At 52.0% G+C, this 44,733-nt stretch carries 52 protein-coding genes and 3 pseudogenes (1 of these 55 cut by a window edge); 30 read left to right on the top strand and 25 right to left on the bottom strand.

Going from position 1 to position 44,733, the window contains the following annotated elements; all coding sequences use genetic code 11:
- The first annotated feature begins 491 nt into the window (after positions 1–491).
- From DYL59_RS07025 to DYL59_RS31915, 6 genes are all read left to right on the top strand, one after another.
- Positions 492–1,688, top strand: coding sequence for a hypothetical protein (locus DYL59_RS07025; protein ID WP_135288505.1), 1,197 nt, complete (start codon positions 492–494; stop codon positions 1,686–1,688).
- 357 nt (positions 1,689–2,045) lie between these two features.
- Positions 2,046–2,339 carry a plasmid mobilization protein gene (locus tag DYL59_RS07020; protein ID WP_073637014.1) on the top strand — a complete coding sequence of 98 codons (294 nt, stop codon included), beginning with the start codon at positions 2,046–2,048 and terminating at the stop codon, positions 2,337–2,339.
- Complete coding sequence (locus DYL59_RS07015) at positions 2,336–3,490, top strand: relaxase/mobilization nuclease domain-containing protein (RefSeq protein ID WP_073637017.1); 1,155 nt, start codon at positions 2,336–2,338, stop codon at positions 3,488–3,490. Before DYL59_RS07020 ends, DYL59_RS07015 begins: the two co-directional genes overlap by 4 nt.
- Positions 3,491–3,977: 487 nt before the next feature.
- A complete protein-coding gene (locus tag DYL59_RS07005) occupies positions 3,978–4,289 on the top strand; it encodes a hypothetical protein (RefSeq protein WP_073637019.1) in 312 nt (103 codons plus the stop codon).
- A complete protein-coding gene (locus DYL59_RS07000) occupies positions 4,286–4,888 on the top strand; it encodes a hypothetical protein (RefSeq protein ID WP_073637022.1) in 603 nt (200 codons plus the stop codon). The genes DYL59_RS07005 and DYL59_RS07000 overlap by 4 nt, the downstream gene beginning before the upstream one ends.
- A 226-nt stretch (positions 4,889–5,114) precedes the next feature.
- Positions 5,115–5,306 (top strand): hypothetical protein, encoded by a 192-nt coding sequence (locus DYL59_RS31915; RefSeq protein ID WP_073637024.1) that lies wholly within the window; start codon positions 5,115–5,117, stop codon positions 5,304–5,306.
- A gap of 85 nt (positions 5,307–5,391) precedes the next feature.
- Here DYL59_RS31915 and DYL59_RS06990 read toward each other — a convergent pair whose 3' ends face one another.
- From DYL59_RS06990 to DYL59_RS06965, 6 genes and pseudogenes are all read right to left on the bottom strand, one after another.
- Positions 5,392–5,601, bottom strand: coding sequence for a hypothetical protein (locus DYL59_RS06990; RefSeq protein ID WP_039757871.1), 210 nt, complete (start codon positions 5,599–5,601; stop codon positions 5,392–5,394).
- 176 nt (positions 5,602–5,777) lie between these two features.
- Positions 5,778–6,509, bottom strand: coding sequence for a hypothetical protein (locus tag DYL59_RS06985; RefSeq protein ID WP_073637029.1), 732 nt, complete (start codon positions 6,507–6,509; stop codon positions 5,778–5,780).
- A gap of 57 nt (positions 6,510–6,566) precedes the next feature.
- Entirely contained in the window at positions 6,567–7,010 is a 444-nt protein-coding gene (locus tag DYL59_RS06980; protein WP_073637031.1) for a hypothetical protein, read from the bottom strand.
- 57 nt (positions 7,011–7,067) lie between these two features.
- Entirely contained in the window at positions 7,068–7,436 is a 369-nt protein-coding gene (locus DYL59_RS06975; protein WP_135288504.1) for a histone-like nucleoid-structuring protein, MvaT/MvaU family, read from the bottom strand.
- A gap of 77 nt (positions 7,437–7,513) precedes the next feature.
- Positions 7,514–7,914, bottom strand: a pseudogene (locus DYL59_RS06970) (hypothetical protein).
- Complete coding sequence (locus DYL59_RS06965) at positions 7,907–8,410, bottom strand: 3'-5' exoribonuclease (protein ID WP_073637356.1); 504 nt, start codon at positions 8,408–8,410, stop codon at positions 7,907–7,909. Before DYL59_RS06965 ends, DYL59_RS06970 begins: the two are co-directional and overlap by 8 nt.
- Before the next feature lie 878 nt (positions 8,411–9,288).
- Here DYL59_RS06965 and DYL59_RS06960 point away from each other — a divergent pair.
- Entirely contained in the window at positions 9,289–9,471 is a 183-nt protein-coding gene (locus DYL59_RS06960; protein ID WP_073637035.1) for a hypothetical protein, read from the top strand.
- 85 nt (positions 9,472–9,556) lie between these two features.
- Positions 9,557–11,707: a hypothetical protein gene (locus tag DYL59_RS06955; RefSeq protein ID WP_238340629.1), complete on the top strand. Its 2,151-nt coding sequence runs from the start codon at positions 9,557–9,559 to the stop codon at positions 11,705–11,707.
- A 586-nt stretch (positions 11,708–12,293) separates the two neighbouring features.
- On the opposite strand, the gene DYL59_RS06950 is transcribed toward DYL59_RS06955, so the two are convergent.
- A complete protein-coding gene (locus DYL59_RS06950) occupies positions 12,294–12,893 on the bottom strand; it encodes a Cap15 family cyclic dinucleotide receptor domain-containing protein (RefSeq protein ID WP_135288502.1) in 600 nt (199 codons plus the stop codon).
- Positions 12,894–13,340, bottom strand: a complete 447-nt coding sequence (locus tag DYL59_RS06945; RefSeq protein ID WP_073637041.1) for a diadenylate cyclase — start codon at positions 13,338–13,340, stop codon at positions 12,894–12,896. It abuts the gene before it with no gap.
- Positions 13,341–14,079: 739 nt separating this feature from the next.
- Here DYL59_RS06945 and DYL59_RS06940 point away from each other — a divergent pair.
- Positions 14,080–14,712, top strand: coding sequence for a 3'-5' exonuclease (locus DYL59_RS06940; protein WP_337678417.1), 633 nt, complete (start codon positions 14,080–14,082; stop codon positions 14,710–14,712).
- A 3-nt stretch (positions 14,713–14,715) separates the two neighbouring features.
- Here the strand turns inward: DYL59_RS06940 and DYL59_RS06935 are convergent, their stop codons facing one another.
- The 4 genes from DYL59_RS06935 to DYL59_RS06920 form a co-directional block, all read right to left on the bottom strand.
- Positions 14,716–15,186 carry a Mov34/MPN/PAD-1 family protein gene (locus DYL59_RS06935; RefSeq protein WP_167496662.1) on the bottom strand — a complete coding sequence of 157 codons (471 nt, stop codon included), beginning with the start codon at positions 15,184–15,186 and terminating at the stop codon, positions 14,716–14,718.
- A gap of 7 nt (positions 15,187–15,193) precedes the next feature.
- Positions 15,194–16,597: a ThiF family adenylyltransferase gene (locus DYL59_RS06930; RefSeq protein WP_238340627.1), complete on the bottom strand. Its 1,404-nt coding sequence runs from the start codon at positions 16,595–16,597 to the stop codon at positions 15,194–15,196.
- A 322-nt stretch (positions 16,598–16,919) separates the two neighbouring features.
- On the bottom strand, positions 16,920–18,143 hold the full coding sequence (locus DYL59_RS06925) for a nucleotidyltransferase domain-containing protein (protein WP_135288500.1): 1,224 nt from the start codon (positions 18,141–18,143) through the stop codon (positions 16,920–16,922).
- A gap of 7 nt (positions 18,144–18,150) precedes the next feature.
- Entirely contained in the window at positions 18,151–19,269 is a 1,119-nt protein-coding gene (locus DYL59_RS06920; RefSeq protein WP_073637049.1) for an SAVED domain-containing protein, read from the bottom strand.
- Positions 19,270–19,476: 207 nt separating this feature from the next.
- Here DYL59_RS06920 and DYL59_RS06915 point away from each other — a divergent pair, with 207 nt between their 5' ends.
- The gene (locus DYL59_RS06915; RefSeq protein ID WP_073637051.1) at positions 19,477–19,962 is read left to right on the top strand and encodes a hypothetical protein; all 486 of its coding nucleotides are present in this window, start codon (positions 19,477–19,479) and stop codon (positions 19,960–19,962) included.
- A gap of 235 nt (positions 19,963–20,197) precedes the next feature.
- Here DYL59_RS06915 and DYL59_RS06910 read toward each other — a convergent pair whose 3' ends face one another.
- Positions 20,198–20,641 (bottom strand): winged helix-turn-helix transcriptional regulator, encoded by a 444-nt coding sequence (locus DYL59_RS06910; RefSeq protein WP_073637053.1) that lies wholly within the window; start codon positions 20,639–20,641, stop codon positions 20,198–20,200.
- A gap of 96 nt (positions 20,642–20,737) precedes the next feature.
- Here DYL59_RS06910 and DYL59_RS06905 point away from each other — a divergent pair, with 96 nt between their 5' ends.
- Complete coding sequence (locus DYL59_RS06905) at positions 20,738–21,691, top strand: aromatic alcohol reductase (RefSeq protein WP_135288499.1); 954 nt, start codon at positions 20,738–20,740, stop codon at positions 21,689–21,691.
- A 130-nt stretch (positions 21,692–21,821) separates the two neighbouring features.
- On the opposite strand, the gene DYL59_RS06900 is transcribed toward DYL59_RS06905, so the two are convergent.
- The 3 genes from DYL59_RS06900 to DYL59_RS06890 all read right to left on the bottom strand — a co-directional run bounded on the left by DYL59_RS06900 (position 21,822) and on the right by DYL59_RS06890 (position 23,556).
- Positions 21,822–22,289 (bottom strand): 3'-5' exonuclease family protein, encoded by a 468-nt coding sequence (locus DYL59_RS06900; protein ID WP_135288498.1) that lies wholly within the window; start codon positions 22,287–22,289, stop codon positions 21,822–21,824.
- An 81-nt stretch (positions 22,290–22,370) separates the two neighbouring features.
- Positions 22,371–22,772, bottom strand: coding sequence for a hypothetical protein (locus DYL59_RS06895; RefSeq protein WP_073637358.1), 402 nt, complete (start codon positions 22,770–22,772; stop codon positions 22,371–22,373).
- A 226-nt stretch (positions 22,773–22,998) separates the two neighbouring features.
- Positions 22,999–23,556 (bottom strand): hypothetical protein, encoded by a 558-nt coding sequence (locus tag DYL59_RS06890; RefSeq protein WP_073637055.1) that lies wholly within the window; start codon positions 23,554–23,556, stop codon positions 22,999–23,001.
- Between the two features lie 199 nt (positions 23,557–23,755).
- Here DYL59_RS06890 and DYL59_RS06885 point away from each other — a divergent pair, with 199 nt between their 5' ends.
- From DYL59_RS06885 to DYL59_RS32005, 3 genes and pseudogenes are all read left to right on the top strand, one after another.
- Positions 23,756–24,271: a helix-turn-helix domain-containing protein gene (locus DYL59_RS06885; RefSeq protein ID WP_135288497.1), complete on the top strand. Its 516-nt coding sequence runs from the start codon at positions 23,756–23,758 to the stop codon at positions 24,269–24,271.
- Positions 24,272–24,459: 188 nt separating this feature from the next.
- Positions 24,460–25,068: pseudogene (locus DYL59_RS31585) on the top strand (histidine phosphatase family protein); the annotation flags it as partial.
- 147 nt (positions 25,069–25,215) lie between these two features.
- Positions 25,216–25,602, top strand: coding sequence for a DUF7693 family protein (locus DYL59_RS32005; protein ID WP_420359272.1), 387 nt, complete (start codon positions 25,216–25,218; stop codon positions 25,600–25,602).
- 305 nt (positions 25,603–25,907) lie between these two features.
- On the opposite strand, the gene DYL59_RS06875 is transcribed toward DYL59_RS32005, so the two are convergent.
- Entirely contained in the window at positions 25,908–26,156 is a 249-nt protein-coding gene (locus DYL59_RS06875) for a CsbD family protein (RefSeq protein ID WP_135288495.1), read from the bottom strand.
- A 186-nt stretch (positions 26,157–26,342) separates the two neighbouring features.
- Here DYL59_RS06875 and DYL59_RS31575 point away from each other — a divergent pair.
- Positions 26,343–26,552 (top strand): annotated as a pseudogene (locus DYL59_RS31575) (hypothetical protein).
- A gap of 522 nt (positions 26,553–27,074) precedes the next feature.
- Entirely contained in the window at positions 27,075–27,341 is a 267-nt protein-coding gene (locus DYL59_RS06865) for a DUF2790 domain-containing protein (protein WP_135288494.1), read from the top strand.
- Between the two features lie 165 nt (positions 27,342–27,506).
- On the opposite strand, the gene DYL59_RS06860 is transcribed toward DYL59_RS06865, so the two are convergent.
- Positions 27,507–28,433 (bottom strand): LysR family transcriptional regulator, encoded by a 927-nt coding sequence (locus DYL59_RS06860; protein WP_135288493.1) that lies wholly within the window; start codon positions 28,431–28,433, stop codon positions 27,507–27,509.
- 316 nt (positions 28,434–28,749) lie between these two features.
- On the opposite strand from DYL59_RS06860, the gene DYL59_RS06855 reads away from it, so the two are divergent.
- The 10 genes from DYL59_RS06855 (at position 28,750) to DYL59_RS06815 (ending at position 36,138) form a co-directional block, all read left to right on the top strand.
- Complete coding sequence (locus DYL59_RS06855) at positions 28,750–30,186, top strand: NAD-dependent succinate-semialdehyde dehydrogenase (protein WP_135288516.1); 1,437 nt, start codon at positions 28,750–28,752, stop codon at positions 30,184–30,186.
- Positions 30,187–30,198: 12 nt separating this feature from the next.
- A complete protein-coding gene (locus DYL59_RS06850) occupies positions 30,199–30,531 on the top strand; it encodes a carboxymuconolactone decarboxylase family protein (protein WP_135288492.1) in 333 nt (110 codons plus the stop codon).
- A 2-nt stretch (positions 30,532–30,533) separates the two neighbouring features.
- On the top strand, positions 30,534–31,535 hold the full coding sequence (locus tag DYL59_RS06845) for an NAD(P)H-quinone oxidoreductase (RefSeq protein ID WP_135288491.1): 1,002 nt from the start codon (positions 30,534–30,536) through the stop codon (positions 31,533–31,535).
- Positions 31,536–32,024: 489 nt separating this feature from the next.
- Positions 32,025–32,429, top strand: a complete 405-nt coding sequence (locus DYL59_RS06840; protein WP_135288490.1) for a helix-turn-helix domain-containing protein — start codon at positions 32,025–32,027, stop codon at positions 32,427–32,429.
- A gap of 208 nt (positions 32,430–32,637) precedes the next feature.
- The gene (locus DYL59_RS06835) at positions 32,638–32,769 is read left to right on the top strand and encodes a DUF2256 domain-containing protein (RefSeq protein ID WP_135288515.1); all 132 of its coding nucleotides are present in this window, start codon (positions 32,638–32,640) and stop codon (positions 32,767–32,769) included.
- Positions 32,706–32,846: a hypothetical protein gene (locus DYL59_RS31350; RefSeq protein ID WP_167496659.1), complete on the top strand. Its 141-nt coding sequence runs from the start codon at positions 32,706–32,708 to the stop codon at positions 32,844–32,846. Before DYL59_RS06835 ends, DYL59_RS31350 begins: the two co-directional genes overlap by 64 nt.
- Positions 32,847–32,968: 122 nt before the next feature.
- Complete coding sequence (locus tag DYL59_RS06830) at positions 32,969–34,030, top strand: SDR family oxidoreductase (protein WP_135288489.1); 1,062 nt, start codon at positions 32,969–32,971, stop codon at positions 34,028–34,030.
- Positions 34,031–34,081: 51 nt separating this feature from the next.
- The gene (locus DYL59_RS06825) at positions 34,082–34,291 is read left to right on the top strand and encodes a hypothetical protein (protein ID WP_135288488.1); all 210 of its coding nucleotides are present in this window, start codon (positions 34,082–34,084) and stop codon (positions 34,289–34,291) included.
- 195 nt (positions 34,292–34,486) lie between these two features.
- Positions 34,487–34,759, top strand: a complete 273-nt coding sequence (locus tag DYL59_RS06820) for a hypothetical protein (protein WP_135288487.1) — start codon at positions 34,487–34,489, stop codon at positions 34,757–34,759.
- A 440-nt stretch (positions 34,760–35,199) separates the two neighbouring features.
- A complete protein-coding gene (locus DYL59_RS06815; protein ID WP_135288486.1) occupies positions 35,200–36,138 on the top strand; it encodes an AraC-like ligand-binding domain-containing protein in 939 nt (312 codons plus the stop codon).
- 40 nt (positions 36,139–36,178) lie between these two features.
- On the opposite strand, the gene DYL59_RS06810 is transcribed toward DYL59_RS06815, so the two are convergent.
- From DYL59_RS06810 to DYL59_RS06795, 4 genes are read right to left on the bottom strand one after another with little or no spacing between them, the layout of a single operon-like run.
- On the bottom strand, positions 36,179–36,961 hold the full coding sequence (locus DYL59_RS06810; RefSeq protein ID WP_135288485.1) for an alpha/beta fold hydrolase: 783 nt from the start codon (positions 36,959–36,961) through the stop codon (positions 36,179–36,181).
- Entirely contained in the window at positions 36,951–37,793 is an 843-nt protein-coding gene (locus tag DYL59_RS06805) for a DODA-type extradiol aromatic ring-opening family dioxygenase (RefSeq protein ID WP_135288484.1), read from the bottom strand. The genes DYL59_RS06810 and DYL59_RS06805 overlap by 11 nt, the downstream gene beginning before the upstream one ends.
- On the bottom strand, positions 37,786–38,094 hold the full coding sequence (locus tag DYL59_RS06800; RefSeq protein WP_135288483.1) for a subunit of meta cleavage enzyme: 309 nt from the start codon (positions 38,092–38,094) through the stop codon (positions 37,786–37,788). The genes DYL59_RS06805 and DYL59_RS06800 overlap by 8 nt, the downstream gene beginning before the upstream one ends.
- On the bottom strand, positions 38,091–39,245 hold the full coding sequence (locus tag DYL59_RS06795; RefSeq protein WP_135288482.1) for an alpha/beta hydrolase family protein: 1,155 nt from the start codon (positions 39,243–39,245) through the stop codon (positions 38,091–38,093). The genes DYL59_RS06800 and DYL59_RS06795 overlap by 4 nt, the downstream gene beginning before the upstream one ends.
- A gap of 199 nt (positions 39,246–39,444) precedes the next feature.
- Between DYL59_RS06795 and DYL59_RS06790 the strand changes: the two genes are divergently transcribed.
- The 4 genes from DYL59_RS06790 to DYL59_RS06775 all read left to right on the top strand — a co-directional run bounded on the left by DYL59_RS06790 (position 39,445) and on the right by DYL59_RS06775 (position 43,534).
- Positions 39,445–40,569 (top strand): FAD-dependent oxidoreductase, encoded by a 1,125-nt coding sequence (locus DYL59_RS06790; protein ID WP_135288481.1) that lies wholly within the window; start codon positions 39,445–39,447, stop codon positions 40,567–40,569.
- Positions 40,570–40,588: 19 nt separating this feature from the next.
- On the top strand, positions 40,589–41,167 hold the full coding sequence (locus DYL59_RS06785) for a carboxymuconolactone decarboxylase family protein (protein ID WP_135288480.1): 579 nt from the start codon (positions 40,589–40,591) through the stop codon (positions 41,165–41,167).
- Positions 41,168–41,288: 121 nt separating this feature from the next.
- Entirely contained in the window at positions 41,289–42,242 is a 954-nt protein-coding gene (locus DYL59_RS06780) for a SphA family protein (protein ID WP_135288479.1), read from the top strand.
- Positions 42,243–42,322: 80 nt separating this feature from the next.
- Positions 42,323–43,534: an MFS transporter gene (locus DYL59_RS06775; protein WP_135288478.1), complete on the top strand. Its 1,212-nt coding sequence runs from the start codon at positions 42,323–42,325 to the stop codon at positions 43,532–43,534.
- A 231-nt stretch (positions 43,535–43,765) separates the two neighbouring features.
- Here DYL59_RS06775 and DYL59_RS06770 read toward each other — a convergent pair whose 3' ends face one another.
- The 3 genes in view from DYL59_RS06770 to DYL59_RS06760 are tightly spaced (each overlapping or abutting the next) and all read right to left on the bottom strand, a layout consistent with a single transcriptional unit that may run on beyond the window.
- Complete coding sequence (locus DYL59_RS06770) at positions 43,766–44,134, bottom strand: Rieske (2Fe-2S) protein (RefSeq protein WP_135288477.1); 369 nt, start codon at positions 44,132–44,134, stop codon at positions 43,766–43,768.
- Entirely contained in the window at positions 44,134–44,442 is a 309-nt protein-coding gene (locus tag DYL59_RS06765) for a YciI family protein (protein WP_135288476.1), read from the bottom strand. Before DYL59_RS06765 ends, DYL59_RS06770 begins: the two co-directional genes overlap by 1 nt.
- Positions 44,439–44,733, bottom strand: partial view of an intradiol ring-cleavage dioxygenase gene (locus DYL59_RS06760; RefSeq protein ID WP_135288475.1) — the 3' portion only. It continues 578 nt past the right edge of the window; the window shows 295 of its 873 coding nt (coding positions 579–873); the start codon falls outside the window, past its right edge; the stop codon is at positions 44,439–44,441. Before DYL59_RS06760 ends, DYL59_RS06765 begins: the two co-directional genes overlap by 4 nt.

Genomic DNA, 44,733 nt, shown 5'->3' with positions numbered 1-44,733 from the left:
TATACCCTGAGCAAACATGAAAACATCAGCCGCCGGGCTCGGCGCGAGATTTTCCATAATGGGACGGTCGTGACGGGCTGACGAGAAGCCGTAGAGACTGACCAGGAATCCTGCCCAAGGATTCCTGATAAACTCACGCCCTCTGCCCTGCCCATTCAGATTGCCCAATGCCCCTGACGACCGCTTTACCACGACCTCTTTCTCGGCGCTTTTCCGTTGCGCCGATGATGGATTGGATCACCAAAGCCTTAATTCATTGGGGTTTGCTGTGATCGTGTACATTCTGTGTGCAGACATCGATACCGCCCTCCTACCCTGACAGCGAAAACATTGGACAGACCGATTGGACTCCACGCTGAGCGCCAGTGCCTCCAGCCATAGCACTACCGACTGGCACTACCTACTTTTCCCCTCTCCTGCTCAGTGAATAGCTGCCACTTTCATGCTATGAGTAGTGGCACATTGATCTATGCCAGCCTCATGGAGACACAATGCTGACCATCCGCTATCCACATCTGATGCAGCACGTGAGAGATCTACATCACGGGATAAGTACGATTGCAAACGACAAGGAAGGTACGCTCCTCCTCATAATTAAAGTGCCCAAGGAGGCCGTACTAGCCGCAAAAGCCAAGCAGCGCATCGGGTTCTATCTAGCCCCATGTCGGATGAACGGAGAGACTTACCACGGTCTGGTCACTACATATGAAGATGATGAGCTCAACCCACTGATGGTTGTTACTCCCCTGCTAGACGATGAGATGGGACACTCCATATTTGACCTGCTTTCATCGGAAAGCTTCGACATTCATTTCTTTGACGACAACAATCGCGAACTTCTTGGCTACAGGTCGCAGAACACAAAGTTCGCAGAGTTCGACAAAGGCCAATACAAGCTTGCCCCATCAAGCCTTGAGGCTGCTTATGAAATTCGTGACTTAACTAATCACTGGTTCATGCGCAGATCGCTTCAGGATGATAAGAACTCGATCAAGGTTAATTTCCTTGAACCTCTAATGATCGAGGATTTATTCATTCTAGACGCAGTACCCATGAACAATCTGTTTCAAAAAGGCCCACCTGTGAGCCACTCGACCCTTGAGAGGCTAGAGCCAGGTAGCTTTCAAGAGATGGATATTGTTAAGCTACTTCAGAAAGTATTTCATGAAGACTCAATATTCCTGAACCCACTTCGCACAGATAACAATGAAGAGTTCGTCGACGTTTTAGTTGCCTCCGACGAATATCTGCTGCTGATTCAGGCCAAGGACAGTCCAAACACGGAGAAGTCCTTAGATCGAACTCTAAAAAGAAAGATCTCGACAGTTTCAAAGGCTCTTGATAAAGCTATTGATCAAACGAGAGGAGCAATTAAGTACCTCAGACGTGGTGAGAACCTGCAGTTTCACTTTGGCGAAGATATCTTTGAGATTGAAACGCACGACAAAGTGATCCGAAATCTTATAGTTATCCAGGAAACTTTTATCAATGAATGGGAGAGCTACTCGGAACGAGTTCTTGGGCTGGGTAAAGAAATGAATTCTTCATGTTACGTAATGGGATATCCAGAGCTTGTGACATGGACAGCAAAGCTCAGTACACCAGAGAAGTTCTTTGATCCATTTGACAGTATCATTGAAGAAGGTAAAGAGACTGGTATATTCCCAAGTATAACCTTCTACAACTGATATACCTTCCATATTACTTACTGTCAAAGCGAAGTCGCAAGACCATACTGCGACTTCGCACTCATCCCTTGTGAGCTCCGCACTTACCTAAAGTAAAACCGCACTCGACCAGAGTGATTTCGCACTCCAATACTACGATTTCGCATTCACACCTTGCGAAAGTTTCGGTATACAAGCAAATAAATCAAAATAATTAGCAAAACCACTAGCCCCACCTAAAACTCTTTTTGCACAATAGATCTAGAGCTTCTTTTTAGCCAGTTGTGTCTATGTCAGACAAGTAGGGCTAGATACTCACATCCCTACGGGTGTTGCGTTAGAACAAAGCTCATATAAAAACGATAAAGGTGAGCCAAGATGAAAACTATTGAGAGACAAAACAAAGAATCCCGCATCACCCTGCGACTAAACAAAACGGAGCTCGATGCCATGAATGCTAAAGTCGTTGAGGCAGGATACAAGTCCGCTGGAGCGTTCATTCGCGATTTCGTTGCTAACGGACAAGTGAAGCCTAAAGTCGGTCAGGACGTTGTTCAGATCGCCCGTGAGCTCATGAATCTGGCATCAATGATCAACGCCGACCGTCCAAGCTCCGAACTGCTTGAGAAAGTGAAGTACATCGCTCAAGTGAATCTTGGGGGTGTGAAATGATCGGCAAGATATTTCCCAAGTCCGCAGGGTCTTTCAAGAACCGCATCAGGTACATTTTCGGCTGCACGAAGCACGACCACGAGATCAGTGGCATCCGAACCATCAGCTTCAACACAATGAGCCGCGATCCCCTGCCATGTGTTCTCCAGGGTAACGAAGACGATCTCGCAGAGATGATTAGAGAGTTCGACCAAGTCGAGACGCTCAGGCGCTTCGCTATCGACTCCGACAAGCCCATCAAGCCGGTCTTCCACGCGATGATAAGCCTGCGCCCCGGCGAGTCCCTGACAACCCCTCAGTGGCGCTTAGCTGTCGAGAAATACATGACAGACCTGGGCTTCGACGAAACCAACCAATACGTCGCTGTGATGCATCAGGACAAAGACCATCAACACGTCCACATCGTCGCCAACAGGATTCGCCTCAATGACGAGTTCTCCATGGTCAAAGACAGCAACGAGCGAAGCATCAGCCTGGACTCAGTGTCGGCCATAGAAGCCCGCTTCAGCCTGTCAAAAGCACCGAAGCCGAAGGACACCTGGGGCGTTTCCATTACCCACGCAGAGCTACAAGCATCGATCCGGGACGGTGACCTACCGCTCAAGCACAAAATGATCGCCAAGATCGCAGGCGCTATCGAAGCCACCAACGCCGTCGATGGGGATATGTTCACGTTCACCCGGCTGCTCAGGAAGCAAAAGGTCTACATCAACCTGACGCTCAACGGCGAAGGCGAGCCCAAGGGCATTTCGTTTGAGTTTGACGGCAATCATATAAGCGGCAGACAACTAAAGCGCTCCAGACTGACGTGGCACAAACTAACCACACAAGAGGGAATTCACTATGACCCAGAAACCATTCATCAACTTCAGGTTGAAATTGCTCGCCGAGATAGCGAGGAACAAGAAAGAGCTAGAATCTACTACTATGAACTCATCGCAGTTAACGGGAGCAGAAGAAAGCCTGTCTACGTCAGATTCACGGCAAAAGACTATGACGTCCAGAAAATGATTCAGGAGATTCTGGAGCTGCTGGATGATATTTTTGATGAGCTATTTAAGCCAAGGGAGTGCAGGTTGATACGCAGTTACATAGAGTACATACCAGGCCAGCCGCTGGAGCTAGAAGAGGAACTGGCTCCAGCGCTATAAGATCTCGTTAGTCAGTTAGTACGCAGTAGGGCTGAGTCAGCCTTCCTTTACTGCGCCTTCTATCTTGGACTCTATGGCTTTGGCTCAGTAGAAGATATTGGCGCTTAACGGGTAGCTGGAGGTGTATTTGGTGGCTCACCAGATGCCTGTAACGAGCTGTATAAACGGGCCTGGAACAGGGTATTTGAGTAATGCTGACAGCATGCAAATTCAGTCAGAGAGCTTATTCATGCAGAACGGCATTTGGCACGCCCTTCGGGCCAGCTGTCGTGAATCAAGCCAACCATTTTCAATGGCTATCTTGCCCCTCCGGGCTTCCATCTTCGTGCCTGCATGCTCCGCTTGCCTGATGTGACAGTCCTCCAACGCATCAGTCCCAGCTGCCGTGCTTGGGCAAATCTGTATCTCTTAAAAAAATCGCTTCAGGCTCAAGGTTTTCCGAAACCAACCGTTTGTGATGAGTAAGTACCCTTTTTGAGCGACGGCTTTGACCTTCTCTACACATGACTTCTCACGGCGCCTGAACAGCGCCTTATCGTTCCCCTACACGATTATCGGCAACCGCCAACGGCGGACATGGGAGCGGCTGATCGGCTACATCGAATCCTCAGCCTGCACATCCGAATTCAACAAGGCGGCAGCCTATGCCGAGGGCTATGCGCATGCATTGGCCGATAGCGGGCAGATCGATATTTCCACAGATCGGGATCTGCTGATCATTGCAACGGTGGATGCATGGCGATGCACTCGTACTTACCCGAATACTTCGACCAACCTGAGCTGCCCAGGAAAACTATGACCTCGCTTTTTAAACGTTACGCCGACGGCGGAACATCAGACATGCACATCCATATGCCGCAGCGTCTTCTGCCCACGACCGTCAGTCATTGTCCCCTCGAAGTCTTAGTCGGCAACTGGGAAAAGTATCTGGTAGACCCCTCCTCCGTTCGGGAGCAGTTTCCGTGGGCGGCGCGATTCGTTATGGGCATGCCCGTTCCATCGTGGGCGCGCGGGCTGGAGTGGAACCTTGGGCAGAAGGCTCGTTTCATTTCCGCAGTATGGTCGGGCGCGGATCTGGGGAGCTACCTCACGAATGACTGGTACGAGCCAGTGATCGGTAGCAGGGCATTAGCCGAAAACAGTGAAATTTTGATTGATGGCCAACAACGTCTGCACAGTCTGGAAGAGTATCTCCTCGACCGGTTGGCGATTCCTGATGCACAAGGACAGCCTAGAATTTGGTCTGAGCTCGGCAACGGCGAAAGGAAACGCTTTCTGTCGACGATCTTTACTCATGTCAGGGTGTCGTCTGGTGACGAGGTGGCATTGCGCAGGACATACGATCTTTGCGCACAGGGAGTTGTACCCAGGTCATTCGATCAGCGTACTTCTCGATAGTTATTGAAGCACCATTGGCCGTAGCATGCCCTTGCAGGGACGGCTGTCGTTAACCAAGCCCTGTCTACGACAGGTCTTGGCCCTTCGGGCTTCCATCCTCATGCCCTTCGACCCTCCTGGTCTGCGCGCTCCGCTTGCACAATTATCAAAGTCATTACCCAGCTTGGACATTCCCTGCGGCTACCACATACTAGCTTCTATACATCGTGGTGGGAGGCTAGGCGAAATGGCATGGTCATTTTGGAAGGACAAACGTCCTGAATGGGTTCAGGCAGAGGAGCGAGCGTTTATCAAGGCAGCCAACGGGCTGAAGACTCTGCAAGTGACACCACGAGGCGGCATGCGGATTGACCCCGAGGAGATCAGGGATCAGATCCTTGAGGCCCGTGAGTTATACAAAGACCTGGTTCAGAAATAACGGCAGCGTGTAAGCAACCTGCTTGCAGCCACAGCCGATTCGCACGGGTTCAGAAATTTAAAAATGGTGCTCAATGGAGGTCTATTCACTGACGCCATGGCCCCCAGTTCGGTGGGTTCTCAATGATATCGATTGAGGTGCTGAGCTCATCCTGCATGCGCTCAAAGACTCCATCTAGGGTCGGGTAGGCATTCGACTCCCTGAGTGTGCTCACCAACTGCAGAAGCTCTCTGCCCTGCGCCAAGGGCATTTGAATGTCGCAATAGACAGTGTCTTCATCGTCCGTCATGCCCATCTAATTTCTCCACTCAATCTAGTCGGCTCTGCGCTCCGCTACTGCGATAGTTGTGCGTGCCTAAAGGGAAAAGGCTCTCGTAATCCCTGGCTCCGGTGAAGCACGCCCGTTGATGCCGAATGCCAGCTGCCGGACGATGACGCGACGCCCTTAACCTGAGCCGTGACTCGGCAAGCTCAGTGACATATACCCTGCCAATCTTCCGCGAGGACAAGAAACTTTTTCATATCATCTCGCATCATGTACTGCCAAATAAGCGCTTCATCCTCAACATTCTCATCAATCTCCGGCTTACCCACCAGATTGATCAGATCTACCATTTTTCCGAGTAGCTGCGTTCGATCAGCGCGCTCACCATGGTCTTTAATCCTAGCTACACAATCCGTTAAATCCATCCAAACTCGAGCATGATCAACACCGAGTGAAACGGCCAACTGCAATGAGTTTGAAAATTTTGGATATCCCCACTTGGCGATGAAGGCTAAAGATAGAAACTGTCTCAAATCGGGCTTGCCATTTAGCAGAGTCCTGGACTGGGCGACTTCTTCGACATCTAACGCATGAAATTTACCGAGTGGCTCTGCGTGAGCCATCACTCGGTCGTGAAGGAAGGTTTCAACTAAAGATGACACCAACGTGCTGAGTATTGCCTGAGTTTTTTTCTCGGATCTTCGTCTCGGTATTAACTCAATAATCAGGTAAAAGAAATACGCTGATATCACCCCCGTCAGCAAATCGCCCGCGATATCTTCGAAGGCATCAGACTGAAGCGCCGTAATCAGTCGGGGCCATTCATTCATGCCAGCCGGCACATCAAGCTTTATCTTCACGATTAGCAGTAGGCCGAACGCAATCCAAGCACCGCAAAACAACCAGAATTCCCTGCGATCCTTCAAGAAACTAAACATCCATATCTCCGCGATAACTGGCCACGTATAGCCCAGGCAGACATGCGAGCGGTTAGCTTACTTTGGTAAGCCAGCGCCAGCTGCCTCATTTCGGTTGATGTGTTCTAGCACGCGTTCTAGGAATCGGCGCTCTTCCCCATAAAAGAATGCAGAGGGTTCATGAACCGCCAAGCGCTTGATGTCCTCCTCCCACTCGCCATACCAAGCGTCTGGTTTGTCGACATAGATACCAGGTCGGTCGGCGAATTGGTCGCCGGTGATGTCGACGATCAGGCCGTCGACTTCAAGCCAGGCATGTGAAGCGCCGTCCTTCATCCCGCAAACGTAGAAGAATTCGCCGCCCCCTACGGTGTTCAAATAGTCGCCCATGAGCTCAGAAATGATCCCGCAGCATCCGCGTGGAAAACCTTGGATGTGCATAGGGACATTGCCAGTCTGTACCATCGTCTCGACTGCCGACCTGAAGGCACCTGCCAACTGAAACACTGCTGAACGAAGCATCTCCTATTCCCCATAAAGAAGGGCCCCGCAGGGCCCTTTATTTGTACTCAACCGAATTTACTGAGCCAGCCAGCTCTCGACGGTGTCGGAACCGTATTCAGCTTTCCACTCCTTCAGCACCTTGTGATTGCCGCCTTTTGTCTCGACGACTTCGTCCGAGTGGGGATTTTTGTAAACCTTGACCGCCCGAGCCTTACGGGAGCCCTTGGTTTCAGCAGTGGCTGGAACACGGCGGTTTGAAGACTGCGGATCGAGAATCGCGACAATGTTGCGCAAGCTGTAACCATACTCACCAAGCAGGTCACGTAGTTTCGTTTCGAATTCAATTTCGCGCTTCAGACCATCATCGTTTTTCAGTGTTTCAAGCTCTGCCAATTGGGCAGCAAGCTGTTGTTCAAGCGCGCGGAATTCAGCGAGACGGGACATGTAACACCTCAGATATTTAGTGTTGCCAGTATAGTCAGCACTATCCAAAGTAGACAATCGAAGGTGCCCTCCGACGCCTAACGCTGACGCTCACGCCTTGCAGACATGTGAGCATCCAAGTGCTTCATTTCAGCCTGCCATTGAGTCAGAAATTTGTCCCAGTCATGGGCGTACGGGCCAACGACCAAGCGCGTCGAGCCGGTGCTCGCTTGTAGAAAACGCTCACGCCACGGCTGTGGAATACTGGCCTCGTCAACGATATTGATACCGGAACTGTGGCGCTCAATCAGGACTGCTTTGCGGACAGCATCAATATCGAGATGCGGATGACCCTGGTTTAAGTCGACGCGCTCTTGGTCTTCAATGTCGTCAAGCACATTCAAAATAGCGGCAGCTGTGGGTCGCCCGGCACTAGGTGCGAAAGTGTCCAGAGGGCTTTTCGCCTGACAGACTCACGCGTACGAAGATCATCAGCCATGTTCAATGTCTCGATTGGAACCGGCAGTCAGTCGACGATAAAGGTCGGCTAAGAGGCGAGCATCTAGCAGCGCGTGATGGGGAAGTTCCGGGAGCGTCACGCTGCCGATATCATCCGCTTCGAGATGCCTGAATAGTAGGATGAGGTTTGTTGGACGATTGGCAACATTAGCTGGCCAACGATGATTTACGTAGGCCAATAGGCAGAAGAGATCCCAGTCCCAATCCGGAGCGTCCGAGCAAATCTCGAGCGGGCCTTCAAGGTAGCTTAGGAAAGCGAGCAGTGAGATTTGAGCTTCGACCAGGGGTTGCCCATGTTCAGGTAGGTTAAGCTGAGGCAGGACGTTCTGGATCACGAAGTCGCTGCAGTCTCCCACTAGGTAGGTGTCTGTGAGTTCAACGTAGTATTCGTGGCCGGCCTCGGACACGAGTGCCAGCGAAATCAACTTTGTGTCCCGGTTGAGCTGGGTGAACTCACAGTCCAAAAATAGCTTCATCTGCTCCTCCCTGTGAGTACCTGGTTCATGCATGCCGGTGTACCTTTGGCAAAACGATCAGCCGACTGGTTTCTTTTATGATTTTATCCGATTGTGCTGACGAGTCTGTGCCTGCCTCACAACCAGTGGCATGCGGCATGCGGCATGCGGCATGCGGCATGCGGCACACAATGATTTGTCCGAAAACATGCTGATGGACGACTTCGAGCACGACCGTGGAGTAGTGCTGGACAGAGAGAAGGTCGTTGCCACGAAGAGAATGCCTAGTGTTTGAGAGCAGCGCTCTAGGTATTGAGGCCCCCCATGCTGCGGGGATGCCTTTAATTGATAGGCGGCTTCCTAATGCTTAAAGCCCAATTCAGGTAACCTTCCGTATTCTATTTCCGGCTGGTGCTCGCCACAGGATTTCGAGGAAGGATTTGCTTGGAACAGCTGATACGCGTGACTTCGTAAGCGTTTGAAGCCTTTGGTGTCTCTTTGACACGGAAAACAAGCCTGGTGCGAAGCCTTCAACGATTCGGAGCACGATTCCGCTCTATCTACGCTGTTCGTTGCCGATAACCTGTGCGTAGACTAATTTCGTGGTGATTTCGGGTTGCTAATGCGAAATCGTGTGCTTGACTCACCCCGTGTACGCAAACGTATCAAACCCAAGAACGAATTCAGTGTCCTAACTATGAATTCTATTGCATTCGTCGAGTGGTTCGTAGGAAAGTGAATTCTGGTGATGAGTTTTTGATCATTCACCAGTAGAATCACCGGTCGCTTCAGTCCCTTGACACCTGAAGCACCTTACCGACCATTAGATTGTGTTCGATGATGCCTTCGAAGCTCGCACCCTGAATGCGAATCTTCCGCGCCCTTTGGACGAGATAGCCATGAGCCTGCAAGCACTGATTTCCCTGTCCCGTAGCCCTAACAAGGTTGACGCTGACCGAAATGTCTCTAAACGCCTGGAGCAATCGCGCAGGCAGATGGAAATATACGACCGTGAAATCGAGAACCGTATCGCTGCCAAGGCAGTGACCCGTGAGCAGCTGGCGAAGACCTGCAGCCTCTAACCACTTTTTCAAGGAAAGCAGCCGAAAGGCTGCTTTTTTTATGCCTATGACTCCGTATCTCGTATCCCAATTCGCGCAATCCACCATGACCAACCTGGTTCGCGAATGCTTTGGTTACGATTTTCCGGATATCCTAACGAAGCGCCAGGTAGGTTACATCTTCAACTACCTGAATCGGCTCGACGCGAAAAACGTACTGCTTGAGTTTGAGTACGTGGACAAGGATTTCCTGGAAGATTTCTCGCGCTATTACGCCAAGCGTTACGGTAATGACGGGCACAAATGCGCCCGGATGCATTTCTTCGCCTGCCCACTGGATCACGGGATGGTTTCTGAGATCCTCGCCGGTGGCCCTGAGGCCGAAAAGCTGATGAGGACACTGCAGGCCAGCTATCTCGGCTTCATGGTCATCAAACCGCTTCCTAAAACCTTCATAGGCAAGACGTGCCTCAAGGTGATGGAGGACGAGTCTACGAATGAGAAACGCAAACGTAGGCTCAGCCGGCAGTACAAGGTCGATCTGTTCGGGATCAGCCTGAGTGTCGAGTCCCTAGCCTTCCAGGAGCAGGACAAAGTCATCGCCGCCTGTGCAACGACCGCGATCTGGTCTGCCCTACATGCGTTGCAATGGCACAGCATCCGAAGCGTACATTCGTGTAGTGAAATCACGATGAACGCCTTGAACGACCGCAATGGTTCGTCGAACAGCTTCCCCAACACTGAGCTGAACGCCGAGCAAATGCTGCGTTCAATTGACGCTGAAGGCTTGAGGCATCACCAGGAGAACCTCCGAGGTACCGACGAAAAGCGATTTTTCGAGACTGTGGTGAGCCACATCGATAGTCAGCTGCCCCTGATTTTCATCGGGGACGTGCATTCCCTCGGCGGGCCAGGCAAGAACAGGCCGAAACGCGAAGGCGACCACGCCATTTGCATAGTGGGCTACAAGCAGGATCATGAACAGATTCTGTACATCCACGACGACCGACTAGGGCCATACGTCCGAGCGAAGCTCATTCCTACAGCAGGCTACTCCACAAAGCGCAAACAGATGCGAGAAGTGTGGGCACTTGGCTTACAAACGATGAACCCGGATGGTACGTGGAGCGATCCAGTTGAACTCTTCGAGCCTGACGTACTGATCGTGCCTACAGATAAAAAAGTCCGCCTACCCTTTTACTATGCACTGGAAACCTGCGACCGAATAAAGCAGCAGGTAGCTCAGGACTGGAAGACATGGTTCCCTGCTGACGAATACAACATTGTGGAAGGCATTTCCTTCCGAATCCGCCTGAGGGAGATATCCCACATCCGCCAGGAAGTGAGGACTCAGTCGTTCGCGTTCAACGCCCCAGACCTATCCGAACTGAATTCCGAGGAGAAAGCTGAAGCGGAAAAAGGAGTATCCAACAACCCCAACGCTACTGAGATTACCGCAAGCAGCGATGACCTTGAGCCATCCGAGGAACAGATCAAGCAGTGGGAAAAAGACAAAGTCCGATTTTTGACCAAGGGCTTTGCCCGTTTCCAGTGGGAAGCACAGTTTTTTTACGAGGGCACACCCGCCTTCAAGGCGTTCATTGATGCCACTGACGTCCCCCAGGGGGACGCGGTTTCTGCTGTTTTTACTGACGATATGTTCTACGGCAACGTCGTCCTAAACCTCCTGCTAAGCAACCACACTGCCAAAAGCTTCAAAGCTAAAGACGGCCAGTTCTTCCCTTCGTTCATGCGGCGCCTCGTGGAGAAAGACACCTCCATGGATCGCTACTTGGATGAGACGTACGGTGAACTGAGAGCCCCACTCTACCTTAAAGAGCAAGAAATCCGTGAGCAGGATATCTTCAAGAACCCTACTGCAGTCTGCCTTTATGACGCACCGCGTATACCTATCGTAGAGCTAAATACCAAGTTTACGAGGGGGGCTAGCTACCTAATTTGGACAATATCTAAGGATGGGGCCTTGATCATTGGCAAGGAGCTCACCGTAAAGATTAATGGCCGGTTAGAGAAGTGCGGCCACCCCAGCATCACCGGGTTCAAGCCAGCCCGCATCGCTGGTGAATTGCATAAAGCCGGAAAGGGTAACTGGAAGATCAACTCCAAGTCCGGGCGGTACAGCGGTGACTACCCCAACACTGATGAGCTATTACAGAACGCCCTACATAAATTTCAGCAGTTCTTTCCAAAGGAGGGTTTTGCCATTCAGGCTCCCAAGGCACCTGCCTCCCTCTAACTATGTGTGTAAAGGTCGAAACAGAATGATTGTTACGGTAGCACCGCAGCGGCAGAAAACTCCGCCTGCGCTAATGCTAGTTCGGGTTGAAAGGCGTAATGATCAGCAAGGTGAATCCGTCGCGGACTCCTTGAAAACCGATTCGAGGAATGGATATTCGCCTGAGGCGCGGAGCGTAGTGATCAGCTCCTAAAGTTCTCGGCCTTGGGCCATCGGTATATGAGTGCTGCAATACACCGCGTCCTTCGCGTCCCTGCTCGCAGGTACTTCAGGATTTCGTCATAGTTGAGCCTGCACTTACGGGTCGACTGGCGTGAACCGAGCCACCTTTCGGCGTCTCGGCCCTTTGGGCATTCATCCTCGTGCCTGCGCGCTCCGCTTGGCAGTAACCCACAACTCATTATCCGACGGTGGGGTGCAGCGAGGCGATAATCAAGCCACCCTCCTCTCTACTTATGGAGTTTGTGAAAGGGTGTTGCTAGTGTCGCAGGCTTTATCAACATCCAGCTTTGTGGATAATATGCACAGTTTAAAACATATGCGCAAACATCATATGACCCCGTGTCTATGCCCTTTTGTGCAGAATCTATGACCGCAGTCTTGTCAGTGAAAATTGCCCTTGGCTTTTTCGACTCGTAAAGTAATTGCCTCTTAATACGTCACCCTCATGACCATAAAGCTTAAGAATTGATGCACCCTCATAACCGCCTCCAACCGCATCGTTACAACCTTTCGGGATTATCCTATAAAAATAGTAAAGCACAGGCCGAGCAGAGTTGACATCTTTCAGAGTTTTAACCACAAGCGTTTCGGAGTCAGAGCTTTCAGAGTGAACTTCCATGCTCACTGAAAACAAGCTTTGCTTAATATGTGCGACAGCTTTTGCTGAGCCACCTTTACCGTCCCAAACATACGTGATACTCATATCCCACATACCATTCAAATCCGGAAACACCCAATCATTAAGAGCTGGAAAACGCCTCCACAACTTTCTCCACAGGAAGCTGCCTAACAGAAACAATGAAATCTCTAATACTACAGCTCCGCCAACTACAATCCTGAGAGCGTGCTGGAGCGTCACGTCCACGCCACAGACAAACATTAAAAAAATCAATAAAGTCACAAAAAAAGCATAGATCTTAGCAACAAGCACCATAGCTTTTAACGGAGAAAGTGTAGAAAACATTTATGCCTCCTGAAAATAGACTTCACTGCCATTTTTAAACACAGCCACACCCAGCTTCGGCGTGGAAATCCCAGTAAAGATCACCCCAGGCAAGCTAGAACCAAATAGAGCTGCCAAATATCGCCCTCCGAATACACGATTTCGGTTTGGCAGAACACCGGGCGGAATCGGAGGCGAGAAATACTGCGCCAACGAAACAACTTTTAGATCAGCATTCAAAACATGAAAACCATCGTGCAAATCGTTGTTAGGATTAGATATCTCCGCCAAGTAATGCGCACTATCCAAGGAGCCATCAATCACAAAATCAATGCGCATTGGAAATATTGGTAGACTGACATTATCCTCCAGTACAATCACGCCCACTCCTGAGAATTCTTCCCGTGAAAGCGCAGTTACTTCCCTAAGCATATCGACCAAGCGTTCCAATTTCACGTTATCGCCCACCGAGTTAGCGCCATAAAATAATTTCTGGCTTAATTATTGATCCGATTGATGCGCTCGACATCGAAAGCCACGCCAGCATAGCTGTCAGCGGTGCTTACGGAAATAGCCTGTGGCAATACGGTTGGAGATCATTTTGTCGGATTGGCCGACTCAGATGCTTTCACTCGTCTCGTCGGCAAAAATGTATATGCTCAAGAATTAGCCACCTGCCAATTCGAAAAATCTACACCATGTGAAGATCGGCCCATCCGACGATGAGGGCCAAAAGGTACCTTCCGTCGATACGCTCTGCAGCTAAAATCTGACACTCCATGAGGTCTATTGATGACCCGATGCTTACGGGGCAATACTTTGCGGATCTATACATAGCGGCCACGCAAGGGGATGAAGGCCCAGTGAATTTCTGCGACCATTGTGAGCATGGTTCATGCGTTGCAGATAAACAACGCTGCGCTATCTGTGGAGACGGCCTAAAAGCTCCCGAATGCATGCAATGTGGTACCTCACTTGATGAGTGATACTGATAACGTGCAATCCGAAAAAGCTGTGTCCCCATTTCCAGTACGTGCTCGAAATGGACTAAGGACACGAACAGAAGATTTTACTACTCGAATCGGATCCTGTAGTTGGCTGATACCCTAGGCTCCAGCACTAGACGAGTCTGCTGGCACTTGGCATAAACAACGAACGGAGCGGCGAATGTAGAAAGGTCGTAGAATCGTAGATCTCCCCCAATCAGATGGCCTGTTGGACTATGCCTATCCGAGTAATACAGAGCATTTACCACGACCTCAAGCGGTTCCGGTATCTTTTATGCGTTGACCTTGAGGCCACCTGTGATGAGATAGAGGTGGGTGATCATTCGCGGGCCTTGGTTGTGAAGCCCAGTGAAATGGAGACTATTGAGATCGGCCTTGTCGTGATAGATCTTCATAGGAAGCAAAAGACGAAAAGCTTTCAGACTTTTGTACGTCCCCACCTGCACCCGGTACTCACTCCTTTCTGTAAGAAGCTGACGACCATAGCGCAACGCGATATTGATTCGGCGCCCAGCTTTACTGACGCAATGCAGCGACTCAGGGACTTCATTAGTACCTATGATGATGTTGCTTGGGCCTCATGGGGTAGTTACGACGCCGTCCAGATTCAACGCGATGGGGCAATCAATCAGTGCAGCGCCATCCTGGAAAGCATCCCCCACTTCAATGTAAAAAATTGGGTGGAATACGATTCTGGTCAACGGCCCTCTGGCCTAAAGCCTTGTATAGAAAAGCTGGGGATCGTATGGGACGGGACTTATCATCGAGGAATTGATGATGCAAAAAATGTGGCCTCGCTGGTTCTGCAACTTCTAGATAGCTCAACTAAATGACGGTTATCGAATGAGGCTTTCAGCACGCCAGAGCGTTGCTCCATCATGTACCCACACTCCAAATCCCATTGGTGCAGGTGCGGTGCCAAGGATCATGAATACCAGCCCCTGGTAACCTGATTTTCCAGCTCGTGCCTGTTCCTCAGCCATGGCAACGTCAGTCGGCGAAATATGTGGCTCCAGCTCGGGATGCGAATGCCAGAAGCCGATGCAGTGAAGTCCCTGAACAAACAAGCGATCTCGCTCACGACGTACAGCCTTCATATCTAAACGGACAGAAGTGAACCTGGCCCAGAGTGGCGCAATTAGCGTTACGTGGTCTACCTGCACTGAAAGAGCCTGAAGATCACGGGTGTATAGCTGTCCAACCAACTCGCGTGACTGCCCACCCTTCTGGGCAAGCGCCTGTAGCTGAAGCACCGCTTCCTTAGGAAACTCCAGACACCAGGCTGCATCTGGTATTTGGAAGCGCAAAGGATATCTACCCTCCATAAATATCATGGAATGATCGAGTCAACTGAACAGAGTCAAATATGCTTTTCGTCTTTGGGACATACGGGCCACATACTGCTGCAACGCTGAGAGTGCTGAAAAACCCTTCAGATCTAACCCAACTCCACACTTGGGAGTCTTTAGCCACACCGTCTATTACAGCGAGCGTACGCTCTGATACAAATCCTGCGACCTGAGCGACATCAGATGATCCATAGGGATGAAACCCTGTTCCGCAAGCAGGTAGCTGGATGAGGGTGCCGGATGGCCACTGGGCGACGTTCACACCAACCGCTGGCTCTTCAACGGGGTATTGATCCGCCGGAGCCAGGTGGACTAGGTGGGCTGCTGCGCAAAACGGTTCCATCCAAGCGTGGAAAATTGCTGAGCCATCGAAACACAGATTGCGATACCGAACGAGCATGCTGCGCACGGCAGCTTCACCCGTCAGATCAACCACAACCTCGTACTGTCCTGGCCTACACTGTGAAGGAACCCAGCGCTCTGCCTTAACGCGATGTGCATTCACCTGTACTGAAGGGACGAGTCGCAGCAGACGGGAAGTCATTTCATTGGCCTTGCCCAAATCGATACTATCAGCACCGAGCACATGTCTGGCGCAGTTCGCAGCGTCGAAACTCTCCTTGTCGACGATGTCAATGCTGCCCACTCCTGCTCTCGCCAAGTGTTCAATGACCATTGAGCCGAGTGAGCCACAACCTAGAACCAAAGCCTTAACGCTTCGGCGCCGATCCACCGCCCCCAGGTTTTGATCCCGCGCTAAAGCCCAATTAGCATCCACACGGTCAAAGTAAATCGGAGTGATACGCGGCCTGCTCATACCCGGAATCGTTGGAGCCTCAAGTAGGTAGCCATAACAGACATCGGACTGAACGAAAACAACCATCAGTATTTGTTCAAATTTTTGGCTCTTTTCTATTAGCCAAGCTTTAAGCCTGTGAGTATCGCCGGTCAAATGGCTTATTAGCGCATTGAGTTCATCGATTGAGGTCGGCCAGGCGTCGGGAGTCCAAAGAAACGAGTCCGGTAAAGGAATAAATAACGAGCCCCCCCTTTTCAAAGTGCCGTGCGACCAGCCGTGACGGGTGGCAAGGGAATGCGGGTCTGTATCACCTAGGTTGGCGAGCAGGCTCGTAATTCGTTTCTCTCTCTGCCCTGAAAAATACGCTGCGACCCGACCTTCCACTGGATCATCTACCTGCGAATAATTTACTCGAGCACAGATTGGCGCCACTCCTCCATTTAAAGCTCTTTGCCTCAGACAAAAACGCGCCCAGTACGACAAGCTTTCTCTCTGGAACTCTGTCTGAATCCAAGCTGGATCCTGAGTGTTTTGCCAGAAGTCCTCTAGCTTTGTCAGCACTGCTTTCACGGCACCCACAGGGTTGTCGTAGTCATCCGGCGAGGGTTGCACACCGTGGCAGAACAAGCCTGTCTCTTCCACATGCGGCCATACTAGGCAAAGTCGCTTGGATAAATAAACGGCTGGGGGCACAGCCGGAAAATCTATAGAAATACAAATCTCGGCACGTTGGGAACCTTGGCTAGGATGTACCAACTCAAGATCCCAGACATGCATCTTTCCCCTGTTGTGCGCGCGGCGAGAGGGTACCGCGAATGTCGAGCCTGGCCCATCAAGCCAATCTTGTATGGCCTGTGCCGCAAGCTCATACGGCGTCCTTCCAAATCCCGGATCAAGCAAGCGTGTCGCGCTCCCCTGTAGAGCGAGGCCGTTGAGGCTGCGTTGCCGAGTTGCCTGGCGCAGTTGCCAGGAGGCCACCTAAAATACCCGTTGGCTGGGGCTGCATTTCCTTCCACCCAGACACACCGACCTCCCCGAAAACGGCACGAATTTTTTCTTCCGAGCGCTTACTGTAACCGGCTACGAAGAGCGCGAAGAGATCATCGCTCAGTTGACGGTGCCATGTGTTGAACTCTCGGGCACGAAGCCCACCGTCATGATTCCACTTATCAGCGAAGTTTTCTGGATAAGGGCCTTCTAAAGCAGGGTTGTTAACCTCGAATTGGCGGTCACGCTTGATATAGACAGGCATGCGCTCGACAACTTCCAAAACCACGTCAATTGCCGATACAAAAGCATTGGGCTCTTGAGTTGCCATATCCTGGTACGCCTTGGTCGCAAGCGTAACTAAGATCACAGAAATCGGCATTGCCATGCGGCGCTCATCGGGTAGCTTTCGGAAATAGCTATCACGGTGCAGCTTCATTAACTGTACCAGCCGACGCAAAATGTCATCGATCCGCACAGGCTCACTGGGGAGTGGATCTACCTTAACAACAGCGTCTTCGGCTTTGATCAACCACCGGCGCTGCTCAAAAGCAAATCTGAGCTGAGCAATTGAACAGAACCAGCTAGCGAACTCTTCAGGGTTTGAAGGGCTCCAACCTTTCTCCTGATCGCGTACCCGCAAGTCCGCACCCGTAATGGCGTACGAAACGGGAACGGCAGGAGTAACGTCGAAGTAGAACGACTCCCCGGGGTATCGCAGTCGCCAACAACGGTTCTTCGCCTCAGGTTCACCAGCCCCAGGGATCCCCCGGAGTGCCTCCCCGAAGGTATTGAAGAACATGTCGGGTGGCATAACTGATAGAGGCCCACCGCGTACCTTAATCACTATATCGAGGTCGAACTTTTCCGGCCCGTAGCCCGCAACGGTGGTTTGGGTACGCATCGAACCCTGTACGACGACATGCACGTTTTCTTCACGCATATTCAGCTTATGCGCCACATGTCGGGCGAGCTCGTAATACCGAGCCTCAGCGGCCCTTCTCTTCTCTTCTGGCAGTTCAAGTTTTTTCAGCAGCTTGACAATAAAGGACTCCCACTGGGTCTCCTCATTCGCCACCTGAATGGTTTTCGCCAAGAGGCGGGTTTTCGGCTCAAACATGGGCAGCATGGACACCTCAGGCGTAAGCAGTTTGAATTTCTGTGGGAACGTAGGTAGCAGAAGCGCCTAGCGTCAAGGGCATCCGGACACTCCATGGGTAAGCAGGTGTTTGTCCTTTCTCCCACTGGTAACACTGCAGCGCCGGCATATTGCGAGCGTCATAGGCTTTACCGAATCGAATGGACAAGCTGGCTGAGGCGGCGAGAACGAGATGTATACACGATACCCCACGATTCTGGAGCTCGGACAGAACGCCGAGGAACTGATCAGTAAGAGCGACTTGTTCTTTCTCTGACCACAAGGCGTTAACACGTGGGTAAGGGCGAAAGAGATGTATCAGGGGCATACCCGGAAACGTTTCTCTAATATCAGCAAGTTCCGCAGTGTAAGAAGCGGAAACTGCCATTACGACCGGGGCACTGCGCTTTGCGTCATCCAGTCCGTCGACCTCGAAGCGATTGCCAGAATCAATGTCCGTCAACTCCCGCCATTGTTCCTTTGTACGATCCCAATCCATAAGCGTCACGCGACCTTCGTCATCAAGCAGCACCCCCGCGTAAAACAAGAGCGGAACCTGCATCACGCCGCCAGCGAAAACCTGTACATCGGATCTCGAAGTGTCACCGCGCCGAAGCCTGAGGTTGCGAGGTATGTGTGCCAATTCTGCGAGCGCAGCTGGAACATTTAGTTCGCTTGGCGAAACCATGCTGCGCAGTTCTACTCGGCTGTCTTCTCTGCGCCCAATGAACCTCGCAGGAATAGCGGAAATCAGTGGGGCATCAGAAGTATCAACCAAGCCTCGCAGTTCAACGACCACAACCCGCTTGGTATCAGCCTCCTTCACCTCCCTCCTATAGATCACGAGGGTGAGCACGACCGCTACAAGGAAGCCAAGCATAAGAGCCCATGCGATCAATGTGGTAACCGCCGTCGGCAATCCACCGGTAACGGAAACTTTCAAGAACTCGATGAAACCGCCTATCTGTCGACCTTCGACTGTGAAATCGCCGAGAGACATGCTGACGAGCCCACCTACGCAAAGGGTTGCTAACGCCAGCCCCAGATTTCGCTTCCGCATGTGCCAAGCGGCGAAGGTACTGATGAGCGAAATAGCCCATTGAATGAAACTTGACATGGATCGCCCTGCTGTGATTCCAAGTAGCCTCTACCATATGTAGTATTTAAAAAACTTTCAAGCACTACATGCTGTGCCTAAGGCGTCCTTGGACTCTGGAGCTCTCGGATGTGAAGGCTGCTAGACTTGCATCACCACGATTACTCGACGCAAAGGCGATTCCTCGTAGCGACACCGGTAGAGCCCCAAGCGCTGAGGAGCAATCAAATGACTAAGCCGCTTTTCGACTTTGACCTCAAACGCGTCTCGCATCAGCACTACATAACAGGGAAAGCCGCCATCAATTTTCCACATCCAGGAAGCACCACGGGTGGGTGGCATTTCCTTGCATATTTTGATCGGGAATCCGGCGTGGCTAAGGTGTCGTTAGCAGGCATTCATTACCCTGACACCACAGCCTACTTTGGTGACCTTGGCATTATTGACGTGACCGATGAGCTAGCGGAGCGCGGCTGGTCTGTGGGTGGTCATCGCCCATTCATGGCCGATCACTACAGAGCCGCTGCGGACATGATCGTTAGGTGGGCATTGAGCGAGTCCATTCACTGCAGCGTCGAGATTGATGATTGGTTTCCCTCTCGTGCGGAGAGACAGCGACTGCTTGAGATTCTAGATGCAGGAAGGTCGAAGCTTTCCGAGGTTGGCCGATGGCAAAAAGTAGAAGCGTGGTTGCGTACACAAACCTTCAGCTAGGCGCTTGAACAATTCAATTGGCTGTCGCCGACTCCCTGCGTGGCAGCTGCCGGGCCGACCGTGATCATGAGTCTTATCCAGTCGGCGCGCTTCGATGGGCTGAATCCGTGTGAATATCTCAGGGACGGTTGGCGAGCCTGCGAGCGCAGGTGGCGAGAAAGCTTGAACAGCAACGACTTTGCCAATGGCCACAGGCCCATTCGGGCGGTGTGAGCAATGATTATCGAGGCGGTTCTCAATCCAATGGAATCGACGTGGGTATTTGCCATTCAGGTTTTTTATCAACCTGGCTGTCGAAAATCTGCCGTGCCTTGCGGAAATCCTCGGCGTTCGAGACTACCCAAGTCCAAATAGGGGACATACGAACCAACAGCCCCATACCGAGCGGAGTCAGCTCATACTCGACACGTGGCGGAACCTCACAGAACTCGCGGCGAACCACTAGGCCATCTCGCTCCATGGAGCGTAGCGTCTTGGTCAACATCCGCTGAGTTACACCAGTCATCTGCCTTTTTATTTCGGCATGACGCATGGTGCCGTACACCCCCAAGGCGTGCAGGATGCCCAACGACCAGCGGCTGCCTGCGTGAGCAAGCACTTCCCGCCTGACACCATCATCATCTTCCCTCAACGTTCGGCAGATTGTCTCTGCCTGACTAAGAGCCTCCTGATCGGTCATTTCATTGTCTGGTATCACAGGTGTGCCTTCTTACGAGCGTTGCCTAATCGTGCAAGCATTGGTTCATCTTACAGGCAACAGGTCTCAGGAGAAATCATGACCGAAGTGACCCAATTTTCCCCGCAATCCATTCTGGTTCTAGGCGCCGGTGAGCTTGGGCTCGCAGTCTTGCGCAATCTCGCGAGCGTGGCAGCGCGCGCGCCCGGTTCCACAATCAGCGTCCTTCTCAGGGACTCGACCATCAACACTCAAGTGCCTGAGAAAAAGGCCGAAATCGATGGGCTTCGGGGCCTAGGCATCCAGATGGTGGCCGCAGACCTTGTGAACGACTCAATCGATCAACTGGCTGAGGTATTCGCACGCTTCGATACCGTAATAGGCTGTGCAGGCATGGTCGCAGGCCGGGAAACTCCGATGAAGCTGGCTACCGCTGCGCTCAAGTCCGGTGTGAAGCGCTACTTCCCGTGGCAGTTTGGTGTCGACTTCGAGGTCATCGGTCGGGGCAGCCCTCAGGATCTGTTCGATGCTCAGCTTGATGTCCGCGAATTGCTTCGTGCCCAGGATAAAACTGAATGGGTGATCATCTCGACGGGTATGTTCACCAGCTTCCTGTTCGAGCCTGTATTCGAGGTGGTTGATTTCGAAAACGATACCGTCAACGCGCTTGGTAGCCTCGAGACCAGCGTGACACTCACGACTCCAGACGACATCGGTGCATTGACAGCGGAAATCGTTTTTTTCGAACCGCGCTTTAACAATGAAATCGTTTATCTCTCAGGAGACACAGTGACGTATGGAGAGGTTGCGAGCCTTCTCGAACGCGTACTGGGCCGTCCATTCAAACGTAACGTGTGGACTGTTCCGTACTTGCTCAAAGAGTTGGAGAAAGATCCAACGCATCACATCAAGAAGTATCGCGCTGTATTCGCCCAAGGCAGAGGTGTGGCTTGGCCAAAAGCCAACACCTTCAATGCGCAGCATTCGATTCAAGTCACGACCGCTCAGGAGTGGGCGCAGGCAAATCTGGCATCAGGCTCACCAGCCGATTGATTAATGAGCTAAAGCCGTCCACGGGAGGGCAGGATGTCTCGCTCGAGAATATCGAGCACGTGTGTCACCTCTGGATCTACGAATAGATAACTTGGCCGGGCGGTTTCAGATAACCGTCCAGCAAAGTAGTTCAAGCTTCGAAAAAAGCACGGCAGGCGTTCATCAGAGCAGTCGCGTCATGCAGAGCTCGATGGGGCCTAATTGTCGGCAGTCGCCTGTAGATTTCACTGGCAGCCTCCCGGCCTACAAATGTCTCCAAAGGCTTCAACTCGAAGGTGGGCATCAGATCTGCGGCCTCGAAAAGCACATCGAACCAAAAACTGTCTTGAGGTGAGTCGCTGCAAAGCACGTGGCCTGAAAACAGCTGATTCATATTTGTCGCAACAGCGACTGGGGTATCGCCTTCCTGAAGCAAATGATCCTGAGTGAGACCATGCATGTCTTGCGCATCGAACGACCAGTGCGTCCAGTACCGGACTGGCTTGATAAGCGAGCTGAAGGAGGTCTCACTCGACACGACAGCGACTTCGATAGGATAACTGTCAGGCGCTATTCCAGAGGCTTCAAAATCAATAAAAAAAGAAGGTCGCTCCACCATGCCGCTCCTGTTTAAGGTTGCGATTTTCAGCGGTCACCGACTGCTTGTGTGCTTGCGCCGCTATCGCTCGAACCAGCCGCTCTAGCTGGTAGCAGCCTGCGCAACTCGGTGATTTTGCAGATGCTGCATCTCACGCTCCCATTCAGTCAGGAACTTGTCCCAGTCTGTGGCGTAGGGCCCATCAGTAACTCTGGTTGATCCGATGCTCGCTTGCAGAAAGCGTTCTCGCCAGGGCTGCGGGATATCGCGCTCCAAAATGATGTCGATTCCGGAGTTATGACGCTTCGCTGAGACTGAATTATGAACCTCAATGATCTCGAGTGGCTTATCGCTGCAGGGAGTGTCGTTTCGCTCTTGGTCATCGAGATCATCTAGGACGGCAAGGAGGTCGGATGCATTTGAATCACCGGGGTGTAGGCTGGCAAGCGCCCACAGAACCCTTCGTCTAGTTCTCTCACGCTCGCGGAGTAAATCGCAGGTCATTTCAGCCTCCTTTTCACAAAGCTGGGCGGTGGTTATGGCGTGCCACCTTCGGCGGATGGCTGGCGTGAACCGAGCCACGGCAAACCGCGTCTCGGCCCTTCGGGCGCTCATCCTGCACGCCTGCGCGCTCCGCTTGCCTAATGTGTAGTGCGCCGGGATTTGACTGAGTTCAGTTCCTAGCGAACTTGTGGGCCAATCATTTCGCTTTTCCCGCCAGCCGCGAACATTACTCCTTATGAAACTTGCTGAAGCGACTCGACAGCGTGGAAGGGGCAATAATTTCCCACGATTCCGGCCTTGAGGTGGCACTGAAAATTACCCAGGCGCGCCAAAGGAAAAACAGCGCAACCAGCCCTGCTTCAAATATGGTAACCACTGTAGCGTTATACATGTAGCTTTGATCTTGTCCGAATAAGAAGATCAATGCGAATAAAGAAGGAAACCAGCCGATGAGAAATACCATGCAGAACCCGAGAGCGGCGGCGCCCGCCAAAATCATTGGTACCATGAGCCTAAAGGAAGTAGCGAACATTTTCTCGCCACTTTCTTTTTGAACACCATAAATCACACCAATATTTTTTTCTTTTTTACTACTGTTCTTGAACATCCCATAAAGTGTCACACTTTGGCCAACCTCTAATTCTTCGTAAATTTTATTGGTCAATGTCAAATTAGGAATTATAGATCCATCAATACTGACCTTGGCTTTATACCCACCGTTCATGGGCATCACAGATCGTACATAGTCGAGCGTTCCGGAAACTTTTACGCAATCAAACTTCATTACAACATTTACCTTTTATTCACGTAATAGAGTTCTGGAGCAGTTGAAATCTACAGCTTCCCCAAATGTAACCATGTTCCGGTAGCAGGGAGGTGCGCGCGGAAGACCCTGCTGCGAGGAGCTCTGGCGTTTCCCTGCTGGTAGGCGATACGCAGGTGATATCAACCAGCCATGCCCGAAGCTGAATATATTAGATGGAATGGGTTTTAGCAATGTGGCCTTATCCTCGCATTTGGAGATTCCAATGCTTGCTAGGGACTCACTTGCCGCTGTCCTACGCGTTCTCAGACGTGCCCGTGATCTGAAAGCAGAGGATTTTTCGACTGGCATCGACCCCACTCACGTGAACAACCTTGAAAACGGTAAAGTCAGCGTATCGCTTGAAACGCTCGAGTCCGTAGCAAAGATCCTTGACCTCCGAACCGTCTCGTTGCTGGTGCTCGCAACAAGTCTTCGCGAAAAAATATCGCCTCATGAGTTACTGGCCGAAGTAAAAACGGAAGTACGCGAGTTTTCTTCGCCACGTTTTTTGGCCGATTTCGCAAGCCAAATAGAAAATGGCGAGTTGGTACGCAGACCGTCGGGAGCTCAGGTTTCCCAGAAAAAATTGGCTGCTGTACGAGAGTGCAAGGTTGCGGGCATGACTCAGCGCGAGACAGTGATCAAGCTCGGTTTACCTGCCTCCACTGTGCAGCGTTACTGGCACAAGGAATAGTTTTCTCACTACAGTGCTGTCGGGATTCTCAGAGGCTCTCCACACCCACCATTCCCGACTTGCCCATGCAGACCACTGACCAAAGCATTCTGATATCGTTGGGGCAACAATCCATTGGCTCTACGTCATAAGCAGCCAATATCAGAAATGGATGGAACGCGCTGCGTGCCAGCCTGTGAGAGTTTTCGATGAAGCATGTCAGGCTAATCAGGCACGGTGAAAGCGCGGCCAACGCCGGCAAAGCCAGCCTGGATCACTCGAGCATCCCTCTTACGCCAAAGGGTGTCGAACAAGCGCGCCTAGTGGCCGGGTCATTCGTCCAAGCCCCAGGTCTGATTGTTACCTCTCCGTTTTCCCTAGCTCAAGCAACGGCGATGCATACACTCGCTGCTTTCCCCTCAGCGCCGTTCGAAATATGGCCCATCCACGAGTTCACGTACCTTGAACCTGCACGGTGTTTCAACACGACCGTAGCCCAGAGACGAGATTGGGTGGAGAGATACTGGGCCAAGTCAGACCCCGCGTTCACGGACGGGGAAGGCGCCGAGTCATTTCTAGACTTTATATCTCGAGCTAAGTCTTTCCTGGATCGACTTGCAGTGCATCCTGCTCATGACATCGTAGTGTTTTCGCACGGGCAACTTATCAATGCCGTCGCGTGGCTGATCAAGCGCAACCCGCTGACAATCGATGGCCAGGCAATGACCGAGTGGCGCGAGTACGAGATCACCAACCACGTGCCTAATTGCTGTGGCTACAAGCTAACCAAGCACCCAGAAGATGCTGGCTGGAGATTAAGTCCTAGAGAGCCGCGAATTGACGTAGCTCAATGCGTGCCAGGCAGAGCCTACCAAGCAGTTCGCGATCCGGAGCGTTTGCTCATTGAAGAGCGCGCCGAAGCTCTCTCAGCTGCAGGCTATCCACTGCCAGTTGATGATCCGGCTATGTACGCTGAGCAAAGGCTAGAAGAGGCCAGAGCGGCAGCTCGTTCATCCCAAGTAAGTAGCGTTAGCGGAAACACTACGGCGGAGATCTCAGCGAGAGAGGTATGCCAGGTATTGCGAGAGGTCGCCTTCGAGCGACGGACGATGACCAAGGTGAGTCAGGCGTCTTGGGATGAGATTTATGCGGGCCATTTCGTGGTGAGCGTCGAGGGTTGGCGGATATCGATCTACAACGACTGTGACACGCTCGACTACTGCGAAGAGTGCATCAGCTCTGATGGGCGACGCTGGTCGTTTGACTCTGGAGATCGCTTTGGTACTGACCCGATAGCGTTGCTCAGCACTTGGGAACATCAGACGCTTAAGCGTCTCCTGAAAGCGCTCTAGGGAGTCAAGTTCGAGCGGGCCTCTACGAGGACGGCTGTCGTAAACCAAGCCTCGATGTTGCCGAGTCTTGGCCCTGTGGGCTTCCATCCTCCCGCCTGCGCGCTCCGCTTGCTAATGACCCCAAGTCACCCTTCCAAGAGATTTGTGGCCCAATAGCCTCGTCGTAATTTGGACGTGCTGCTTGGATGGAAGTGAGTTGTGCATACCTGCCCTCGTACCCCCGCAGCCCGCTGATGGACAGTTCTAGAGGACGGAGGCGATAAGCGTTAAAGGGAGCACCCCTGTCGAAACGTCCTTTTCCTTACTCAGCGGCGAAAGAGACGGTCTAGAACCAGCAGAGCAATTGCACCAATCGCGATTGCAGCAACTGGTTTCTCTTTAACGAACGTGGATACGCTGTCCAGGGCATCGCCATAGGTTTGAGTCAGCTGACCGGCAGCTTGGCGTCCCGCACCTTCGGCTTCCAGCTTCGAATCACCAAGCAGTTTTCCGACTGCGCTTTGGGCTTTGCCGGCAACCTTTTCTACAACGCCTTCTACCTGTTCGCTCTTCATGATTCACCAAACCTTCGTGTGTGATTGAGTAACCCAGAAAAACCTGGGCTTAAAGCAACCTGCACGGAGTTAGGGGGACGGGCGTAATGATTAGTTCAAAGTTGATGAGCCTCTGGATTTGTCCGCGAAGCACCTGACCTTTTTTATGATGCGCTATGCTGAGCATCCCTGAAGGAGATCACATCAATGCCAAAGGAATACTCGTTGTCAGATGTGCTTGAAAGAATGTACCAAAACCAGCTCGCCCTGGAGGCTGCCCTGATGGAACTGACGCTCTAGGTAGAAGCCCAGGGACATGCGGAGGTCGGCGACAACGTCCGTGGTGCGCTTTACACAATTAGTGAGAACGCTGGCCACATCAAACAAGGTTTGGCTCGCCTCAAACAGAGTGAATGATTACCCCTTACAATTTTTTCACATCCATCGGCGTACGGTGACGTCAGCTTCTTTTAAGATTCACAGCCCGCACTCCCCATCGCGGGCTTTTTTTTGCCCGCAACAATACTGCGAGTGACCTAGAGCCGACCTGACTTATGCAATGTGAGCTTGGTGGAGGCTGAAATTGATCAGGCATTACGCAGCTGACGTGGGAGATGGTCTACGAGAGCGCAAAGATCGATTGGGGCGCTACGCCAACAACAGTCATCTCATCGTCTGTTTCAGGCTCATCCGCGATTATTGTCTGAATGCATAACAGTCTTTCCCAAATTCGCGTCTATTTCCCCATGGCCCGGCGGGAATAAAGTTTGTCCTGTCGCGCAGCAAACCACTTACAGCCAGCAGTTGCACAACTGGCGAGTACGTCGATTGAATCGTCAGCAAACAATAGTTTTCGCTTAGAGAGATCACTAACTCCGTGCGTCTCTTCGACCAAGTTTCGATTACCCATACAGATTTAAATATTAAAGGAAAGCCCCCATGAAAGTTCCAGTAGCAATGATCGCACTCTTTGGCTTTAGCGCTATGGTTATGGCGCAGGAAGGCCCTACTTCAGTGCAAGTCCAACAAATTCCTATTGAGCAGTACAGCTATTCCACGCATCTCGACGTTGCCAAAGTAATCTCTCAAACTGAAGTAGCCGATGTGTGCGGCGTGGTACCGATGCGCATGACCTATGAAGACTCACAAGGCAAACAGCATATTTTGGCATACGAAGTGATGGGAAGTGGCTGCAGCAATGGCTAATTGATTAGAACTTAAAATAACTGCGTCTCAGTTTTTACACTGAGGCGCAAAAAAATTAAATACTTCTAACTTTTGGTTTTCGTCTGCGAGGCGATTCATGCCTGGCATTATGTAACTTTACTCCACTGCAACTGCAATACCTCTTCAAGCCTTAATTGGCTTTCTTCAAGCAATGAGTTCCTGAGCGGTATTCATCAGCTCGGTACCTACCCGATTTTTTAACGTGTCGATGAAGCGAGCGATTTTTGCATCAATGAACTGGCGTGATGTGTAGACGGCGTAAACGTTGCGTTCGTAGGTATGATACTGGGGCAACACACGCACTAGCCTGCCTGAACGCAAATCCTCAATGGCTGAAAAACCGGCCAGTAAACCTATGCCTGCTCCCTCTCTAATGGCGACCGCCATTGCGTCCATATCATTGACGCTGAAACTCGGGCCTTTGGGGGCAAATGTGGCATCCCCGGTCTTGCTCTTCAATTGCCATTCATCCCGCACGTAATCGACGGTGCCCAACAACAGACAATGATGATCGTTGAGATCCTCTGGCGTCGCAGGGGCAGCGTGTCGCTCCAGATACTCTGGAGACGCAACCAGCACACAATGGCTTACTCCGATTTTTTGGCTGACGTACGCTGAGTCAGGCAGCGTTCGAGCAATCAGTATCGAAACGTCCAGTTGGTCTTCTAGAAGGTTAGGCATTCGCTGAGAAAGCATTAAATCCACGGTAACATCGGTGAATTCTCTGCGGTACTCCAGCACGGCAGAGGTGACCAGTTGTCGCGCGAGCCCCGGCACACAATGCACACGCAATGTTCCCCTAGGTTTCAACGCCGCGTTACTCGCCTCCGCCTCTGCATTTTCAAGGTCTGCCAGAATTTTGGTACAGCGCTCATAGAAGCGCCGGCCAGCGTCTGTCACCGAAAGCCGGCGGGTCGATCGCTGCAACAGGCGAGTGTCTAGCACGTTTTCAAGCGCGGAAACCGCACGCGAGACGTTGCCAACCGTAGAGTCCAGATGGTTTGCCACAGCAGTGAAACTGCCCATCTCAACAACTTTCACGTACACGGACATGTTCGTAAGCTTATCCATCCAACTCTACCTATCGATCTAATTCCAAGCGTTCTTCACTTCAGAAGTACGCGACCCTAGAACCATTGAAACCTTGAGCCTCGAGCCGGACTGCCTTCACCGCGTAACGTGGGCGGTGATTGCAGATGCTACACGCTCCTGGCTGCGCTCGATATTACCTCCAGACACAACAATGATTCCCTCCTTGCCGGCTAAATCAAACGGCTCGTACTCCATAGACTTGGTTGCACAGGGCGCCAGAACAAGCACTGCAGGCTGACAACCCAGGCGCCGAGTTTTGTACGAACTTTTGATAGACCAACCGAAGGGCAAACCCATGAACACGTCTTACGACCCGCTTTATCTTTTTATCGGTGGAGAATGGATCAGTGCCGAAGGGCGCGCAACCGCCGCTGTCGTTAACCCCGCAACCGCACGTGAGATAGGGCGCGTTCCACTCGCTACAGCAGGCGACCTTGATCACGCACTCGAAGTGGCAAAACTGAGCTTTGAACAATGGCGCCAGACCGTCCCTGACCAGCGCGCAAAGATTCTCAAACGAGCCGCCGATCTCATCCTGGAACGGGCTCCACATATTTCCGAGCAAATGACACTTGAAGAAGGCAAACCGCTCGGGGAAAGCCTGGATGAAGTAACGCGTGCGGCTGAATACTTCGAGTGGTTTGCCGAAAGCGCCCGCCGTATTGATGGCCGTGTAGTCCCGGCCAACCGTCCTGGTGTGCTGCAAATGGTAAAACGCCAAGCTATCGGCCCAGTTGCTGCATTCACGCCTTGGAATTTTCCGGCTATTACCCCAGCTCGCAAACTCTCGGCGGCATTGGCCGCAGGTTGCAGTGTCATTCTCAAACCCGGTGAAGAAAGCCCCTCCACAGCGCTGGCCCTGGCACGAGCTCTAGATGACGCAGGATTGCCTAAAGGCGTGCTGCAGGTAGTGTTTGGCGTGCCGGATCAAGTGTCCAGCCACCTGATCGCTTCCTCCATCATCCGCAAGGTGACCTTCACAGGTTCTGTACCCATCGGTCGGCTGCTTTCAGCCCGCGCTGCCGAGGGCGTCAAGCCGATCACCCTTGAATTGGGAGGCCATGGGCCGGTGTTGGTATTCGATGACGCAGACATCGAAAAAGCAGCCGTCGAAGGTGTTGCCAATCGGTTTCGCGGGACTGGTCAAGTCTGCATCTCGTCAACGCGGTTCCTGATTCAGCGTGGCGCCTATCAAAGATTTGTTGATCACTTTGTGACGGCCACCCTCGCGTTGAAAATTGGTGATGGCCGGACGCCTGGCACCCAGGTCGGGCCGCTAGCCAATCCAAGGCAGCTCGCCAAGATGGAAGAGCTGGTGGCTGATGCAGTTGCCAAAGGTGCACGCGTATTGGCCGGTGGTAAGCGCCTGGAATGCAGCGGCTACTTTTTTGAGCCCACCGTGTTGGCGGATGTATCTATGAACGCCCGAGTCATGCATGAAGAACCGTTCGGGCCAATCGCCGTGCTGATGCCATTCGATCACTTGGCTGATGGTTTGAAGGAGGCTAATCGCCTGCCATACGGGCTTTCAGCCTATGCGTTCACTTCTAGCGCTCGGACTGCCATCGATGCCGCTGACGGGTTAGAGGCCGGGATGATCGGTATCAACCAATACCGCATCGTCGCCACTGAACTTCCTTTCGGCGGCATGAAAGAAAGTGGCCATGGTTCGGAAGGTGGCATTGAAGGCATCGAGCATTACCTCACCAACAAATTCATCAGCCAGGTTTAAGGAAGCATCATCATGTCCAATATCAATTTCAACAGCCCTCGTGAAGCGGCCCGGGCGTTTACACCCAAGCTATCGCAATTTGTTGATTCGACGCTGTACCCGCAAATATGGAGCGATCCGGCGCTGTCTCCACGCGACCGCAGCTTGATCACAGTCGCAGCACTGATTGCCGGTGGTCACTCCGAAGAGTTGCCTGCGCATCTGCGAAGAGCGTTGACCAATGGGGTGACCCATGACGAAATCGCCGCCGCGATCACTCACTTGGCTTTCTACGTAGGTTTTCCAGGCGCTATTACCGCATCCGCTATCGCCAATGCCACGTTTACCGAACCGGAGGAACAATGATTATGAAAGCCATCAACATTAGAGAGTTCGGCGCGGCAGATGTACTTGAGCTAGCAGATGTTCCCAATCCTGAAGTACGCCCGACTGACTTGCTGGTGAGGGTTTATGCCGCTGGTGTGAACCGTGCAGATCTGACTCACCGAACCGGCGGCTATGGTAATCCTAATTTTGGTGACTCACTGATTATCGGGCTGGAGATCGCAGGTGAGGTAATCGCCAAGGGTGATTTGGTCTCGGGCTTCGAAGTCGGTGATCGAGTAATGGGCGTCGTTGGAGGTGGGGCCTATGCCGAGCTTGCACGCATCGACTACCGCATGGCCATGCTGATACCTGCGCAGTTGGACTATGTGCACGCAGCGGCTATTCCCGAGGTCTTCGTCACCGCCCATGAAGCAATGATGCACCTGGCTCGCCTCAAGTCTGGCGACTCGGTATTAATCCATGCCGCTGCGGGTGGTGTGGGTTCTGCCGCCGTCCAACTGGCATACGCCACCGGAGCCACGGTATATGCGACAACCGAAGGCAGAAAGCTGGCGCGTGTCGAGCATTTAGGCGCGGATGTCGCCATTGACTACAAGACGCAGGACTTTGCTAAAGTAATCGCAGACAAAACCAATGGCCGAGGGGTTGATATCGTCATTGATTTCGTTGGCGAGCTCTACTTTGCACGCAACATCGCATCACTTGCTCATGGAGGCCGGCTTGTCCAGGTCGGCATCTTGGGCGGAGGCGGCAGGGTCAGCGTCGAGCTGGAGCATATCCTTTACCGTCACTTGCAAATCATGGGTACGGTGATGAAGTCCCGCACACAGCCAGAGAAGCACGACATGATCAAGCGCTTCCGCGAGCATTGGCTTGATCGCTTCGATGGCGCTGGAAGTCTGGAGCCGGTAGTTGATAGCACTTTCCCGCTGTCACGAGCTGCCGATGCCCATCGCCGAATGGAATCTTCCGAAAACGTTGGAAAAATCATCCTGACGATGCAACCTGCTGACTTGGTTTGAGCACGGCTTTAGATTGCGATCTTCAAAGAAAGGCCAAGGTGCTTCCCATGCATCTTTGCACTCTCCAGGTGATGGGCGTGCTTTGTACGCCGAGCTCACCCTGGACTTTTGATTGGCATAAGTGCTGGGGCCATTTGGCCTCAGCAGTACCGAGTGAATCCGCATCAAACCTTTAATCGTCGTGAACCAGAGGTAATAAAATGCCAGCTCATTTCGCGAAAAAATCCTGACTTCATTTGCGTTGCTTGCATCCTTTGCAACGGCCACATGGGTGTTTGCACATACCCACCTGAAGAACGAAATACCGGCTGCTGATAGCACGGTACATAGCCAACTTCTGCGTACATAGCTCAAGCAAGCTACAAGTTTCATCTCTGCTTCACTGGAGCATGGAATCCAGGCATATCATGATAGGCTTGCACGTAACTAGAATGGCTCCTTCCAGGTTATCCATGCTCGAAGGGACTGGCTCAAATCAGGAACGCGTTTATGTCACTCAAAAATGCCTTCGCTGCCGTGCTTAAAGCGATGCGATCTGGTAAAGGACTGACTCAGCGGAACCTGGCAGAAGTCAGCAGTCGAACATACGTCTCGAAACTAGAGCGCGGTCAATCAAGTCCGACGTTAGAGATGATCACCGCGCTAAGTGGCCAGCTCAATGTAAATCCTCTTACCCTAGTAGCCATTACTCTTTGCGCCGAATCGGGCCAGCCGGTCAACGCTTTGCTGCGCCAGACTCAAAAAGAACTGGTGGGTCTAGCCCATGACGGAATTCTGCAAAATTTGACGATTTCGTCGGGCGATGAGTTGCTAGTGGCAAGTCCTTCTACTAGCCCCTCAAGTAATCGCTCAGCGACGAATGCCCTGCAAGTAGAATTCTGCTTCGCGGAATAGGCGATCACCCATTCAGCAACATTGGTAAAATACTGGCCACGTCAAGCAGGAGCTTGTGCTTCTCAGAGAGCGCCCATGACCCTGCCGCTGTTAGACCTTGCTCTCAGGCGCGTGTCACGGCAGCCCTACATAAATGGTAGAACCCAAAAAAATCTCTCTGGTAGCGTGGCCAGACGATTTTCGCCAGACTCGACATATGGGAGTCGTTTTGAGGAAGAGTGAGCTCCCAGTTAAAGCCTGCCTTACCTGCGGACTTCCATTCACATGGAGGAAAAAGTGGGCACGCTGCTGGGAGGAAGTGCGCTACTGCTCGGAGCGCTGTCGGCGCAGCAAAAGATGAACAAAAAAGAGCCGTATCAGGCCCTTTTTGTACTCAAACCAAAATCACTTGGCCAGCCAGAACTACAAGGTGGTTGATGGAGGGCGGTCATTTGATGCGAATGATCCGCCTCGCATACGACGGATGCCCATACGGATCCGGTTTAGGTTGAACCTCTGTTACTTAGGAGGACTCCCAAATCTAAATCCAGGAGAAACGTATGACCCAGACAGCTTTGGTTGTGGGCGCCAGTGGCATCGTCGGCAGCGCCATCACTCAGTTACTAATCGACAACAAGTGGCAGGTCGCCGCGCTATCGAGGCACCCGTCGCAATCGCAAGACGTGATCCCCGTCGCGGCAGATCTCCAAGATCCAGCTTCGCTGGAAGATGCGCTTGCGGATCTGAAACCTACTCATGTGTTCATCACCACATGGTCACGGCAAGCCACGGAGGCCGAAAACATTCGCGTTAATGCCGCGATGGTTCGCAATGTGCTCACCGCCATTCGCCCAGCCAAGAGCGTCGAGCACGTAGCGTTGGTCACTGGCCTGAAACACTACCTCGGCCCATTCGAAGCCTATGGAAAAGGCAGCCTCCCGCAAACGCCGTTCCGCGAAGAGCAGGGTCGTTTGTACGTTGAGAATTTCTACTACGCCCAAGAAGACGAACTCTTCATTGCTGCTGAAAAGGACGGCTTCACATGGAGCGTTCATCGCCCGCATACCGTCACCGGGGTTGCTGTAGGTAATGCTATGAACATGGCAACTACCCTCGCCGTCTATGCCTCGATTTGCAAACAGACCAATCGCCCTTTTGTGTTTCCCGGATCAAGGGTGCAGTGGGACAGCCTCACCGATATGACGGACGCCCGGCAGTTGGCGAAACAACAACTGTGGGCGGCCACCACACCGGCTGCGGCCAATCAAGCATTCAACGTCACTAACGGCGATGTATTTCGTTGGAAATGGATGTGGAGCCGAATTGCCGACTACTTCGACTTGCCTGCCCCCAATTATCCCGCTTCACTCTCCCCTCTTGAGAAGCAGATGGCTGACGATCAAGCCGTATGGACGCAAATAGTCGCGGAAAACGGCTTGAAAGAATCCGATATTGGTCGCCTGATATCCCCATGGCATACCGATGCAGACCTCGGTCGACCAATCGAAGTAGTAACGGATATGTCGAAAAGCCGTGCCATGGGCTTCACTGCCTACCAAGCGAGCGATCAAGCATTTTTCGATGTGTTCGACAAACTACGCGAGATGCGCTTGATACCCTAGGTCGTGCCACAACGGATATGCTCAGATGATTCCAAGGAGAGGAGAGGGAAAATGGCAAGCGAATATTCGTTATCAGACGTTCTGGAAAGAATGTATCAAAATCAGCTCGCTCTCGAAGCTGCACTCATGGAATTGACACTCCATGTGGAGGCCCACGGACATGCGGATGTAGGAAATAACGTTCGTGGCGCTCTTGAAGCCATTGGCGAAAACGCCGGACATATCAAGCAAGGTCTAGCCCGGCTCAAAAAAACCCCATGAGGCAGCCGCTTTTTGATTTTGATCTCAAATATCCGCGATCCTAGCCTAGATGATGACAGCTATCTCTCAGGCCTACCAATCCTCCTTTCTCGGAAGTGCTCTGTAGACAAGGTCGTTTTTTAACCCTCTACTCAAGTTTTCAATTTCGCCTCCGTTTAAATAGTCATGCAACTTATTTTCTGAGGAATATCGACTATGAGTACAGAGCTGCCCCCGAACAGATTCTTCACGTTCAAGGATGGTTCGCCCGAAGGTGACTTAGACGAAATTAGGCTCGCCGTCTTCACTCGGCCCGGCACTGCCGAGGGTGAAGTCATAGACGATGACAACAGCTACGCAGTTCTCCTGGATACAGAATCCAATGGCGTAATTTCCATCAAAATCGATGAGTCGCGCTTTAGGCTCACGCCTCAGCAGGCGGCTGCGCTAGCCTCAGCACTCACTGACCTCTCGAGAAAGGAAGGATGAGTCCCCCCTTGCACGGGAGTGCATCTAGAGTCAGCAATCTTCATCATGGAGAGGTGGCCATTACGCGCAAGAAAACCTTAGAGGCTTGCTGAGGAGATAGCGATTGCACGGGTTACCAGTTTGGGTATAAGCGTGCCCCTGCGGGGATGGTTGTCATGAACCGAGCCTGGCGGAGCCAAGTCTCGGCCTTGCCGGGCTTCCATCCTCACGCCTGCGCGCTCCGCTTGCCTTTTTATGTTTTTTGGTGGTCATCGGATGGTACATCTCGACGATACTGACCGCCTCGCAACGCTTTGTATTTGACTGGGCGTGCGCCAGAGTTTGATGCCAGCTCCGCCTGCCACGTCCTCGGCTTGTAAGGTCTCATCAATCGCGTATCGTTAGACACAGGCCACCCAGACCGACTTTTGTGGCCATGCTATCTGGAGTATCACAGGCCCATGCAAACAATAAGAAATGATATGGGACGCGCGGATTTTCAACGCGTCATGGCAGATAACTTTGCCATAGGATTGTCCGTACGACCCACGGATTCACAGCCTTTCTGTAGCGAATTTTCCGCTTATTGTGGTCGTAACCTGCAGTTCGCGTCGTTGAGGTTCTCGGCGCACTCAACTTCCAGCGCCCCATCAGATACGCATCTGCGTTCTCCATCGAGATTACTCGTCACACTCCAGGAGGAAGGTGAAGCAGAGGTCTCCCAAGGTGGAAGGACAAGCTATATACAGGCCGGGCAAATTTTCATAGTGGATCCCAGCCGAGCTTTTCACATAAAAACCGGGCAAATCCATACGCGCTCAGTGTATCTGCCCATCGCACCATTACGCGCTTTAGTCCCGATAATTGATGACCTTACAGCCGTTGCCATAGACGCAAGACAGGGCGTGGGTACGCTGTTCGGTAGAGTACTCGACCAGCTGTTTGAGTTAGCACCCACACTGAGTGAAGGCGTAGCGGATCGAATTGCCGGAACCTTGCCGCACTTATTGTCGACAGCGTTGCTGTCACTGGAACAAAGCCATGACCTATCTCCAGATCGACTGAAGGAAATGCATCGGCAGCGTATCAATCAGTTTATCGATGCTCACGTTGATGACCCTGAATTAGACGCCGAAGCAATTGCGAGAGGAGTCGGCCTGTCAACCCGTTACGTGTATGAGCTCTATTCGAAGGAACCGGAAACCCTCATGAGAACAGTGTGGCGCCTGAGACTTGATAGATGTGGGGCAGATCTGAACAACGATCAGCTCCGTAATCGATCTATCGGCGAAATCGCCTTTCGCTGGGGATTCAGCGATGTCGCACATTTTAGCCGAGCCTTTCGAGAGAAATTCAACTGCACCCCTCGGGACTGGCGCAAGCGCCTCATAGCAAGCTAGGTCATCCACCGTCATTGCTGAAATCAATGACGGTGCTTTATTACCTCAACACATCGAGTAAAAATTCAGCGGTATTCTCAGCAAACGCTATCGGTGTTTCGACGCAACTTAGATGTGCAGAATCAGCGAGCGTAAGCGATTGGCCGCGTGGCAACCCCGCAACCATGGTCTGCACCACCGAAACGGGAACAGCAAGATCGTGGAGACCAGCGACTGCTAATACTGGAAGCTCCAAAGACTTAAGCGATTGTCGATGATCCAATGCTTGTATCGCACGAATGGCGTCGGCATACCCATCAATGGAAGTGTTTCTTATCAGCCTGCTAATCCACCGCATGCACAGTGGCGACCTGGAAGAAAATCCTGGTGTAAACCACCGCTCCAACGTTGCTTCAACCTGTCCCTCCATCCCCATGTGTTCAGCACTCGCCAAACGCTGATCCCAAAGCCGCTTGACGGGCTCGGGGGTAAAGTTCGAGCAATTTGCCAAGACCACAGCCTGCAAACTCTCTGACGTGGCGGCAAAAGCTTGGGCGATCATTCCGCCTAGAGAAATTCCGAGCATCGCTTGAGGGCGCAACTGCAAAGTCTCAAGTACCTCATGTACGTAATCGGCATAGTGTTTCATATCGGCGGCTACTTTGAGCCGCGGCGCGTCTCCGTGCCCCGGAATATCAATACAGACCACATGAAACGCACTTGTATAGAGTGGCGTCAGCGGCTTCCAGATTTCGCTACTGGTGGCGATTGAATGCAGAAGAACCAATGTCGGTTTAGAAGCATCCCCCTCGATAGATACTCCCGGAAGGGGCCTACTGGTCATTTTGATATTCCTCGCAAGCCCACTCCATCAAGCCGATTCCCGTGTACCAATTGGCAACGGCCTGGTAGAACGTCCGCACGCCTGGCACACCTTGCGCCGCACCATGAGCTATAAGCCAAGTCCTGATCTCTTCAGCCCCGTTACCTGCGGTATGCACTTCTTCGGCCGCATGCTTGAGCAACGCTTCATTATCGTTGCCCTCTAGTAATTCGAGGAACCTGCGATCAAATGCTTCATTCACCAGGCCCATGCGTGGTGTCGCGATATCGTGGCTAATGCCTCCTGTCGCTAGGATCGCCACGCGCACAGGCATTTGGAAACTATCGATGGCCTGCCTGAGTAACCCACCCCATTGCAGGCAACGCGACATGGTTGGTAAGGGTGGCTGCACGCAATTTACCAGTAGTGGAACGATGGAAACCTCACCAGAGAGCCCTGACAGCTCAAGCGGTGTGAGTACGCCGTGATCCAGCGTGAGATCCATCGAAAGCGAGGGATCGAAGCCGTTTTCGAAAGCAGTCGAGATCAAATGGGCGCTAAATTGAGGTGCGCCACGCAACTGGCGCTTCGGTGCCTTTAACCAATGCTCGATCGGAGTGGCGTAGCTATCCGCTGCCCCAACACAAAATGGAGGCAGGTTATCAAGGAAAAAGTTGTGAAGGTGATCGTCCGAAATGACTACCAGAATATCTGGACGAGCCTCTCGAATGCGCCGACCGAGTGACTTGAAGGCGTCGAAGATCTCCAGACGTTGATCGTCCGGAATAGCCTCGGGAAAGTTGAGCATCACCGGTGTATGACTCGCCGCGAATATACCTACGAGCTCAGCCATTGTTGACGTCCCCTTTGATTTTACGCAGTGATGCCAGAAACTCATGCTCTGGAATATGTAAGCCCAGACAATGGGCACGCAACAGATAAGGGTTGACGCCCGCGAGATACATGGCTCCGATATCGTTATCACGAATTGCGTCACGTTGCTCCACGCCGAGATTGATATCGGCCATGTACAAATCAGGACTCTGTAAATAACGCTTCAAATGATCGGGCTTGTGATGCACGTCGAACAGCACTCGATTCATCCTGTAGGCTTCGGGGGTGGGCATATTTTGTTGCCAGTTGCTCGAGCTCATTTGGTGACCCCCAAGTGCTTCACAACCCAGTCCACAATGGTTGGCAATGTCTGCGGGGTGTTGCCCATATGTCCGCCAGGAAACAGACGAACGCTTTTTGGTGAACCATGGTCGAGGAGCAGTTGGATATCTTCAATTGGGCATTGACGGTCATGTTTCCCGTTGACCAGCAACAAAGGAGCACTCGGAAGATCGAGGAGGCCTTGATCTAGAAGTGACAGTTGCTTGAAACCTGCGATGTACTCTTCATCACTGGTTGCTCCCAGCATGCGGCATCGAGTCTCAACCAGCTCCATCAGATAGCTGTCTGGGTATCGCGAAGCCTCAACCCATGAGCGCTCGAACATATAATGCGCACCACCTCCCCAGTTGACGGCTGCTGCTATTTTAGAGGCGGCAGTGTGAGCCAGTTTCGTGGCCCAATATCCTCCAAACGAGCGCCCCAACAAGGCAACTCGATCACCTTGCAAATCTTCCTGCTCTGCAGCCCAATCCAATGCCGCTAAAAATTGTCGCTCAGCATCGACGACGCCTTTTACAGGAGACTCGCCGGTACCAGCATTATCAAGTGCCAGGGTGGCCACGCCTTTTGCAAGAAAAGCATTACACGCAGCCGTCATTTGCTCTTTCCATGCATCGACACCTCCCCACATGATGACCAAGGGTGGTGATTTGATTCCTACAGGTTTTCTCAGATAGCCAATGACTTCCGTTCCTTCATCCGATCGACCTGCAAAAGGAATAGCAATTCGTCGAATCGGCTCTTTCCAACTACGACTGGCCGCCAGGTAAGTCTCACGCTCCAGTCCAGCACAACGTTCCTTATCGGGGTGGTTTGGGCATGGGAAGCGACCGAGGAAATATAAACCGCTGGCCTTCATGTAAAGAGCACTTGCCAGCTCCTTATCGCCCGAGGCCTCTGCTCCCTTGGCTTGTTCAACGACAGTATTCCCCGCCTTCAACCAGACGGCGGCCCAAGCGGCGCCATCAAGGCCAGTGAGGCTATCGATCAATAGCGGGCCCTCATCAGAGTCAAGCATGTTCAGGGGGTGTACGCGTTTTTGCAGGCGATCCTTCATCCAAAGTTTGACTTCAGCCAGTGTCTTCGGACGCCCTTGTACATTGAAGTCAGTAAGCGGCTGGTTGCTCATTACTATCTTTCCAATTCAAAAGTGAGCGCCCATGGTATTAACTGCAATACACGCAATCTTTACCCTGTCCGCATTGCTTTTTGACTAGATCAGCGCAACTCGACCCTGCGCATGCAGAAACAATTTCGACTGCTAAGCGAATCAATTTACCGTGCCATCGTCGGGGTAACCTCGCCGCTATCTTTATAGGAGCAGGTTCATGAGCGCGATACAAAAAGCACTTGTCGTAGGAGGAGGTATTGGAGGGATGGCGAGCGCAATATCGCTGGCTCGTCTTGGTATCGAAGTTGATCTAGTGGAAATAGATCCCAATTGGCGAGTCTATGGCGCAGGCATTACAATTACCGGCCCTACCCTACGCGCGTTCCAGGAGCTAGGCATTTACGAAGAAGTGAAAGCCATCGCATACACGGGGCACGGCATTCGAGTATGCGATATTTCAGGCAAGCAGCTAAGAGAATTGCCAACCCCAATGCCTGCGGACTCTAACGTATGTGGAAGTGGAGGCATTATGCGTCCAGACCTGCATCGTATACTTTCCGAACTCACCCTCTCCAGTGGTGTAAACGTTCAACTGGGAATCACAGTAAATTCTCTCGATCAAGCGTTAAATCATGCCAATGTAGTGTTTAGCGATAACCGCACTGAGCAGTACGACTTAGTCATTGGGGCTGACGGCATCAATTCCAAAGTCAGAAAGTTAATTTTCCCACATGCACCCGAAGTGTTTTTCACGGGGCAGAATGCGTGGCGACTTGTAGCACCTCGCCCCTCAGAGATTGACTGCAGACATTACTTTCTTGGGGGGCCCGTAAAAGTTGGACTGAGTCCAGTGTCTGACAAGCACATGTACATGTTCCTCTTGGAGAATTCGCCCTCTGCAAAACGATTTAGCGAATCAGAGCTTCACTCTCGACTACGTGAATTGTTAATTCCCTATGGTGGGGTAATCGGCGCCTTACGCGAAGAACTTAGTGTCGAGTCTGCAATCATCATGCGACCACTGCAGGGTTTAGTCTTGCCGGCGCCCTGGTATCTTGGAAGAGTTCTGTTGATCGGTGATGCTGCACATCCGACCACACCTCAACTGGCCTCTGGCGCAGGCATGGCGGTCGAAGATGGAATCGTTTTGAGCGAGGAAATTGCCAAGGGTGATGCGATTGAGCTCGCGTTGCAGCGCTACATGGAACGCCGTTATCCACGTTGCCGGCTAGTCGTGGATAACTCTTTGGAAATTGGCCGCCGAGAGCAGGCGGGTGCCCCCATCAGTGCGCAAACCGAATTGGTTGAAAGCACCCTCAGAACGCTGTCAGAACCTGCTTGATAATCACCGGGAGTTAATTATGAGTAATGGATCCAGGTTGCCCGTCCTGCCTGAGGCAGATCTCAACGCAAAGCAAAAACAGGTATTGCAAGAAATCCTGCAAGGGCCAAGGGGGAACCTTGACGGGCCATTTTTGGCCTGGATTCATAGCCCTGAACTGGCTAATCGGGCACAGCATTTAGGTGCCTTCTGTCGTTACGACACGCAGTTACCTACACGATTGACAGAACTTGCAATATTAACCACGGCGGCTTGGTGGCGATCGCAGGCGGAATGGCAGATTCATGAGCCCATCGCCAGAAAAAATGGTATTTCGAGTGATGTTATCGATGCGATTCTAGCTGGCGCACCACCTCCTTTCGTAGAGCAGGATGAAGAGTTGGTGTACCGCGTCACTCAAGGCCTGTACAGCACCCGCAGAGTTGACACCGCGCTTTATAAGGATGCGGAAATGCACTTTGGCACGGCAGGAGTCGTCGAATTAACGGGCCTATTGGGCTATTACGCTTTGGTAGCGATGACCCTGAATATATTTGATATTCATCTTGATAAAAATTGCGAAAACCGTCCATTTGAAGAAACTGTCGATGGCGATTAAAGAGAAAACCGCCGTAAACAATTCTTATTAAATTACGACTTACCCACTCCCCTACATTTACCTTTCGTCAGCGTGCTCGCACTAAGTACTTGCAAACCATAAAAATAATAGGCATTTCAATATGAATAGTATCCTTGCAGCAAAACCACAAACAATACAGCTATTCAATAGCGTATTGGTACTCGGATTGTTGTCATTCACGCAGTCTTCGTATGCAACCGAAGGAGGAGGAACGGTCTATCCCCTGGGCGTTAACACCGTGCTAGCCGGCAGAATGCCGCCGCCGGGACTGACCGGGTTTCTTTACTTATCCGACTATCAAGCTAACAAGACCCTGGATGATTCGGGTAATCGCAAAGCCGGCGTTCATGATTTTGATATCAATGTCCAAGCCATTTCTGTTCGTATGGATTACGTTTATACGGACTACACACTCCTGGGAGCTAAACTTGCCAGTCGCTTAGCCTTGCCCATGATTAAAGGCGACATCAGCTTTGATGTGAATACCCCAGTGGGCAAAGTGCATCGTAGTGACAAGGAACAGGGGATCGGCGATTTGACGATTGTACCGATAATTCTGGGTTGGAGTTCACCCCGCGTCCAACAAATGACAGGACTTGAGCTCTATGCTCCGATAGGCGCTTACGATAAGGATAATTTATTCAATCCGGGCCGAAACACATGGTCATATGCACCGTGGTACTCATTTACAGCCTATCCTCTCAAGGATATAGAAATCAGCTCCAAGATCGCATACATCGTCAACACTGAAAACTCGGCTACCCATTACAAATCGGGCCAGGAATTCATTGCGGACTACAACATTGGTTATAATGTCGATAAACAATGGCAGGTTGGCTTGAATGGCTATCTTTATAAGCAGCTGACTGACGATGAGCAACATGGCGAGTCCGTCTCTCCAAATGGAAACCGCGGCCAAGTGCTCGCCGTGGGCCCGTCGGTCAAATACCAGAACTCGGGAGTTGGCTTCGTTCTGAAGTGGCAGCACGAAACCAAAGTCGAAAATCGAGCCGCAGGTGATCGCCTCTGGCTGCAAACGACCTATCATTTTTAGGTGCCTGAAAATTGGCGCGGGCACAGAGTTTACTTATCAGCCCTCCGACTCAAGCCCAAAACAATAAAGAGATAAATATCATGGCTAAAATTTCAAAATGGCACGTACTGATTGGTGGGTTTATTGCCTATTTGTTCGATGCGATGGAAATTATTCTATTATCACTGTCACTGTCCGTTATCAGCAAAGACCTTGGCTTTAGTATCAACGAAGCGGCGATGCTGGCCACAGCCACACTACTGGGCATTGGCGTTAGCAGCATTACCACTGGTTGGTATTCTGATAACTTCGGGCGACGCAACGCCTTACTCGCCTCGTTAATCACGTTCGGTGTTCTTACCACTGTGATCAGCAGCATGGACAATCTCTACGTACTGATTGTCCTGCGGTTTCTTTCAGGATTGGGACTAGGTGGAGTGTGGAGCATTGTCTCCACTTATGTAGTGGAAACCTGGCCGCCGCACCAGCGCGCACGCGCTACGTCTTTTGTTGTCAGCGCATTTCCGATTGGGGCTATGGTTGCCGCTTTCGGCGCCAAATTTCTGCTGCCCGAGTGGAGAACGATGTTCTTGTGGTCGGGTATTGCAGTAATTTTGCCGGTGTTGTACATCTATTTCTGGGTACCTGAATCTCCAACCTGGATCACTCAGAAAGCACAACGCTGCGACAAAACTGAAAGGGTATCGATAAAGGAAATTTTTGTTGGAGAACTTCGGCACTCGACAGTATTTGGTACGCTGGCTGCAAGCCTCGCACTCATCGGTTACTGGGGCAGTAGCACGTGGCTTCCTACTTACCTTGTTCAAGATCGTGGTTTGAGCCTGAGCGCAATGGCAGGCTTTATGGCAATGCTGAATCTCGGAAATTTCTTCGGTCTGAATTTTTTCGGGTACGTAGGAGATAAGATTGGTAAACGCAGGAGCATCATACTTTCATTGTTACTTACAGCAATGTTGGTACCTATCTACATCTTCACCTCCAACAGCGAATACCTTTTCTGGATTGGGCCCGTGTACGCATTCTTCCTGGCCTTCCCCGGCATTTTCGGAGCCTATTTCAGCGAGCTCTATCCCACTCGAGTTCGTACCATGGGTGCAGGTTTCTGCTTTAACGCCGGAAGAGGCGTCGCAGCACTTGCTCCTATTCTGCTGAGCGGGATTGCAACTTATTACAGCCTGGCAGCAGGGCTTCTTGTTTGCGCGGGTTTCTTCGTGCTGTCGGCTCTGGTCATATTGACCCTGCCCGAAAGCGGTAAAATTCAGCAGCAATTCAAAAAACCAGCCGTTCTGTGATGTAGTAGGTTTTGTACGAAAAGTCGGTGCGGGGTGTATTGTTGCCGTGACTGGCTGCAGGCGGCAATGGCAAAGCATTGTGACGCCTGCGACGCACTTCAGGAATTGATCAACGATCTGGCTGCAGAAATGGAGCGCCCCCTCAGAGATGATCGCCAGGTTCTTCATGGAGTCCTGTGGACTCTGTGGTGGGGCGCCGCCTGGCGAGCAGCGCCGAACGCCTGGGTCTTGCTATCCGACCTTCACGATGACAGCGTTGCACTCAAGCATGACAAGCGCATCACCTTCAATCTTGCAGGGCACGCTTTCGAGACGCGCACCGGCGCAGGGGCCATCCACACACAGGCCATCCTCGAAACGGAACATCGCCGAGTGGTGCGCGCACATGATGAGCTGGTTTTTGTAGGTGCAAAATTCACCAGGGTTGTAATCCAGCGGCACAGAGAAATGAGGGCAGCAGTTGCGGTACAGCCAAACATGCTCACCTCGTCTCATCGCTACCAAAGGCTGCTGTTTTCCATTGATAACTGTCGCCAACGCTTTTGCCCCACCCTCAGGGATTTCATCCAGCCGGCAGAGATTCAGTTGAACGCCCGTCATCAACATAGCTCCGGGTTGCCCAGGCCCCAGCTCCAGGGTCTCACCACCACCTGCTCAAAGATGCCAGCCTGAATGTAGGGATCATCCGCCAGGAAGGCTTGAACATCTTCAGCCGAGTTGGCTTCGACTACCAGCAGCGTGCCATTCATCTTCCCACCCGTACATTCCAGGGTTGGCCCGCCAAGCCTGACCACGACAAAATGCGGTGAAGGGTTGCGCAGGTAGTGCCGATGGGCCGCACGCACGCGATCTCGAACTTGCCACTGCTCAGGTTTGTCTGTGGCGAAAACGGCGAAGTACTGACTCACGATGGCACCCTGGGCAAGATAAAATCATAGGTCGCGTGTTGGAATGCCACTTTGAAGCCAAACGTCTTGGCCAGGGGGTTGTTGTACTCGCACGGCTTATAGGCAACCCGCAGCGAATCTTTCACGCCGAACACGGCATCGGAATCCAAATAAGGGTCGTCGTGATTGAACAGGTGTGTCACCAAGGTTCGATACCCCGGAGCCTCAATCATGAAGTGCAGGTGAGCAGGACGCCAAGGATGCCGGCCAGTGGCTGACAAAAGTTGCCCAACCGGGCCATCGGTGGGAATC

The sequence above is a fragment of the Pseudomonas kairouanensis genome, from assembly GCF_004682055.1.
Classification (GTDB): Bacteria; Pseudomonadota; Gammaproteobacteria; order Pseudomonadales; family Pseudomonadaceae; genus Aquipseudomonas; species Aquipseudomonas kairouanensis.
Note: the sequence above shows the minus strand (reverse complement) of the source record. Positions and strands in the feature narration are given on the sequence as shown.

Excerpts from the sequence above, each read along its gene's own strand:
- DYL59_RS06875 (WP_135288495.1), bottom strand. The coding sequence starts at position 26,156 with ATGAAGAGCGAACAGGTAGAAGGCGTTGTAGAAAAGGTTGCCGGCAAA.
- DYL59_RS06915 (WP_073637051.1), top strand. The coding sequence starts at position 19,477 with ATGACTAAGCCGCTTTTCGACTTTGACCTCAAACGCGTCTCGCATCAG.
- DYL59_RS06975 (WP_135288504.1), bottom strand. The coding sequence starts at position 7,436 with ATGTCCCGTCTCGCTGAATTCCGCGCGCTTGAACAACAGCTTGCTGCC.
- DYL59_RS06980 (WP_073637031.1), bottom strand. The coding sequence starts at position 7,010 with ATGCTTCGTTCAGCAGTGTTTCAGTTGGCAGGTGCCTTCAGGTCGGCA.
- DYL59_RS07025 (WP_135288505.1), top strand. The coding sequence starts at position 492 with ATGCTGACCATCCGCTATCCACATCTGATGCAGCACGTGAGAGATCTA.
- DYL59_RS06865 (WP_135288494.1), top strand. The coding sequence starts at position 27,075 with ATGAAAGTTCCAGTAGCAATGATCGCACTCTTTGGCTTTAGCGCTATG.
- DYL59_RS06830 (WP_135288489.1), top strand. The coding sequence starts at position 32,969 with ATGACCCAGACAGCTTTGGTTGTGGGCGCCAGTGGCATCGTCGGCAGC.
- DYL59_RS06900 (WP_135288498.1), bottom strand. The coding sequence starts at position 22,289 with ATGGTGGAGCGACCTTCTTTTTTTATTGATTTTGAAGCCTCTGGAATA.
- DYL59_RS06890 (WP_073637055.1), bottom strand. The coding sequence starts at position 23,556 with ATGAAGTTTGATTGCGTAAAAGTTTCCGGAACGCTCGACTATGTACGA.
- DYL59_RS06910 (WP_073637053.1), bottom strand. The coding sequence starts at position 20,641 with ATGACCGATCAGGAGGCTCTTAGTCAGGCAGAGACAATCTGCCGAACG.
- DYL59_RS07000 (WP_073637022.1), top strand. The coding sequence starts at position 4,286 with ATGACCTCGCTTTTTAAACGTTACGCCGACGGCGGAACATCAGACATG.
- DYL59_RS06990 (WP_039757871.1), bottom strand. The coding sequence starts at position 5,601 with ATGGGCATGACGGACGATGAAGACACTGTCTATTGCGACATTCAAATG.
- DYL59_RS32005 (WP_420359272.1), top strand. The coding sequence starts at position 25,216 with ATGTACGCTGAGCAAAGGCTAGAAGAGGCCAGAGCGGCAGCTCGTTCA.
- DYL59_RS06860 (WP_135288493.1), bottom strand. The coding sequence starts at position 28,433 with ATGGATAAGCTTACGAACATGTCCGTGTACGTGAAAGTTGTTGAGATG.
- DYL59_RS06820 (WP_135288487.1), top strand. The coding sequence starts at position 34,487 with ATGAGTACAGAGCTGCCCCCGAACAGATTCTTCACGTTCAAGGATGGT.
- DYL59_RS06940 (WP_337678417.1), top strand. The coding sequence starts at position 14,080 with ATGGCCTGTTGGACTATGCCTATCCGAGTAATACAGAGCATTTACCAC.
- DYL59_RS06810 (WP_135288485.1), bottom strand. The coding sequence starts at position 36,961 with ATGACCAGTAGGCCCCTTCCGGGAGTATCTATCGAGGGGGATGCTTCT.
- DYL59_RS06815 (WP_135288486.1), top strand. The coding sequence starts at position 35,200 with ATGCAAACAATAAGAAATGATATGGGACGCGCGGATTTTCAACGCGTC.
- DYL59_RS06920 (WP_073637049.1), bottom strand. The coding sequence starts at position 19,269 with ATGTCAAGTTTCATTCAATGGGCTATTTCGCTCATCAGTACCTTCGCC.
- DYL59_RS06805 (WP_135288484.1), bottom strand. The coding sequence starts at position 37,793 with ATGGCTGAGCTCGTAGGTATATTCGCGGCGAGTCATACACCGGTGATG.
- DYL59_RS06790 (WP_135288481.1), top strand. The coding sequence starts at position 39,445 with ATGAGCGCGATACAAAAAGCACTTGTCGTAGGAGGAGGTATTGGAGGG.
- DYL59_RS31915 (WP_073637024.1), top strand. The coding sequence starts at position 5,115 with ATGGCATGGTCATTTTGGAAGGACAAACGTCCTGAATGGGTTCAGGCA.
- DYL59_RS06785 (WP_135288480.1), top strand. The coding sequence starts at position 40,589 with ATGAGTAATGGATCCAGGTTGCCCGTCCTGCCTGAGGCAGATCTCAAC.
- DYL59_RS06840 (WP_135288490.1), top strand. The coding sequence starts at position 32,025 with ATGTCACTCAAAAATGCCTTCGCTGCCGTGCTTAAAGCGATGCGATCT.
- DYL59_RS06885 (WP_135288497.1), top strand. The coding sequence starts at position 23,756 with ATGGGTTTTAGCAATGTGGCCTTATCCTCGCATTTGGAGATTCCAATG.
- DYL59_RS07020 (WP_073637014.1), top strand. The coding sequence starts at position 2,046 with ATGAAAACTATTGAGAGACAAAACAAAGAATCCCGCATCACCCTGCGA.
- DYL59_RS06825 (WP_135288488.1), top strand. The coding sequence starts at position 34,082 with ATGGCAAGCGAATATTCGTTATCAGACGTTCTGGAAAGAATGTATCAA.
- DYL59_RS06960 (WP_073637035.1), top strand. The coding sequence starts at position 9,289 with ATGAGCCTGCAAGCACTGATTTCCCTGTCCCGTAGCCCTAACAAGGTT.
- DYL59_RS06780 (WP_135288479.1), top strand. The coding sequence starts at position 41,289 with ATGAATAGTATCCTTGCAGCAAAACCACAAACAATACAGCTATTCAAT.
- DYL59_RS06850 (WP_135288492.1), top strand. The coding sequence starts at position 30,199 with ATGTCCAATATCAATTTCAACAGCCCTCGTGAAGCGGCCCGGGCGTTT.
- DYL59_RS06905 (WP_135288499.1), top strand. The coding sequence starts at position 20,738 with ATGACCGAAGTGACCCAATTTTCCCCGCAATCCATTCTGGTTCTAGGC.
- DYL59_RS06770 (WP_135288477.1), bottom strand. The coding sequence starts at position 44,134 with ATGACGGGCGTTCAACTGAATCTCTGCCGGCTGGATGAAATCCCTGAG.
- DYL59_RS06950 (WP_135288502.1), bottom strand. The coding sequence starts at position 12,893 with ATGTTTTCTACACTTTCTCCGTTAAAAGCTATGGTGCTTGTTGCTAAG.
- DYL59_RS06925 (WP_135288500.1), bottom strand. The coding sequence starts at position 18,143 with ATGCTGCCCATGTTTGAGCCGAAAACCCGCCTCTTGGCGAAAACCATT.
- DYL59_RS06800 (WP_135288483.1), bottom strand. The coding sequence starts at position 38,094 with ATGAGCTCGAGCAACTGGCAACAAAATATGCCCACCCCCGAAGCCTAC.
- DYL59_RS06985 (WP_073637029.1), bottom strand. The coding sequence starts at position 6,509 with ATGTTTAGTTTCTTGAAGGATCGCAGGGAATTCTGGTTGTTTTGCGGT.
- DYL59_RS06955 (WP_238340629.1), top strand. The coding sequence starts at position 9,557 with ATGACCAACCTGGTTCGCGAATGCTTTGGTTACGATTTTCCGGATATC.
- DYL59_RS06845 (WP_135288491.1), top strand. The coding sequence starts at position 30,534 with ATGAAAGCCATCAACATTAGAGAGTTCGGCGCGGCAGATGTACTTGAG.
- DYL59_RS06855 (WP_135288516.1), top strand. The coding sequence starts at position 28,750 with ATGAACACGTCTTACGACCCGCTTTATCTTTTTATCGGTGGAGAATGG.
- DYL59_RS06965 (WP_073637356.1), bottom strand. The coding sequence starts at position 8,410 with ATGAAGCTATTTTTGGACTGTGAGTTCACCCAGCTCAACCGGGACACA.
- DYL59_RS06895 (WP_073637358.1), bottom strand. The coding sequence starts at position 22,772 with ATGACCTGCGATTTACTCCGCGAGCGTGAGAGAACTAGACGAAGGGTT.
- DYL59_RS06775 (WP_135288478.1), top strand. The coding sequence starts at position 42,323 with ATGGCTAAAATTTCAAAATGGCACGTACTGATTGGTGGGTTTATTGCC.
- DYL59_RS07015 (WP_073637017.1), top strand. The coding sequence starts at position 2,336 with ATGATCGGCAAGATATTTCCCAAGTCCGCAGGGTCTTTCAAGAACCGC.
- DYL59_RS06795 (WP_135288482.1), bottom strand. The coding sequence starts at position 39,245 with ATGAGCAACCAGCCGCTTACTGACTTCAATGTACAAGGGCGTCCGAAG.